General features: G+C 60.1%; 56 protein-coding genes (2 of these 56 only partly in view). 31 read left to right on the top strand and 25 right to left on the bottom strand.

From position 1 onward, the window contains the following. Positions 1–1,254: the 5' portion of an FAD-dependent oxidoreductase gene (locus Q1A32_RS11955; protein ID WP_299653351.1), read on the bottom strand. The gene continues 1,149 nt to the left of window position 1, outside the view; only the first 1,254 of its 2,403 coding nucleotides appear in the window; it begins with the start codon at positions 1,252–1,254; its stop codon lies beyond the left edge, outside the window. Positions 1,255–1,390: 136 nt separating this feature from the next. Between Q1A32_RS11955 and Q1A32_RS11950 the strand changes: the two genes are divergently transcribed. The 3 genes from Q1A32_RS11950 to Q1A32_RS11940 all read left to right on the top strand — a co-directional run bounded on the left by Q1A32_RS11950 (position 1,391) and on the right by Q1A32_RS11940 (position 6,166). Next, positions 1,391–2,665 (top strand): DUF2254 domain-containing protein, encoded by a 1,275-nt coding sequence (locus Q1A32_RS11950; protein WP_299653348.1) that lies wholly within the window; start codon positions 1,391–1,393, stop codon positions 2,663–2,665. 107 nt (positions 2,666–2,772) lie between these two features. After that, complete coding sequence (locus Q1A32_RS11945) at positions 2,773–5,184, top strand: FAD-dependent oxidoreductase (RefSeq protein ID WP_299653345.1); 2,412 nt, start codon at positions 2,773–2,775, stop codon at positions 5,182–5,184. Between the two features lie 148 nt (positions 5,185–5,332). Then, positions 5,333–6,166: a LytTR family DNA-binding domain-containing protein gene (locus tag Q1A32_RS11940; protein WP_299653342.1), complete on the top strand. Its 834-nt coding sequence runs from the start codon at positions 5,333–5,335 to the stop codon at positions 6,164–6,166. A 3-nt stretch (positions 6,167–6,169) separates the two neighbouring features. Here the strand turns inward: Q1A32_RS11940 and Q1A32_RS11935 are convergent, their stop codons facing one another. After that, positions 6,170–7,480, bottom strand: coding sequence for an HlyC/CorC family transporter (locus tag Q1A32_RS11935; protein ID WP_299653339.1), 1,311 nt, complete (start codon positions 7,478–7,480; stop codon positions 6,170–6,172). Positions 7,481–7,550: 70 nt separating this feature from the next. Here Q1A32_RS11935 and Q1A32_RS11930 point away from each other — a divergent pair, with 70 nt between their 5' ends. Beyond that, a complete protein-coding gene (locus Q1A32_RS11930) occupies positions 7,551–8,357 on the top strand; it encodes a metallophosphoesterase (RefSeq protein ID WP_299653336.1) in 807 nt (268 codons plus the stop codon). On the opposite strand, the gene Q1A32_RS11925 is transcribed toward Q1A32_RS11930, so the two are convergent. The 3 genes from Q1A32_RS11925 to Q1A32_RS11915 are packed head-to-tail and all read right to left on the bottom strand — an operon-like array spanning position 8,297 to position 10,933. Beyond that, positions 8,297–9,259 carry a site-specific tyrosine recombinase XerD gene (locus Q1A32_RS11925; protein WP_299653333.1) on the bottom strand — a complete coding sequence of 321 codons (963 nt, stop codon included), beginning with the start codon at positions 9,257–9,259 and terminating at the stop codon, positions 8,297–8,299. The two genes, Q1A32_RS11930 and Q1A32_RS11925, sit on opposite strands and share 61 nt — an antisense overlap. Further along, positions 9,256–10,794, bottom strand: coding sequence for a hypothetical protein (locus tag Q1A32_RS11920; protein WP_299653330.1), 1,539 nt, complete (start codon positions 10,792–10,794; stop codon positions 9,256–9,258). The genes Q1A32_RS11925 and Q1A32_RS11920 overlap by 4 nt, the downstream gene beginning before the upstream one ends. Beyond that, positions 10,784–10,933, bottom strand: coding sequence for a hypothetical protein (locus Q1A32_RS11915; RefSeq protein ID WP_299614403.1), 150 nt, complete (start codon positions 10,931–10,933; stop codon positions 10,784–10,786). The genes Q1A32_RS11920 and Q1A32_RS11915 overlap by 11 nt, the downstream gene beginning before the upstream one ends. A gap of 93 nt (positions 10,934–11,026) precedes the next feature. On the opposite strand from Q1A32_RS11915, the gene Q1A32_RS11910 reads away from it, so the two are divergent. Genes Q1A32_RS11910 through Q1A32_RS11900 form a run of 3 tightly spaced genes read left to right on the top strand, consistent with a single transcriptional unit; the run spans position 11,027 to position 13,337 of the window. Then, complete coding sequence (locus tag Q1A32_RS11910; protein ID WP_299653327.1) at positions 11,027–11,614, top strand: shikimate kinase; 588 nt, start codon at positions 11,027–11,029, stop codon at positions 11,612–11,614. Then, positions 11,607–12,719, top strand: a complete 1,113-nt coding sequence (gene aroB, locus Q1A32_RS11905) for a 3-dehydroquinate synthase (protein ID WP_299653324.1) — start codon at positions 11,607–11,609, stop codon at positions 12,717–12,719. Before Q1A32_RS11910 ends, aroB begins: the two co-directional genes overlap by 8 nt. 21 nt (positions 12,720–12,740) lie before the next feature. Next, entirely contained in the window at positions 12,741–13,337 is a 597-nt protein-coding gene (locus Q1A32_RS11900) for a pyridoxamine 5'-phosphate oxidase family protein (protein WP_299653321.1), read from the top strand. Positions 13,338–13,404: 67 nt separating this feature from the next. On the opposite strand, the gene ssb is transcribed toward Q1A32_RS11900, so the two are convergent. Then, positions 13,405–13,914, bottom strand: a complete 510-nt coding sequence (gene ssb / locus Q1A32_RS11895) for a single-stranded DNA-binding protein (protein ID WP_299653318.1) — start codon at positions 13,912–13,914, stop codon at positions 13,405–13,407. A gap of 170 nt (positions 13,915–14,084) precedes the next feature. On the opposite strand from ssb, the gene Q1A32_RS11890 reads away from it, so the two are divergent. Then, positions 14,085–14,672 (top strand): lytic transglycosylase domain-containing protein, encoded by a 588-nt coding sequence (locus Q1A32_RS11890; protein WP_299614409.1) that lies wholly within the window; start codon positions 14,085–14,087, stop codon positions 14,670–14,672. 123 nt (positions 14,673–14,795) lie between these two features. After that, positions 14,796–15,275 (top strand): hypothetical protein, encoded by a 480-nt coding sequence (locus tag Q1A32_RS11885; protein WP_299653315.1) that lies wholly within the window; start codon positions 14,796–14,798, stop codon positions 15,273–15,275. A 6-nt stretch (positions 15,276–15,281) separates the two neighbouring features. On the opposite strand, the gene Q1A32_RS11880 is transcribed toward Q1A32_RS11885, so the two are convergent. From Q1A32_RS11880 to miaA, 5 genes are all read right to left on the bottom strand, one after another. Continuing rightward, positions 15,282–17,369: an ABC transporter ATP-binding protein gene (locus Q1A32_RS11880; RefSeq protein WP_299655572.1), complete on the bottom strand. Its 2,088-nt coding sequence runs from the start codon at positions 17,367–17,369 to the stop codon at positions 15,282–15,284. A gap of 97 nt (positions 17,370–17,466) precedes the next feature. Further along, positions 17,467–18,939, bottom strand: a complete 1,473-nt coding sequence (locus Q1A32_RS11875) for an ABC transporter permease (RefSeq protein WP_299653312.1) — start codon at positions 18,937–18,939, stop codon at positions 17,467–17,469. Positions 18,940–18,951: 12 nt separating this feature from the next. Then, on the bottom strand, positions 18,952–19,998 hold the full coding sequence (locus Q1A32_RS11870) for an ABC transporter permease (RefSeq protein WP_299653309.1): 1,047 nt from the start codon (positions 19,996–19,998) through the stop codon (positions 18,952–18,954). 366 nt (positions 19,999–20,364) lie between these two features. After that, the gene (locus Q1A32_RS11865) at positions 20,365–21,153 is read right to left on the bottom strand and encodes an AraC family transcriptional regulator (protein ID WP_299653306.1); all 789 of its coding nucleotides are present in this window, start codon (positions 21,151–21,153) and stop codon (positions 20,365–20,367) included. A 79-nt stretch (positions 21,154–21,232) separates the two neighbouring features. Further along, the gene (gene miaA, locus Q1A32_RS11860; RefSeq protein WP_299653303.1) at positions 21,233–22,108 is read right to left on the bottom strand and encodes a tRNA (adenosine(37)-N6)-dimethylallyltransferase MiaA; all 876 of its coding nucleotides are present in this window, start codon (positions 22,106–22,108) and stop codon (positions 21,233–21,235) included. Positions 22,109–22,179: 71 nt separating this feature from the next. Here miaA and pyrH point away from each other — a divergent pair, with 71 nt between their 5' ends. After that, entirely contained in the window at positions 22,180–22,911 is a 732-nt protein-coding gene (gene pyrH, locus Q1A32_RS11855) for a UMP kinase (RefSeq protein WP_299653299.1), read from the top strand. Here pyrH and Q1A32_RS11850 read toward each other — a convergent pair. Further along, positions 22,908–23,567, bottom strand: a complete 660-nt coding sequence (locus tag Q1A32_RS11850) for an acyl carrier protein (protein ID WP_299653296.1) — start codon at positions 23,565–23,567, stop codon at positions 22,908–22,910. The two genes, pyrH and Q1A32_RS11850, sit on opposite strands and share 4 nt — an antisense overlap. Before the next feature lie 202 nt (positions 23,568–23,769). Here Q1A32_RS11850 and frr point away from each other — a divergent pair, with 202 nt between their 5' ends. From frr to lpxB, 11 genes are all read left to right on the top strand, one after another. Then, positions 23,770–24,333 (top strand): ribosome recycling factor, encoded by a 564-nt coding sequence (frr, locus tag Q1A32_RS11845; RefSeq protein ID WP_299614419.1) that lies wholly within the window; start codon positions 23,770–23,772, stop codon positions 24,331–24,333. A gap of 113 nt (positions 24,334–24,446) precedes the next feature. After that, positions 24,447–25,166, top strand: a complete 720-nt coding sequence (gene uppS, locus Q1A32_RS11840; protein ID WP_299614565.1) for a polyprenyl diphosphate synthase — start codon at positions 24,447–24,449, stop codon at positions 25,164–25,166. Further along, positions 25,163–25,945: a phosphatidate cytidylyltransferase gene (locus Q1A32_RS11835; RefSeq protein WP_299653293.1), complete on the top strand. Its 783-nt coding sequence runs from the start codon at positions 25,163–25,165 to the stop codon at positions 25,943–25,945. Before uppS ends, Q1A32_RS11835 begins: the two co-directional genes overlap by 4 nt. A 1-nt stretch (position 25,946) precedes the next feature. After that, positions 25,947–27,113 (top strand): 1-deoxy-D-xylulose-5-phosphate reductoisomerase, encoded by a 1,167-nt coding sequence (gene dxr / locus Q1A32_RS11830; RefSeq protein WP_299653290.1) that lies wholly within the window; start codon positions 25,947–25,949, stop codon positions 27,111–27,113. A gap of 4 nt (positions 27,114–27,117) precedes the next feature. Continuing rightward, the gene (rseP, locus tag Q1A32_RS11825; protein ID WP_299653287.1) at positions 27,118–28,467 is read left to right on the top strand and encodes an RIP metalloprotease RseP; all 1,350 of its coding nucleotides are present in this window, start codon (positions 27,118–27,120) and stop codon (positions 28,465–28,467) included. Between the two features lie 454 nt (positions 28,468–28,921). Further along, positions 28,922–31,174 (top strand): outer membrane protein assembly factor BamA, encoded by a 2,253-nt coding sequence (bamA, locus tag Q1A32_RS11820; RefSeq protein WP_366141238.1) that lies wholly within the window; start codon positions 28,922–28,924, stop codon positions 31,172–31,174. A gap of 4 nt (positions 31,175–31,178) precedes the next feature. Next, complete coding sequence (locus Q1A32_RS11815; RefSeq protein WP_299653281.1) at positions 31,179–31,718, top strand: OmpH family outer membrane protein; 540 nt, start codon at positions 31,179–31,181, stop codon at positions 31,716–31,718. Between the two features lie 78 nt (positions 31,719–31,796). Continuing rightward, on the top strand, positions 31,797–32,261 hold the full coding sequence (fabZ, locus tag Q1A32_RS11810) for a 3-hydroxyacyl-ACP dehydratase FabZ (protein WP_299653277.1): 465 nt from the start codon (positions 31,797–31,799) through the stop codon (positions 32,259–32,261). Continuing rightward, on the top strand, positions 32,258–33,046 hold the full coding sequence (gene lpxA / locus Q1A32_RS11805; protein ID WP_299614424.1) for an acyl-ACP--UDP-N-acetylglucosamine O-acyltransferase: 789 nt from the start codon (positions 32,258–32,260) through the stop codon (positions 33,044–33,046). Before fabZ ends, lpxA begins: the two co-directional genes overlap by 4 nt. Then, positions 33,046–33,945, top strand: coding sequence for an LpxI family protein (locus tag Q1A32_RS11800; protein ID WP_299653274.1), 900 nt, complete (start codon positions 33,046–33,048; stop codon positions 33,943–33,945). Before lpxA ends, Q1A32_RS11800 begins: the two co-directional genes overlap by 1 nt. Further along, on the top strand, positions 33,933–35,102 hold the full coding sequence (gene lpxB, locus Q1A32_RS11795; RefSeq protein WP_299653271.1) for a lipid-A-disaccharide synthase: 1,170 nt from the start codon (positions 33,933–33,935) through the stop codon (positions 35,100–35,102). Before Q1A32_RS11800 ends, lpxB begins: the two co-directional genes overlap by 13 nt. Before the next feature lie 42 nt (positions 35,103–35,144). Here the strand turns inward: lpxB and tyrS are convergent, their stop codons facing one another. Further along, positions 35,145–36,386 (bottom strand): tyrosine--tRNA ligase, encoded by a 1,242-nt coding sequence (tyrS, locus tag Q1A32_RS11790; RefSeq protein ID WP_299653268.1) that lies wholly within the window; start codon positions 36,384–36,386, stop codon positions 35,145–35,147. Between the two features lie 64 nt (positions 36,387–36,450). On the opposite strand from tyrS, the gene Q1A32_RS11785 reads away from it, so the two are divergent. Then, on the top strand, positions 36,451–37,554 hold the full coding sequence (locus Q1A32_RS11785; protein ID WP_299653265.1) for an anhydro-N-acetylmuramic acid kinase: 1,104 nt from the start codon (positions 36,451–36,453) through the stop codon (positions 37,552–37,554). Here Q1A32_RS11785 and Q1A32_RS11780 read toward each other — a convergent pair. After that, a complete protein-coding gene (locus tag Q1A32_RS11780) occupies positions 37,541–37,963 on the bottom strand; it encodes a cupin domain-containing protein (RefSeq protein WP_299653262.1) in 423 nt (140 codons plus the stop codon). The two genes, Q1A32_RS11785 and Q1A32_RS11780, sit on opposite strands and share 14 nt — an antisense overlap. A gap of 39 nt (positions 37,964–38,002) precedes the next feature. Between Q1A32_RS11780 and Q1A32_RS11775 the strand changes: the two genes are divergently transcribed. After that, positions 38,003–39,049 carry an FAD-binding oxidoreductase gene (locus Q1A32_RS11775; RefSeq protein WP_299653259.1) on the top strand — a complete coding sequence of 349 codons (1,047 nt, stop codon included), beginning with the start codon at positions 38,003–38,005 and terminating at the stop codon, positions 39,047–39,049. On the opposite strand, the gene Q1A32_RS11770 is transcribed toward Q1A32_RS11775, so the two are convergent. The 5 genes from Q1A32_RS11770 to Q1A32_RS11750 form a co-directional block, all read right to left on the bottom strand. Further along, a complete protein-coding gene (locus Q1A32_RS11770) occupies positions 39,037–39,546 on the bottom strand; it encodes a GNAT family N-acetyltransferase (protein WP_299653256.1) in 510 nt (169 codons plus the stop codon). The genes Q1A32_RS11775 and Q1A32_RS11770 overlap by 13 nt on opposite strands. A gap of 25 nt (positions 39,547–39,571) precedes the next feature. Next, the gene (gene eno / locus Q1A32_RS11765; protein WP_299653253.1) at positions 39,572–40,846 is read right to left on the bottom strand and encodes a phosphopyruvate hydratase; all 1,275 of its coding nucleotides are present in this window, start codon (positions 40,844–40,846) and stop codon (positions 39,572–39,574) included. 67 nt (positions 40,847–40,913) lie between these two features. Then, positions 40,914–41,789: a DMT family transporter gene (locus tag Q1A32_RS11760; protein WP_299653250.1), complete on the bottom strand. Its 876-nt coding sequence runs from the start codon at positions 41,787–41,789 to the stop codon at positions 40,914–40,916. A 4-nt stretch (positions 41,790–41,793) separates the two neighbouring features. Continuing rightward, positions 41,794–42,492, bottom strand: a complete 699-nt coding sequence (locus Q1A32_RS11755) for an NYN domain-containing protein (protein WP_299614434.1) — start codon at positions 42,490–42,492, stop codon at positions 41,794–41,796. An 18-nt stretch (positions 42,493–42,510) separates the two neighbouring features. After that, entirely contained in the window at positions 42,511–42,930 is a 420-nt protein-coding gene (locus Q1A32_RS11750) for a Fur family transcriptional regulator (protein ID WP_299614435.1), read from the bottom strand. Positions 42,931–43,006: 76 nt separating this feature from the next. Between Q1A32_RS11750 and Q1A32_RS11745 the strand changes: the two genes are divergently transcribed. Next, positions 43,007–44,290, top strand: coding sequence for a DEAD/DEAH box helicase (locus Q1A32_RS11745; protein WP_299614436.1), 1,284 nt, complete (start codon positions 43,007–43,009; stop codon positions 44,288–44,290). A 15-nt stretch (positions 44,291–44,305) separates the two neighbouring features. On the opposite strand, the gene Q1A32_RS11740 is transcribed toward Q1A32_RS11745, so the two are convergent. After that, a complete protein-coding gene (locus Q1A32_RS11740; protein ID WP_299653247.1) occupies positions 44,306–45,121 on the bottom strand; it encodes a tellurite resistance TerB family protein in 816 nt (271 codons plus the stop codon). Positions 45,122–45,241: 120 nt separating this feature from the next. Between Q1A32_RS11740 and Q1A32_RS11735 the strand changes: the two genes are divergently transcribed. Further along, positions 45,242–46,117 (top strand): DMT family transporter, encoded by an 876-nt coding sequence (locus Q1A32_RS11735; protein ID WP_299655569.1) that lies wholly within the window; start codon positions 45,242–45,244, stop codon positions 46,115–46,117. On the opposite strand, the gene Q1A32_RS11730 is transcribed toward Q1A32_RS11735, so the two are convergent. The 3 genes from Q1A32_RS11730 to Q1A32_RS11720 are packed head-to-tail and all read right to left on the bottom strand — an operon-like array spanning position 46,114 to position 48,925. Further along, positions 46,114–47,505: a YdiU family protein gene (locus Q1A32_RS11730; RefSeq protein WP_299653244.1), complete on the bottom strand. Its 1,392-nt coding sequence runs from the start codon at positions 47,503–47,505 to the stop codon at positions 46,114–46,116. The two genes, Q1A32_RS11735 and Q1A32_RS11730, sit on opposite strands and share 4 nt — an antisense overlap. 32 nt (positions 47,506–47,537) lie before the next feature. Further along, positions 47,538–47,987, bottom strand: a complete 450-nt coding sequence (locus tag Q1A32_RS11725) for an N-acetyltransferase (protein WP_299653242.1) — start codon at positions 47,985–47,987, stop codon at positions 47,538–47,540. Continuing rightward, positions 47,984–48,925: a nucleoside hydrolase gene (locus tag Q1A32_RS11720; protein WP_299653239.1), complete on the bottom strand. Its 942-nt coding sequence runs from the start codon at positions 48,923–48,925 to the stop codon at positions 47,984–47,986. Before Q1A32_RS11720 ends, Q1A32_RS11725 begins: the two co-directional genes overlap by 4 nt. Before the next feature lie 118 nt (positions 48,926–49,043). On the opposite strand from Q1A32_RS11720, the gene Q1A32_RS11715 reads away from it, so the two are divergent. Further along, complete coding sequence (locus Q1A32_RS11715; protein WP_299653236.1) at positions 49,044–49,913, top strand: hypothetical protein; 870 nt, start codon at positions 49,044–49,046, stop codon at positions 49,911–49,913. Here the strand turns inward: Q1A32_RS11715 and mazG are convergent. Continuing rightward, positions 49,900–50,721, bottom strand: a complete 822-nt coding sequence (gene mazG / locus Q1A32_RS11710) for a nucleoside triphosphate pyrophosphohydrolase (RefSeq protein ID WP_299653233.1) — start codon at positions 50,719–50,721, stop codon at positions 49,900–49,902. The two genes, Q1A32_RS11715 and mazG, sit on opposite strands and share 14 nt — an antisense overlap. A 63-nt stretch (positions 50,722–50,784) precedes the next feature. On the opposite strand from mazG, the gene Q1A32_RS11705 reads away from it, so the two are divergent. The 4 genes from Q1A32_RS11705 to Q1A32_RS11690 are packed head-to-tail and all read left to right on the top strand — an operon-like array spanning position 50,785 to position 54,315. Further along, positions 50,785–51,951: a M20 aminoacylase family protein gene (locus Q1A32_RS11705; protein ID WP_299653230.1), complete on the top strand. Its 1,167-nt coding sequence runs from the start codon at positions 50,785–50,787 to the stop codon at positions 51,949–51,951. Further along, complete coding sequence (gene speB / locus Q1A32_RS11700; RefSeq protein ID WP_299653227.1) at positions 51,951–52,919, top strand: agmatinase; 969 nt, start codon at positions 51,951–51,953, stop codon at positions 52,917–52,919. Before Q1A32_RS11705 ends, speB (Q1A32_RS11700) begins: the two co-directional genes overlap by 1 nt. Next, entirely contained in the window at positions 52,909–53,856 is a 948-nt protein-coding gene (gene speB, locus Q1A32_RS11695) for an agmatinase (RefSeq protein ID WP_299653223.1), read from the top strand. Before speB (Q1A32_RS11700) ends, speB (Q1A32_RS11695) begins: the two co-directional genes overlap by 11 nt. A gap of 42 nt (positions 53,857–53,898) precedes the next feature. Further along, positions 53,899–54,315, top strand: a complete 417-nt coding sequence (locus Q1A32_RS11690) for a DUF1499 domain-containing protein (protein ID WP_299653220.1) — start codon at positions 53,899–53,901, stop codon at positions 54,313–54,315. On the opposite strand, the gene Q1A32_RS11685 is transcribed toward Q1A32_RS11690, so the two are convergent. Then, positions 54,253–54,543 (bottom strand): hypothetical protein, encoded by a 291-nt coding sequence (locus Q1A32_RS11685; RefSeq protein ID WP_299614447.1) that lies wholly within the window; start codon positions 54,541–54,543, stop codon positions 54,253–54,255. The two genes, Q1A32_RS11690 and Q1A32_RS11685, sit on opposite strands and share 63 nt — an antisense overlap. Before the next feature lie 62 nt (positions 54,544–54,605). Here Q1A32_RS11685 and prfA point away from each other — a divergent pair, with 62 nt between their 5' ends. Continuing rightward, a protein-coding gene (prfA, locus tag Q1A32_RS11680) for a peptide chain release factor 1 (protein WP_299653218.1) crosses the window boundary here: on the top strand, positions 54,606–55,535 show its 5' portion. The gene runs 120 nt beyond the window's last position; only the first 930 of its 1,050 coding nucleotides appear in the window; it begins with the start codon at positions 54,606–54,608; its stop codon lies off the right edge, out of view.

Below are 55,535 nucleotides of genomic sequence, written 5' to 3'. Positions count from 1 at the left end.
GTTCGGGCGTGCCGCGGGCAGTTCCTCGTTCGGGTAGGCGACGGAAAAGCGTTTTTGGTAGTTTTCGATGACCTTTGGGCGGGTGTAGCCGGGGCTGATCCAGTCCCCGAAGCGGGCGACGTCCATCGCAGTTACGTCGCGTTCGCACTCGCCTTCGATCATCCATTGGGCCAGCATGAGACCAACGCCGCCCCCTTGGGAGAAGCCCGCCATGACGCCGCAGGCCGACCAGTAGTTGCGCAAGCCCGGCACGGGGCCGACCAGCGGGTTGCCGTCGGGGGCGAAGGTGAAGGGGCCGTGGATGACGGATTTGATGCCGGCGGTTTCCAGCACGGGGAAGCGTTTGTAGGCAAAGGCGATGCTGTCTTCGATCTTGTCGAAATCATCGGGCAGGAGTTCGTGGCCGAAGCTCCATGGGGTGCCGTCAACGGCCCAAGGACGGCACTTTTGTTCGTAAAAGCCGATGCAGAGGCCGCGGCCCTCTTGCCGGAGATAACTTTCGCCCGCCGGGTCCATCACGTGCGGGTGTTCGGCGTCGCGATTGTAGATGTCCGCGATCTCGTCGGTGACGATGTACTGGTGTTCCATCGGGTGCAGAGGCAGGTAGACGCCCGCCATGGCCCCCACTTCGCGCGCCCAGAGGCCACCCGCGTTGACTACGTGTTCGGCGTGGATGGTGCCCTTGTCCGTGACCACGTCCCATGTGCCGTCCGCGCGCTGGCTGGTGTCATGCACCATGGTGTGGGTGTGAATTGTGGCACCCCCCATGCGCGCTGCCTTGGCATAGGCGTGGGTGGTGCCGGAGGGATCAAGATGGCCGTCGAGCGGGTCGTAGAGCGCGCCAATGATGCCATCCGTGTTGGTGATGGGGGCGATTTTAGTGATGTCTTCGGGGCCGACGATTTCGGTCTCCAGCCCCATGAAGCGATGCTTGGCGCGTTCGGCCAGCAGCATGTCGAAGCGGTCCTGATTGTCTGCCAGGGTGATCCCGCCCACGTGGTGCAGGCCGCAGGACATGCCGGTGATCTGTTCCAACTCCTTATAAAGCTTGATGGTGTAGCCCTGAAGGGCGGCCATATTGGTGTCGCCGTTAAGTGTGTGAAACCCACCCGCGGCGTGCCATGTGCTGCCCGAGGTCAGCTCAAACCGTTCCAGGAGCATCACATCGGACCACCCCAGCTTGGTCAGGTGATACAGGACGGAGGCACCAACGACGCCGCCGCCGATGACGGCGACACGGGTTGTGGTTTGCATGAGGCGGGCCTTTCCAAGCGGGGCGAAATGGCCCCTGTGGCCGAGTTTATTTGGCAAGATGATGGTGCGGGCTGGTCATCTGCGACATGATCTGTCGGTAATGGGAACGGCTTGGCCCAAGGAACGTTTGCACGACATGGAATTTCTGAAACACCTGCCCAAGACTGCGGTGGCGTTGATCCGGCACTATGGTCGAAAACTGTGGGTACGGGTGGCGGCAATGGGCCTCTTTGCCTTTGTCGCACTGGCAATGAGCCAGTTGATCGAACCGCTGGTGCCGCAGGATATGGCAACGACGCTTCCGGGGTCGGCAGCGGACCGGCTGTTGAACCTGATTGCCAATGCGATGCTTGCGGTGACAACGTTTTCGCTGACCGTTATGGTGAGCGTTTACCAATCCTCATCCACTCAATGGACGCCGCGTGTGCATCAGTTGATCATGCAGGATGCGGTCACGCAGAACACGCTGGCGGCTTTTATCGGCGCCTATGTCTATGCGCTTGTAGCGATCGTGCTGCGTGAGATCGGCATTTACGTGGATGACCGGGCGCTTGTGCTGTTCTGGCTGACCGTTCTTGTTTTGGCCTTTGTGGTGTGGTCTCTCATCCGATGGACACTGCATTTGCAGACGCTTGGGTCGTTGATCGACACGACCCGGCAGTTGGAAACGATCACGCAACAGCAGTTTCAGGAACGGCTGGAAACACCGTGTCTGGGCGCGTGTCCATGGACGGGCGATCTGCCGGAGGATGCGTGGTCTGTGCCGTCAAGTGACAGCGGCTATTTGCAGTATCTGTATCCCGAGGCTTTGCAGGAAGCCGCCGCGGAGCACGATGTGACACTGTATTTCCTTTGCAGCATTGGCAGCTTTGTCTTTGTGAACGAACCGCTTGTCTGGGTGATGGGGGATCCCGACGACAAGGACGCGCTGATCAAGGACGTGCAGCGTTTGGCAGTAATTGGCGATGTTCGTACCTACGATCAGGACCCCCGGTTCGGCCTGCTCGTCATGTCCGAGATCGGGTCCAAGGCGCTCTCGCCCGGTGTCAACGACCCGGGCACCGCCATTGACGTCCTCAACCGGTCGGCGCGCATTCTGTCGCTTTATCAGGACGAAACCGCCGGGGACGCCGCGCCCGAGCATGACAGATTGCACGTGCCGCCGCTGGATCCTGTCGATCTGATTGTCGATGCCTTTGCAGGAATTGCCCGCGACGGGGCAGGTGAGGTCGAAGTGCAGCAGCGTTTGCAGCGCGTCATGGCCGGTTTGATGCACCACCCTGACGAAGGCTTGAGCAATGCCGCGCGCGATCTGGGTTCAGAATTTCTGGATCGCGCAAAGGAGGCGATTACGTGGGAGCCAGACCGCAATCGGTTGATCGCCAAAGCGGCGGAACGCATCCGGGACTAATCGCGCATCCTTATCCGCCAGCGACGTGATATGTCGCGCGTGGGCAACCGGGGTGCCGGAGCGGCGCGCAGTTTGGGCAGCAGCGAAACCACTGCAAGGGCATCTCCATGCACACCCACGCACAGGCCGTCGTGATCGGCGGCGGCGTCATCGGCTGTTCCATTCTGTATCATCTGACCAAGCTGGGCTGGACCGATGTGATCCTGCTGGAACGGGACGAATTGACCTCCGGTTCGACTTGGCATGCTGCGGCGAACATTCATGGGCTGCATGACAGCACAAATATCAGCCGCATCCAGCACTACACGATGGGTCTGTATAAAGAGTTGGAGCAGGAGACCGGTCAGGGCTGTGGCGTGTTTCAGCCGGGATCACTTTATCTGGCCCAGACGGAGGCGCGCGAACATCAGCTGCGGTTGCAGGCGGCCAAAGCCAAGCTTTATGGCATGAACTTCCACGAGATTGATCGGGCCGAAGCCGAGCGGTTGCATCCGCTGGTCGATTATGACGGCATTCGCTGCATCATGTGGGAACCGGATGGCGGCAATGTGGACCCCAGCGGTGTGACCAACGCCTATGCCGCCGGTGCGCGCCAGAATGGGGCAGAGATTGTGCGGTTCTGCCCGGTGACCGGGACCGAACAGCAGCCAGATGGGACGTGGATCGTGCGGACCGAGAAAGGCGATATTGCAACCCCTTGGGTGGTGAATGCCGCTGGTCTGTGGGGCCGTGAGGTGGCGGCTTTGGCGGGGCTTGAGTTGCCGTTGCAGCCCACGGAACACCAGTATTTCGTGACCGAGACCATTGCCGAAGTGGCTGCCATGGATCGGCGCTTACCTTCTGTCGCTGACCGGGACGGGGAGTACTACCTGCGTCAGGAAGGGCAGGGGTTGCTTGTGGGTGCCTACGAAAAGGACGTGCGCTTCTGGGCGGAGGATGGCACGCCGCAGGGCTTTGGCCATGAGTTGTTTGCCGACGATCTGGAGCGGATCGAAGAAAACATGATGCGCGCCATTGACCGGGTGCCGGTGGTGGGCACTGCCGGGATCAAGCGAGTGATCAACGGGCCGATGATCTGGTCTCCAGATTCCAATGTGCTGTTTGGACCCGTGCCTGAGCTACAGGGCTATTTCTGCTGCAACGGGATCATTCCAGGCTTTTCCCAGTCGGGTGGGATGGGCCTGCTGGCAGCGCAGTGGATGGTCGAGGGCGAAACCAAGTACGACATGTTTGCATGGGACATGGCCCGGTTCGGGACGTGGGCCGGCAAAGCGTTCACCAAGGCGCGTGTGGGTGATCAATACGCGCACCGGTTCAAGATCCACTTCCCCGGCGAAGAACGAGAGGCGGGGCGCCCCGTGCGCACCCGGCCCGCGCATGACATGCAAGTGTCGATGGGGGCCAAGATGGGCCTGAATTTCGGCTGGGAACATCCGCTTTACTTTGGCGATGTCGAGGACACCGCCGGATTCACCCGCCAACCGTGGTTCGATGTCGTGGGCGCCGAGGCGCGGATGCTGCGGGACCGGGGCGGGATCATCGATATCTCGAACTTCGCAAAATATGTCTGCAAGGGGCCGGGGGCGGAAGACTGGTTGAACGCCGTCTTTGCCAATCGGATGCCGCGTGTTGTGGGCCGGTCCTGCTTGACGCCACTTATTGGCAAGCGCGGCGGCATTGCCGGGGACTTCACCGTGACGCGATTGGCCGAGCACGAGTTCTGGATCATCGGGTCGGGAATGGCCGAGCGATATCACCAGCGCTTCTTCAGACAGGTGCCGCTGCCTGCGGGCACCACGTTCGAAAGTCAGACAGAGGCGGTCTGCGGCTTCAACGTGGCGGGGCCGGACAGCCGGGCGATGCTGCAACGCATGACCAATGCGTCGCTGGCCACCGAGGATTTCCCATTCATGCGGTCGCAGCGGATTGATCTGGCCGGGGTCGAGGTGCTGGCGCTGCGGGTGTCCTTTACCGGCGATCTGGGGTGGGAACTGCATTGCAGAACAGAGGATCAGGTACGGCTTTACTCTGCTCTGATCGAGGCAGGGGCCGAGATGGGCATCGGTCCGGTGGGCAGCCGCGCGTTGATGAGCCTGCGAGTCGAGAAGGGCTATGGCTCATGGAGCCGAGAGTATAGTCCTGAGTACTGGCCGCAGGAGGTGGGGCTGGACCGGTTGGTGAAGCTGGACCAGGATTTCCTGAATAAACATGCGGTTGCGGATGTGATGCAGCAACCTGCGCGCGAATCATTGGTGCTGTTGCAGCTTGATGCTGCCGATACGGATGCGTCTGGTGCGGATGCGACGGGAGGTGAGCCAATTTTTCGTGATGGCAAGGGGATCGGTCGCGTGACGTCAGGGGCCTATGGCTACAGTGTCGGAATGAGCCTGGCACTAGGCTATGTCACCGATGCGGGACCGGGCGACCGGGTGCAAGTGATGGTATTGGGGCGTCCACACGGCGCAATAATACTGGAAAAACCGCCATTTGACGCGGACGGGACGCGACTGCGCGCATAGGGTCCGGGGTGGAAAGCAAATGGGCAGGCGCAAGAGCGTGCTGAGCGAAAATGGCCCAAACTGACGCTGGACCCACCTTCACCTGCACCCTGTGACAGGCCTTGGTGCTGCGTTTACTCTATTTAGCGTCACATGCTAAAGAACGTATATGTTGGGGAACATATACGACCACGAAGTGCAGGTTTATGTCTCGAATGGCAGCCGTGTGCACTTCACGATACGTGAAATGCACGAGCTTTACACGTCATGGCAGATGTGGGTTCTCGTCATGGTTGGTTTCATGATCATGGCAACGGGGCACCCGGTAACACTACCGCAATTTGACAACTATTGGCTGCGGTTGGGCTTCTGGTTCGTGGCGCTGTTTACCTATCTGATCCTGTCGATGGGCTATGCGTTGATCAGTTGCCGCCTTTGGCGGGCCCTTTTTGGCGGGCCGATCCCGTTGATTATTCTGTCCTCGCCGCTGGTTCTTGCATCGACCTATTTGACCTCCGCCGTGTTGACGGTTCTGTTTGAGCCGGGCAATCCGCCGTTCGGTGGGATGACTTGGCAAATGAATCTGCGCAACGTGCTTGTGGCGCATGTCTTCGAAACGGTGGCGTTGCTGTGGCTCCTGCCGGCACAACGAGAGCGCAAGGTGCTGTCCGGGCCCGCACGCGCCATAGCGCTGGCGGGTCGAACATTGTCCCTGTCCCGGATCGCCCGCGTCAAAGCAGCGGAGCACTACCTTGAAATTCATACCCCCGACGGCGTTGAAATCATGCGGGAGCGTATGGCCACGTTTTTGGAACAAGTCAGCCCGGAGGACGGTATTCAGACCCACAGGTCGCATTGGGTGGCGCGGCACACCGCGCGCTCGTTGTCCGGATCAAAGTTGACCCTGACCGACGGAGAGACGATCCCCGTTGCGCGCGGCAGGCTGGAGAAAGTGCGCACTTGGGTCGATGCGCATGCGGATGTGGGGGAGCCGGCGTATTGAACGCTAGTCCAGCGTCTGGATGCGCAGCGCTGTGATGCGGTTGCCTTCCCGTGCGGTCACCTCGAACCGAAAGCCGTGGAAGCTGAAGACCTGTCCGACGGTCGGGATGGTCTGGGCCTCGTGGATCACGAGGCCCGCAACGGTGTTCGCCTCTTCATCCGGCAGATTCCAGTCAGTGGCCCGGTTCAGGTCGCGGATCGTCATGGCACCATCGATATGGAAATGCCCGTCTTCCCCGCGCTGCACGGCGTGTTCGCTGTCCGGGTCGAACTCGTCCGTAATTTCACCCACGATTTCTTCTAGAATATCTTCGAGCGTGATGAGGCCTTGAAGTGAACCGTATTCGTCCACAACCAGCGCAAAGTGGGTGCGCATGCGCAGAAACTGCCGCATCTGGTCATCAAGGGTTGTGGTTTCCGGCACAAAATACGGGGCCATCGCCACCTGACTGATGTCGAAGGATTTGAGCGCACTCGCGTCGCCCTCGGGTCCACCGATCACCTGATACATGGCGCGCAACAGATCCTTGGCGTGGATCACGCCGGTGATGTTTTCCTGCTCTCCCCGGAAGACGGGCAGGCGGGTGTGGTTGGATTTGAGGCATTGTTCGAGGATGGCTTGCGGCTCATCCTCGGCGTCGATCATTTCGATGCCAGAACGATGAAGCATAATCTCCTCGACCGTGCGGTCGCCTAAATCCAGTGCGCCAAGGATACGGTCGCGGTCTTCTTTCTCCACGACGCCTTCGGAATGACCGAGTTGCAAGGCACCCGCGATCTCCTCGCGCACGGCCATGATGTGGCTGTCGGGGTCAATCTGGACCCCGAACAGGCGCAACACACCGCGCACGAGCAAACGAACGGCGGCGACGATCGGCGAAAAGACAGTGACGACCACGGAAATTGGACGCGACACCAGCGATGCGGCAGTTTCGGAGTTGGTGATGGCGTAGGTTTTGGGCAGCACTTCGGCGAAGATCAGCACCAGAAGTGTCATCACCAGTGTGGCCAGTGCCACACCGGATTCGCCAAAGGCCCGTGTGAAGATGGCCGTCGCCAGCGACGTGGCCAGGATGTTCACAAGGTTATTGCCCAGCAGGACGGAGCCGATCAGCCGCTCGTTGTCCTCGGTGATCTTGAGCGCGCGTTCAGCCCCCGCAGAGCCGCGATCCGCAAGACCGCGCAGCTTGCCACGTGACGCAGCTGTCAGGGCCGTCTCGGAGCCGGAGAAAAAGCCGGACATGACCAACAGGCCAAGGATCACGGCGCTTGTGATCCAGAACGCTGCATCCAGCGCCGTTGTGGGGTCTTCCATTCGTGATTTATCCTTTGATCGCCCTTGGGTTATGGGGGTGTGAGGCGACGCAATCAAGGGATGCGACACCATGCGCGTGCAGGATCTGGGGCAGATTGAGGGGCCTGTGTTGGTCTTTGGCGGACCGTATTCCAATTTGCAGGCCACGCAGGCGGTGTTGGCCGAGGCGCAGGCGCGCGGCGCTTACGCCATCTGTACCGGTGATGTGGTCGCCTATTGCGCGCGCCCCGCCGAGACGGTGGCGGCGATCCGCGCTGCCGGGTGTTCGGTGGTGGCTGGCAATTGCGAAATACAGTTGGCCGCGGGCGCAGCTGATTGCGGGTGTGGATTTGATGAGGGCACGGCGTGTGACCTGCTATCCATGGGGTGGTACGGGTTTGCCGATACACGCGTGGGCCAAGCAGACCGGGCCTGGATGGCCGGATTGCCCGATGTCCTTACCTTCACCCATGCTGGTGCGCGCTATGGCGTGATCCATGGCGGCGTAACGGATGTGGCGCGGTTTTTGTGGTCATCGTCGCCCGCGGATGCGCTTGAAGGCGAATGGGACGCGTTGGAGGTGGTTGCCGGGCCGGTGGACCGCGTTCTTGCCGGGCATTCCGGCATCGCGTTTGAGCGGGAATTGAGCAAAGGGCGTTGGATCAATGCAGGCGTCGTGGGCATGCCGCCCCACAATGGGACATCTCAGACCGAGTTTGCCACTGTTTCAGATGGTGATGTGGCATTGCACCGGTTGAACTATGATGTGCAAGCCGCTGTGAATGATATGGAAAGTGCAAGCCTAACCCACGGCTACGACATCACGTTGCGCAGTGGTTACTGGCCGTCCGAGGATGTCTTGCCACCCGACTTGCGACTGTCCTTGGCCAGTGGGTGATGATCCAGCACAAGCTGTGTCAGGCGTTCGTCAACGACGTGAGTGTATATCTCGGTCGTTGCCACATCGGCGTGGCCCAGCATGGTCTGGATCGCGCGCAAATCTGCGCCACCCGCCAGCAGATGGGTGGCAAAGGCGTGGCGCAGGGTATGCGGCGTGACCTTGGACGGGTCCACGCCGCCATGGACAGCCAGTGATTTGATCCGAGCATAGAACCAGTGGCGCGTCAGATACCCCGACGCCCCGCGTGAGGGAAAGAGAAACCGGGACGGCGGGGCGCCCTTGTCCTCGCCCGCGCTTTGCTTGTCGTCGCGCACACTGATCCAGGCCCTCAATGCGGCGCGCGCCGGTGGCGACAGGGGCACCATGCGTTCCTTGCCGCCCTTGCCGAGGATCAGCAGCATTTGCGGATCGCCCCGCGCGGAAGATACGGGCAGGCTGACCAACTCACTAACCCGCATGCCTGTTGCATAGAGTAGCTCCATCAGGCACGTGTCGCGCAGCTTGTCATGATCGCCGCGCCCAAAGGTGCGTGCGGCAGCCAGCAAGCGATCCACCTCTTCTTCGTCCAGTGTCTTGGGCAGGCGTTTGTCCTGACCGGGGCTGGCGATCTGGATTGCGGGGTTGTCACTGCGCCAGCCTTCCTCAAATGCGAACCGATAGAGTTGCTTGATGGCAGAGAGGCGCCGCGCGCGCGTCGACTTGGCAAGGCCCTGCGCGTCGCAATGGATCAGGTAGGCTTCGATCTGCGCCGTGCTGGCCTTTTCGAAATCGGCCGCCTGACCGGCAAGCCACGCGTCCACATCCTTGAGGTCGCGGCCATAGGCCAGAAGCGTGTTGCGCGCAGCCCCAAGTTCGGCGGCTTGCGCGTCAAGGAAGGTGGAAATCCAGCGGTGACTCATCCCGTCCCCTCCAGCAACAGAACCTGAAGAGCGGTGCGGCGTGCGACATCCTCAAGCCCCAAGGCACGCAAGGTGGCCAGCCCCGTTGTCAGCTGCGCGACGTCACCTGCAGTACCTGCATGGGTGAGCGCAATGGTGCCCAGCAGGGCGGCCCCCAACGCACCGGACTGCGCTTGCGCCACGATATCCGGGTCTGCCGGGGCGTCCGAAAACGCGGACAGGACCGCCGCTTCGATACCTTCGGCTGTCAGATCCGGCGGCACTGTGCCTGTTGCCACAGCCGTCAGGATGGGTCGGCTCAGCGCGCGGGATGGGAAGGTAACGCTTGCGTTTTCGTAGGCTGGCGACAACAGCAGAACGTCGAAGGCGCGGTCGGCAGTCGGGCCACTGACCACAAGCGCAGACAGTTTATCAGCAAACAGCGCTGCGAATACGGTTTGCAATCGGACATCGCGCATGGCCTGCCAAGCGCTTGGCAATGTCTTGGAAACGGCATCGGCACTGCCGGTACCCAAGGCCGTTTCAAAGCGTTGCACCGCGGCAGCGCGGTCCCATACCCCGCCCGAAGCGGCTGGACGGCGCTGCGTATAAAGTCCCAGCAGCCTGTTGTCGCCCAAGGCACCGCGTGCTGCCAAACGCTCTGCCGCCTCCAACTGGGCCTTCCATCCGGCGGTCTGGGACAGGTCGGCATTGGCATAGGCTACAGGCCAGCTGCGTGTCGGGATCGGCGTTCCAATTGCTTGGAACAGACGGAAGGCGAGTGGATCAGGAGTGGCGGGAACGGGCAGGGGCGGTTCGCCTTCGAACAGGTCCGGATCAAGAAACCGCTCCAATGCGTCGGCCATGGCAGGCTCGATCAGGCCAAGAACGCGCGATGTCCCGAGGACAAGAACGGCATTGTCCCATTCGCCAGCGCGCGCGGCACAGAAGACATCATGCGCCTTGCCGGGCGACAGGGCAGGGTTCTGCCTCAATATTGCACATGCACCGCCTTCGGTGCCTGCGATCAGCGACAGATCCATGAAGCGGGCAAACAGGGCCGGATCGCGGTCGATGGCCGTTTGCTCCAAAAGGGCTAGGGCCGGATCCAAAGCGCCAAGCCGTGTCAGAGCGTCAATGCGCGCCACATCAAACATCGTGGCATCGCCGCGTGGCGGGTTGGCTTCTGCCAGAAGCAACGTCAACGTCAGGGACTGCAATGCAGGCAAGGGGGCATCGGGCAGCCGTTCCACCGCCCGGCTCAGGTTCGCACCAGAACTGGACGACCAAAGCGTGTCTGGAAGACCGGTGACGTTGGATGGCGCGAGACCAACCCGTTGAGCTGCCGCATCGCCAAGCGGTTTGACCGTCACCGCTGGCACATTGCCGTTGCTGGTGACGTTTGGCTCTGTTGGGGCGGGTTGCGCGGCTTGTATGGCCTCTTGCGTGTCGAGCCAATCGATCACGCTAAGCGGCGCCGTTGCCTGCTCTTGCCCACTCAAGGTTGTGCCTGCGCACAAAAGCGCGGCCAGAAGCGCGCAGGACTTATTCCGCATCCAGTGTCACGGGCAAACGTGTTTCATCCTGAGGGGGCGAAAAGTTGGCCCCGAAATACTCACCCACGTAGGCATAGCCAACAAGCCCGATGAATCCGATGATCGCGAGAAAGATCAACAGCTTGAATAGACGGATCATGTGTTCGACTGCCCCAGAATTCTTAGTGGTGTTTCTTTGTTTTGCTCAAAGCATATATGGCCTTTTTTACAAAATCACGTCATTGACGGGCATATGAGCGAAAATCAGCAGAATAGTGTGGTTGAGGCCGGTTTTCGATTGAAGAAGACCGTCGTCATGGTCGGAATGATGGGTGCCGGCAAGACTGCCGTCGGACGCGGGCTGGCTGTGCGCTTGGGTGTGCCTTTCCTGGACAGTGATGCAGAGATCGAATCTGCTGCCAACATGACCGTGCCTGAAATTTTTGAGCGCGACGGTGAGCCGTTTTTTCGGACCAAGGAAACGCAAGTCATATCACGTCTTTTGGATGAGGAACGGGGCATCCTGTCCACTGGGGGCGGGGCCTTTCTGGCCGAGGAAAATCGCGCAAATATCTCGGAACGGGGTGTGTCGGTCTGGCTGAACGCTGATCTTGCGCTGCTGTGGCAACGGGTTCGGCACAAGGACACGCGACCGTTGCTGCGCACGGCTGACCCGCGCGCGACGCTGGCTGAGATCTATTCCGCGCGCGTGCCGCTTTATGCGCTTGCGGATGTGACGGTGCCCTCTATGCCCGACCTGAGCATTGATGAAATGGTGGACCGGGTGATTGCGACGCTTTTGGCCGAACGTCCCGATGTTTTGGAGAAAGTGGATGCGTGAGACAGTGCATGTCCCGTTGGGGGACCGCGCCTATGATGTGCTGATCGGGCCGGGCCTTTTGGCCGAGGCCGGGCCGCTGATTGCGCCGCTTTTGCCCCGACCGCGCGTGGCTGTCGTCACAGAAAGCCGCGTGGCTGCCCTGCATCTGGATGCCTTGTGCGCTGGTTTGGCCTCTGCCGGGGTCGAGGCTGTTGCTCTTGAGCTGCCGCCCGGAGAAGCGACCAAGAGCTGGGCGCATCTGGGGCAGGTGACGGAATGGTTGCTGGATCAGAAGATCGAACGGCAGGACGTTGTCGTGGCATTGGGCGGCGGTGTGATTGGTGACCTGGTAGGCTTTGCCTGTGCCATTCTGCGCCGAGGCGTGCGTTTTGTTCAGGTGCCGACGTCTTTGCTGGCGCAAGTGGACAGCTCTGTCGGTGGCAAGACCGGGATTAACACGGCGCAGGGCAAGAACCTCGCCGGAGCCTTTCACCAGCCCAGCCTTGTACTGGCCGACACGGATATGTTGGGGTCGCTGTCCGAGAGGGATTTCCTGGCTGGCTATGGCGAAGTGATGAAATACGGGCTTCTTGGCGATGCCGCGTTCTTTGCATGGCTCGAAGCGAACGCCCCGGCCATGGCCGCTGGTGATATGGCTTTGCGTGTGGCCGCCGTAAAGCGGTCGGTCGAGATGAAGGCGGAGATTGTGACCCGGGACGAGACGGAGCAGGGCGACCGTGCCCTTCTGAACCTTGGGCACACGTTCTGCCACGCGCTTGAGGCGGCGACCGGGTATTCAGATCGCCTTTTGCATGGCGAAGGTGTCGCTGTTGGCTGTGGTCTGGCCTTCGAGTTGTCGTCCCGTCTGGGGCTGTGTTCGCAAGAGGATCCCAGCCGGGTGCGTGCCCATATGAAAACCATGGGCATGAAGACGGATATCGCCGATATTCAAGGTGATTTACCGGATGCTGCTGGTCTGTTGGACCTGATGGGGCAAGACAAGAAGGTCGTGGCCGGCACGTTGAATTTCGTCTTGGCGCGCGGGATTGGCGAGGCGTTTGTGACCTCGGACGTTCCGCGCGACGTGGTGATGTCAGTGTTGGAGGACGCGCTTGCGGCGCGTTGAACAATCCCAGGAGGTGCCCGGATGACCCCGGAGAAACTGAGAGAACTCTACGGCGCGCCTCACACGCTTGCCGCTGCCAAGGTGATTTCGACATTCGATCACCATTGCCGCCAGTTTATCGAGCATTCGACTTTCCTGGTGCTTGCGACGTCGGACGGAAAAAATCTGGATGTGTCGCCCAAGGGCGATCCGGCGGGATTTGTCACAGTCGAATCGGATACGACGCTCTTTTTGCCTGACCGCCCCGGCAACAATCGGATCGACAGCCTTTTGAACATTCTGGCGCATCCGAAGGTCGCATTGGTCTTTATGATCCCATCCGTGACAGAGACATTGCGCGTCAATGGAACCGCAGAGATCAGCGATGATCCTGCACTTTGCGACCAGTTTCAGGTCAACGGGCGCAGTCCCAAGACGGTGGTGCGGATCACAGCAGATGAAATTTACACGCATTGCGGCAAAGCGCCGTTGAGATCCGGTCTGTGGAAGCCCGAGACATGGCCCGTGGAACGGCCCGTGCCGACGCTCCTCGACATCCTGAAGGATCACACGGCGATGCCGGTGGAGAACACGGACCAAGAGGCGGTGGACGAGGTCTACGCCCGATCAATGTACTGAGTGTCCGCCCTTAAAAACAAAAGGCCCGCGATATTGTCGCGAGCCTTTCTTTTCTCTGATGTGATGATCAGAACGGGATTTCATCGTCCAGATCACGACTGGGTGCCGGGCTCGGTTGGCTGCTGCCACCACCGCCGCCGCCGCCATAGCCTCCATCGCGATCATCATACCCCATCTGGCCGCCGCCACCACCGCCGCCAAAGTTGCCACCGCCGCCGCCTTCACTGCGCCCATCGAGCATCGTCAGTGTCGAGGTGTAGGGGCGCAGCACCACTTCGGTTGAATACCGATCCTGGCCCGATTGATCCTGCCATTTGCGGGTCTCAAGCTGGCCTTCCAGATACACTTTGGACCCTTTTCGCAGATACTGCTCGGCCACCCGCGCCAACGGTTCCGAGAAGATGGCAACCGAATGCCATTCCGTGCGCTCCTTGCGCTCGCCCGTGTTGCGGTCTTTCCACGTTTCGGATGTCGCGATGCGCAGGTTGCACACCTTGCCGCCATTCTGGAATGTCCGCACCTCGGGATCGCGTCCCAGATTGCCGATCAGAATGACCTTGTTGACGGACCCTGCCATGTTTTTCCCCTTTGTCCTTTGCCGAGCTGATTCCGTGCCGCGGCCTTGCGTTCTGGCTAGACTACACATGGTTAATGCAGACTTAAATCTCAGAGGTGGCAAGTCGGCGAAAAACTCGTATATTGCGCGCCAAGAAACGGTGACAGTGTACGATCTGGGGATTGGGTAAGATGCGAGCACTCTGGGCTGGGGCGATAATCGCCGCCTTCTTGGCTGAGGCTGGAGCGGCGCAAAACCTGTCGTCCAAAAGCCGCAACACGTTATTTAAATCGCAAACCAGCGTTTTGGACACCCGTGCAGCCAAGCAGTACTCCAACTCCGTTCGATTGCAGCCACCCAAGGTTGTCACACCCACCAAGTGGGACACCGAGACCAAGAAGTACCGTGGCAAGTATCGCGGACCGTACCTGACACTCGCCAAGGATGCGGCAAGGCGGCACGGTGTGCCAGAGGACCTGTTCCTGCGGCTTGTGCAGCAGGAAAGCGGCTGGAATTCCAAGGCCAAATCTCACAAAGGGGCATACGGTCTGGCGCAGCTCATGCCCGGCACGGCGCGCAGTCTGGGCGTTGATGCCAAGGATCCCGCGGAAAACCTGGAAGGCGGCGCGCGGTACCTCAAACAGCAATACCGAACCTTTGGCAGTTGGCGCCTTGCATTGGCCGCGTACAACGCCGGACCCGGTGCCGTGAAAAAGTATAACGGCGTGCCGCCATTTCGCGAAACCCGGAATTACGTGAAAATCATCTGGGGCAGCTAAACCCCGTCGACGATCACAGTTTACGCTAAAAACGCCAGCCGCCCCTTCATCGCGCTTTTTTCGCCATAAATGTGCCACCCGATGCACGTAAGCCGAGAACCAAGTAGCGATACAGGGGCAAACATGAAACCGGGACAATCCACATTCGAAGAGCGCCTTGGGCGGATCAACAGCGGCAAGGCGTTGAACGCAAGTGATGTCGTCATCGAACGACCCAAACTCATTCACACGGCCTATAAAGAACGTCGGTTTCACCTTGATATGTTGGCTGCGGGCGGAATGGCCGGGGGGATCGCGGGATTGCTGTTCTCGATGAACATCGGGTTCTTGTTCATTATCACGCTGGATTATTTGACGCTTTACGGCTTGATACTCGCGGATGCCAAGATGGCGGCCTACATCGGCGCCGTCGTCATCGCACCTGTCGCGTTCTTGTGGACGCTTATTTTTTCCCGCACAGCGCAACGCGCATGGCAATTCTGGACCGCTTACTGCGCAGGCGTGGTCGCTGCGAACTTCACCGACCTGCGGTATTGGGCTGAAACGGTTGTTATCCCGGGCTTTTGGCAATCCGTGCAGAACTACACAGCCGCCACGGGGTGAACACGCTTATTCGGCTGCGATCTTAATCACAGGCTCCATCCGGGCCAGAATGTCGTCCGCCAGATGGCACTTGACCTGATGTCCTTCTGCAAGATGGCGCACGGGCGGAACCTCTTTCTCGCACAAGCCCCCTGGCACATCGGATTTCCACCGGCACCGCGTCTGGAACGGGCACCCGGGTGGCGGGTTCATGGCCGACGGAATATCGCCTTCTAGGACGATGTGCTTTTTCTCGACCGACGTGTCCGCGATGGGAACCGCACTCAAAAGCGCTTCGGTATACGGGTGGTAGGGCGGCGAGAATACCTGTTCGGTTGAGCCGAGTTCGACCACATGGCCCAGATACATCACCATCACCCGGTCGCTGAGATAGCGCACGATAGACAGGTCGTGGGAGATAAACAGCAGCGTGGTTTTGTGTTCGCGCTGAATTTCCATCAGCAGATCTGTGACAGCGGCTTGAACCGACACATCCAAAGCCGATACAGGCTCGTCCGCGACAACAATACGTGCATCACCGGCAAAGGCCCGGGCGATGCCGACACGTTGTTTTTGACCGCCCGACAACTGCCGGGGCATCCGTTCGGCAAAGGCGCGGGGCAGTTTCACAAGGTCCAATAGCTCAAGCATGCGCTGCCAGCGCTCGGCCTCGTTCTTGCCGATCTTGAAGATTTCCAGCGCACGCACGATTTGCCGTCCGACCGTCATGGACGGGTTCAGCGTGTCGAACGGGTTCTGGAACACCATCTGAACATCCGCCACCGTTTGGGTGTCGCGCTCCTCAATCGGCACGTCCTGAATCGCCTTGTTGCCAAGGGTGATTGTGCCTTCGGTCGCGGTTTCCAGACCCATCAACACCTTGGCAAAGGTGGATTTTCCGCACCCAGACTCGCCCACGATAGCAAGCGTTTCGGATTCGCGGGCTTCGAAGCTGAGCGTCTCATTGGCCTTCACAACCTTTTTCTCACCAGAGGAAAACAGCGCGGAAGCGGCAACTTCGTAGTACTTCTTCAGCTTGTCCATCTTCAGGACGACGTCGCCCACTTCGCCCTTTTGCTTCTGTTCGCCAAGTGTGATGGGCGCATTCCAGTCGATCTCTTGGAACTTGAGGCAGCGGGTTTCGTGGCTGCCATCCTCGTTCGCGGGGAACATTGGGATGGCTTTCTTTTCGTTGCAGAGGCCGTCTTCGAAATAGTCGCAGCGGGGGCCAAAGTTGCAGCCGGGCGGGCGTTCATGGGGCAGGGGGAAGTTGCCAGGGATCGCCACCAGCGGGCGCGCGTTCTTGTCCGCGCCGGGCAGCGGGATCGACCGGAACAGCGCCTGCGTATAGGGGTGCTGCATCTCGTCAAAAACCTGTTTGATTGACCCGCGTTCCACCGCTTCGCCGGAATACATCACGCAAATGCGGTCACACGTCTCAAGCACCAGACCAAGGTTGTGGCTGATGAACAGCATCGAGGTGCCGTATTTCTTGCCCAGATCCTTCACCAGCTCGACCACGGCGGCCTCAACGGTCACATCCAAAGCAGTCGTCGGCTCATCAAGGATCAACAGCGACGGCTCTGACATCAGTGCCATGGCGATCACGATACGCTGTTGTTGCCCGCCTGACAGCTGGTGCGGGAACGCATTCAGCATCCGCTTGGGGTCTGGCAGTTTCACATCCGTGACCACCTGGAGCGCACGGTCATAAGCGTCCTTCTCCGACATGCCCTGGTGGATCATGGGCACTTCCATCAGCTGTTTGCCGATCTTCATGGCAGGGTTCAGGGACGCCATCGGCTCCTGATAAATCATAGCGATCTCGGACCCGCGGATGTCGCGCAGTTCCTCGGCGCTCATCTCTTGCAGATCGCGGCCCTTGAATTTGATGGATCCGCCTACAATGCGTCCGTTCTTGCCAAGATCCTGCATGACCCCAAGCGCCACGGTGGATTTGCCACAGCCGGACTCACCAACCAGTCCCACGGCCTCGCCCGGCTGTACTGTAACAGAAAAGTCCATCACCGCCGGGATTTCCCGCAGCCGCGTAAAGAAGGAAATGCTCAGCTTGTCGATCTCAAGGATCGGTCCGTCATAGTCCTGTTTCGCCATCTTCTTCTCTCCCGTCAGGCCGTGAAGTTTGCTCACTTCATCTTGCCAGATAAACTTCGGGGGTCCGGGGGCTGGCCCCCGGTCCCTCCGTCTCAACTCAGTCCTTGAGGCTTTCTTCGCGCAGCCCGTCCGCCAGCAGGTTCAAGCCCAACACCAGCGTCAGAAGCGACACGGCAGGGGCAATGGCGGCATGCGGATAAACCGCCAGCAATCGCCGTCCCGCGTTGATCGTGGTGCCCCAATCCGGGCTTTCGGATTCCAGACCCAGTCCAAAGAAACCCAGCGTTCCCAACAGGATGGTGGTGTAGCCAATGCGCAGGCAGAAATCGACGATCAGGGGACCACGCGCGTTGGGCAGGATTTCCCACAACATGATGTACCACGGACCCTCGCCGCGCGTTTGCGCCGCCGCCACATAGTCTCGCGTCTTGATATCAAGGGCGAGCCCCCGCACGATCCGGAACACGGTGGGCGCATTCACGAACACGACCGAAACAAAAACCACCAGAATGCCGGGATCGATGTTGAACAGATCAACAGCATTGGGCAGGCCCGGGATGCGGTAGGTGTCCGTGGAGACAATCGAACCACCGGTCGAGATCAGGGACAGGTAGATCCACGCCAAGACTCCCAGCACCACGATAAGAAGTGGTGTCCGAAAACTCGGCTGCGTGTAGTAGCGCGAGTTCAGAAGTACCGCGATGAAGATCAGGGGGAAAATGAACAGCACCGTTGCCATATAATTCGGAATGCCTGTCGCCACGATCTCTGGTGTGACCAGCAGATAGAACAACAGGATTACGGGGAAGGCCAGGATCAGGTTGGCAAGGAACGACAGGATCGTGTCGAGGCGGCCGCCGTAATAGCCTGCAGGCAGACCCAGCGTGATGCCAACCATGAACGCAAAGAGCGTCGCAAGCGGTGCGATTTGCACCACCACCCACGCGCCTTTGAAGAGGCGGCTGAAGACGTCTCGCGCAAGGTTGTCGCCACCCAGAAGATACCAGGCATACTCACCCTCTTCAGCGCCGCGCAGTGGTGTGCCCGGCACCTTGTTCTTCATACCGGAAACCTGTGACAGGCTCTCGTGGGTTGTGATCCAATCGAGGACGCCAGCCATGACGCCCGCATAGACCCAGAACATGACCAATGCGAAACCGATCATGCCAACGGTGGAGTCAAAGAGTTTGCCGTACAGACCCAGCTTGCGTTTGAACTTGATCGACAGAACGAAGGTGACAATCAGAGCGATCCACACCGGCAAGAGCTGTTGGCTCATGCCGCCGATGATGCCAGCCGTGTCTGGTCCGCCGAACACGCCGACGGCGATATAGCCAAGAACGACAAGCAGAAGTCCGGCCCCCAGCCACCGGGTCGCTATCGCGGACAGATCATACGCTCCGCCCGCTGAACTGAGTGTGCCGTCGGGGTTGGTGATCACACGCGCGCCGCCGGTCGCAAGGCTCAGTACGATTTGCACCACCACCGCCACTAGGAAAACAGCGGAAAGTACATACAGCACCGGGTCCAAAAATTGCCCAAGAGGGCCGGTCCATGTCAAAGGTTCCATGGGTTAGCCTCCTTATGAAATGCGAATGCGCGGGTTGAGGAAGATGTAGCCGATGTCGGATATCAACTGCGTGATCAGCACGACGACCACGGACACGACCGACACGGCCAGCAAGAGCTCGATGTCGTTGTTGCCTGCTGCCTGCACCAGCAGCCAGCCAAAGCCCTTGTAGTTGAACAGTGTCTCGACAATCACGACGCCATTCAGCAACCACGGGATCTGCAGCATGATCACCGTAAAGGGCGCAATCAACGCGTTCCGTAGTGCGTGTTTCAGAACGATGTTGCCAAAGCTCACACCCTTAAGGCGCGCCGTTCGGATGTATTGTGCTGTCATGACTTCGGTCATGCTCGCCCTTGTCATCCGCGCGATGTAACCCATGCCGTAAAGGGCGATGGTGATCACCGGCAGTGTGAAGTTTTCAAACGTGGCGTTTTCAATGGCCTGCGTGGCCGACCCCTTGAACCACTTGAGCCCAAAGGCGGATGACGCAAACACGGCGATGAAGATCACACCGGACACATATTCCGGCGTCGCCGTGGTCGCGATGGAGAAGGTGGACAATGACCTGTCCAGCCCAGACCCCTCACGCATTCCTGCAAGCACACCCACAAGCAGCGACATTGGAACCATGACCAGCAGAACAAATCCCATCAACTTGCCCGTGGCGCCCAACCGGGTGGCCACCAGACTGCTCACATCATCCTTGAACACCAACGAAAAGCCCCAGTCACCCTGCAGAACCCCGCAGAAAGTGGCGCGCTCTTCCATCGGCGCGTTTTCTTCAAAACACTGACCCGTGACGGTCCCGTCGTCTTTTTCGGTCACCCAACCGGGGGCGACCCCCAGCCAACGGCCGTATTTGACAAAGGTGTTGTCGATGTACCCCCGGTCGTCCAGCCAGCTCGCCACGGCTTCGTCCGACATGCGGAAGTTGCCTTGGGTCTTGGCCAGTTTTTCAAGGTTCGGATAAAGATTGGTCAGAAAGAACACGATAAATGTCAGGCAAAGTGCCGTTAACAACATCACGCCCAGTCGTCTGAGTATGAAAAGTCCCATATGTCGCCCCTGTTGGGTGGCTTGTGACGGATTTTCCGCCGTTGATTGACGCCGGGCGCGGCTTGTTTTGATTTAGCGCCTCTGACGTGGCCGCTTTGGGCCAGAAGTGTCTGGTGGTGGTGTTGCCTACACGAATGTCCCCTCGTGACCGACTTGCCCGCATTGTTGCGTCCCGCGCGGTACGACATCCCCCAGGGCGTGTCGCCAAAGTGCGCTTGTGCTGTCGTTGTTGTTCCCTGCGTGCATGAGGCAACAGATGTGCACACAGGTCAACGGTACGGTTTCAAAAATCACGATACATTTACGACATTTGCCTATCCCATTTGCGACATTGCCGACGCTTAGGGCATTCGGCCTGCTGTTTGTCTATCGTGCCGCCTTGCGCAGAGCCGTTGGCGTTTGGCCGGTATGTTGCTGCATGAACCGCGTAAAATACGCAGCTGATCCAAACCCCAGATGCCGCGCGATATCCTGCGCCGGCACATTGGTTTCAACGAGTGCCGCACGCGCTGCGTACAGAATACGCTCTGTCAGAAGGTCCGCTGCCGTGCGGCCGGTGGCAGCCTTGCACGCGCGGGTCAGGTGGGTGGCTGTGACGTTCAGCGCCGCTGCGTGATCGGCCATTGTCAGCCCGTCTGCATGTTGCCGCGTCACCCGCTCGCAAAACCGCGCGCTCAGGCGCGCCGCGGCATTCATCGCAATGGGCAGATGATCAGGTTGAGAAATCTGGCGTCGCAACCAGACCGACATCAACGCCATATGCGCGTCAATCGCGTCTTGTGCCAAAGCGCGCCCTTGCGTCATTTCGCGTTGCGCCGCTTCGAATATGCCAGTGAGTTCGGTGATCGAGGTCACCTCGCGGACCCGCAATTGACGCGGGCCCGTAGGCAGGCGGATCTCGGTCCCATCGGGAATGAGCGCCATCATACCGCTGCCTTGGCGCCCTAACTCCAGCGAAAAGAGCGTGCGGGGCGGGATCGTCAAAGCGTTATGTGTGCCGACGCCTCGCCGCGTACCATTGAGCAGTAGTCGCCCCTGACCACGGGTGACCCAGATGATGACATGCTCTGGTCGGTCATGCGCAAGCGACAGACGCCAGTCCTGTCCAGCGGTCACATGGCTGAGCGGCTTTATCTCAATCGGAGGAAGGGACATGGGCGACTTGTCCGTTTTCTTCAACTCAACTCGGCGTTTGCAGTATCAATTCAGCGTCGATCTGCAAATTAAGTCAAGTTCAGCCCAGGTCGTTCGATGCGACTCGGCGCCAACCTGCCATCCGTGCGCGGAACCATGTGCGCTGACGTTTTGCGTATTGCCGAGTGGCAATTGTGGCGCGTTCCACGGCGGTGGCATGGTCAATCTCGCCGCGCAGGCGGGCCATCGCCTCCGCGGCGCCGATTGCGCGGCATGATGGCAGTGCGGGGTCAAAGCGGTCTTCCATCGCGCGGGCTTCATCCAATGCACCGCCCTTGAGCATCTGATCAAATCGGCGTTCGATCCGAGGCGTGAGCCAGTCTTTCGGGCTTTCAAGAACGATGCCGCTGAACTGACCTGCTGGCAACAGGGCGGGGTTCGTATCATCCTGCCAGTCGGCCAAGGCCCGCCCGGTCGCTTTCTGCACCTCCCAGGCGCGTTGCACGCGGGCGCGGTTCGCAGTGTCGATCCTACTCAGGGTGCCCTGTTCCAGATCGTCGATCATTTCCTTGGTGTCCATGGCATCGGCAGACGCCCGTATTTCAGGCGGCGTTGGCGGAATATCGGCAAGCCCTTCGGTAAGTGCCGTGAAATAAAGCCCAGTGCCACCCACAATGATCGGTCTCGGACCGGACAACAGCAGTGTCACATCTCGCAACCAGTGCCCGGTGGAGTAGGGCGCGTCATACGGCAGATGACCATACAGCGCATGTGGCGCACACGCCTCTTCTTCGACCGAGGGACGGGCGGTCAGCACGCGCCAACAGTCATACACCTGGCTCGCATCGGCATTCACAATCACCCCGCCTTGCGCCTCTGCAATGGCCAATGCCAATGCGGATTTACCTGACGCTGTGGGCCCGGCAATCAGGACAGGCAGATCATTTGGCAAGGATGCGATCAGGTCGCGGATCATGTGTTGTCATCCATTGAAAACCCGCCGCTTTTAGGACAGGTTGCGCGCAAATTGAAAGAGCGGGGGACGCCATGACCGAGACTGAGACACCAACCACCTTCAATCGGGTGATGCTGAAAATCTCGGGCGAGGCGCTGATGGGCGATCAGGGCTATGGTCTGCACCCGCCGACCGTGGAACGTATCGCGCGCGAAGTGAAGGCCGTGCACGACATGGGGGTCGAGATTTGCATGGTGATCGGCGGCGGCAACGTGTTCCGCGGCCTGCAAGGCTCTGCACAGGGGATGGAGCGCACGACCGCCGACTATATGGGCATGCTCGCCACGGTGATGAACGCACTTGCCATGCAATCCGCGCTTGAGGGTCTGGGCGTGTTCACACGTGTTATTTCAGCCATCACCATGAACGAAGTGGCCGAGCCCTATATCCGCCGCCGCGCCGTGCGCCACCTTGAGAAAAAGCGGGTCTGTATCTTTGCCGCTGGCACGGGCAACCCGTATTTCACAACGGACACGGCGGCGACCCTGCGCGCAAACGAGATGTCCTGCGAGGCGATCTTCATGGGCAAGAACGGCGTTGACGGCGTCTATGACAAGGACCCGGCCAAGCATAACGATGCCAAACGCTACGACATGGTGACCTATGACGAGGTGCTGCAAAAGCGTCTGGGGGTCATGGATGCGTCGGCTATCGCGCTCGCCCGCGACAACAACTTGCCGCTGATCGTCTTCCCGCTGGATACACCCGGCGGATTCAAATCGATCCTTGAGGGCAAGGGTACGTTCACGCGCGTTCAGGGTTAAGCGTCAGTGCCGGTGCACGCCGGTGCAGATTTCCTGCGGGCCCTCTGCTTTTTGATGTCTGCCCGGATTTCGTAAAGCCCCGGACCCAACCAGAACAACAGCACGACCGCAAAGACCGGCAGCGTGAACTGTGCGGTCTCCCAATACTTTGTTGAAGCGGGTGCAAAGCAGTAGGTTCTCAACGGATTACAGGGCGCCAGCATGTTGAAGAACGGTATACCTGTTGCCAGCGCAGTCAGCACAATGCCTTTGCCCATGACCCAAAGCGGCGTATTCGGCCTGTGCAGGCTGTCAGACATCTGACCGCTTTCGACATACCGTCCGGCTTCAACCGATTGCGCAAGGCTTCGCACGGTGTCCACGTGCGTCCGGGTCGTGAATTCGTGCAGCATTGCGGAGGCGCGGGGCGAAAAAGCGGCCAGATCCCGCAAGCTGTCCATGGCCATGTCACCGCGCTTGATCCGGTACACCGGCATCGTGTTCAACAGGTCCGCCATGGGCACATTGTGGACCTGCGCCGCGTGTTCCAGTGCATCGCGCCATTCTTCATAATCAAGGCCCAGATCCTCGATGCTCTTGTCGATATCAATGCCTTCGACGGGCACGTTCAGCGTCTCTGCAACGAAGTTTTTCAGAGTAGATAGGGCGTCGGTCATGGGGCAGTGCGCGTGTTCGTTTGTGGTGAACGGTCATGTAACCCGTGATTGTGGCTTGCATATGACGCAGCGCCTGCGTTGCATTGCGGAACCCGCGCATGCACAAGCGTTGCGCGAAACCCCTCTGGCATTCTGACCGCGCCTTGATCTATACCCAACGGAAAGTTGCCCATCCGGGCAGAAGACGAACACGGGGAATGCGATGTCTGACGACTTCATGCTCGACACTGATGACCTTGAGCGCCGTATGGATGGCGCCATGGCCAACCTCAAAACCGAATTTGCATCACTGCGTACGGGCCGGGCCTCGGCCTCGATGCTGGAGCCGGTGATGGTGGATGCCTACGGCTCGATGACGCCGATCAATCAGGTGGGCACCGTGAACGTGCCTGAGCCGCGCATGGTCACTGTGAATGTCTGGGACAAGGGGCTGGTCGGCAAGGTCGAAAAGGCGATCCGCGAGAGCGGTCTGGGCATCAACCCGCAGCTCAACGGCACCATCATCATGCTGCCGATCCCCGAATTGAACGAAGAACGCCGTCGCGATCTGACCAAGGTGGCAGGCAGCTATGCCGAAAACGCCCGCGTCAGCATCCGTAATCTGCGGCGTGACGGGATGGACCAGATCAAGAAGGCCAAGGCCGATGGCATGTCCGAAGACGACGAAAAGCTGTGGCAGGACGAAGTGCAGGAAATGACGGATAAATACATCAAATCCGTCGATACCGCGCTTGAGACCAAGCAGGGCGAAATCATGCAGGTTTGACACCGGTACCTGTGCGGTAACGCGCAGGCAAACGCTCCGGGGGAGCGTTTGAGGTGTCAAGGGGCGGAACCGCTTTAGACGGGCAATCGCCGGTACATTTCTAGGAAAACACCATCGCAGACGCCTCACATACCGGTCCGCGCCACGTCGCCATCATCATGGATGGCAATGGTCGATGGGCCACGCAGCGGGGTCGTCCACGTCTGTTCGGTCACCATGCGGGTGCTCGACGCGTCCGCGAGATTGTGCAGACCTGTCCCGACATCGGCGTCGAATACCTGACCATTTTTGCCTTCTCGACCGAGAACTGGAAGCGCACGCAGGTGGAAGTGGCCGGTTTGATGAGCCTCTTTCGCCGCTACATCTCAAAGGAAGCGCGCAGCCTGAACGAATTCGGCGCGCGTGTTCGTTTCATTGGCGACCGTGTGCGGCTTGATACCAAGCTGATCGCGCTCATGGACGAATTGGAAGGGCTGACCGCCGACAACACGACCGTCAACCTGACCATCGCGCTGAACTACGGCGGGCGAGATGAGGTTGCCAGGGCCACCAAGCGCCTTGCGCGCGACGTGGCCGAGGGCAAGTTGCATCCTGACGAGATGAATGAAGAAACACTGCCAAGATACTTGGACACTTATGTTTTACCTGATCCAGACCTCGTGATCCGCACAAGTGGTGAGGCGCGTATCTCCAACTTCCTTCTGTGGCAATCCGCTTACGCAGAATACGAATTCATCGACACGCTCTGGCCCGACTTCAGCCGCGAGGAATTTACAAGCCTGTGCGCCGCCTATGGCGGGCGGGACCGACGCTTTGGCGGGGTGAAGACATGAACGAGAAGTGGTCAGATCTTGCCGCGCGCATGGGTTCGGGCCTTGTCATGGTCCTGATCGGCATTTGGGGCATCTGGGCGGGTGGGGACATCTTCCACGTTCTGGTCGCGATCATTTGCGGCCTGATGGTCTGGGAACTGGTGCGCATCGTGTCGCCCGACCAGCCCGGCGTGGCCTTGCAGCTGGGCGGGGTGTCAGGTGTGGCAACCCTGCTGGCGGTCTACCTGCCGACTGGCTTTGCGCTACCGCTGCTGTTGGCGCCCTGCATGGTCGGGCTGGGCCAGCTCAAACAAAACCGCTCCACCTACATGATCTTCACCTTGCTCGTGCTTATGGCTGGCTTTGGCATGATGAACGTGCGCGACGATCTGGGCTTTGGCTGGATGGTTTGGCTGGTGTTGGTCGTGGTGGTCACAGATGTTGTCGGCTATTTCGCGGGTCGCATGATCGGCGGACCCAAGTTCTGGCCCCGCGTCAGCCCCAAGAAAACATGGGCGGGCACGGTTGCAGGCTGGATCGGGGCAGGGGTTGTGGGCGCTCTTTTCGCCATCAATACGGGCGCGTCGCTGCAACTGATCGGTGTGTCCGTCGCCGTTTCCATGGCCAGCCAGATGGGGGACATCGCCGAAAGCGCCATGAAGCGGCGCATGGGCGTCAAGGACAGCTCGTCGCTGATCCCGGGCCATGGCGGCGTGCTCGACCGGTTCGATGGTATGCTGGGCGCGTCCGTCTTCTTCCTGATGCTGGGCCAGGTCGCCGCATTCCCCTGGAGCGTGTGATATGCGTCGCGTGTCGATCTTTGGGGCCACCGGCTCCATCGGCCAGAACACCATCGACCTGATCGCACGCGATCCCGAGGCTTATGACGTGGTGGCACTGACTGGCGCGTCCAACATCAAACAGCTCGCAGCAGATGCCATCCGCTTGGACGCGGACATCGCGATTACGGCGGATGAAGCTCGATTGGATGACTTGCGCACAGCGCTCAATGGTTCCGGGGTTGAAGCCGCGGCCGGGCAGGCGGCTCTGACGGAAGCCGGGTGCCGACCTGCCGATTGGGTGATGTCGGCCATTGTGGGTGCCGCCGGGCTTGCCCCGGGCATCTGTGCCTTGCAGCAGGGGGCAACGCTCGCGCTTGCCAACAAGGAATCACTGGTATGCGCGGGACAACTGATCCTGTCCACGGCCAAGACACACAACGCTCGTCTGCTTCCCGTAGACAGCGAACACTCTGCGGTCTTCCAAGCGCTAGTGGGCGAGGACATGAATGCGGTCGAACGGATCATCATCACCGCAAGCGGGGGTGCGTTCCGCGACTGGCCGCTCGAAAAACTGGCGCAGGCGACACTGGCCGAGGCGTCATCGCATCCCAACTGGGATATGGGCCAGCGTATCACCATCGACAGTGCGTCAATGTTCAACAAGGCCCTCGAACTGATTGAGACCAAGGAATATTTCGGCGTCCGCCCTGACCAGATCGAAGTGCTGGTGCACCCCGAATCCATGATCCACGCCATGGTTGGCTTCAACGATGGCGCGCTGATGGCGCATGTCGGGCCGCCCGACATGCGCCACGCCATCGGCTACGCGCTACACTGGCCTGACCGCAAAACGCTGCCGGTGGACCGGCTCGACCTTGCCAAAATCAGCGTTCTGACCTTTCGCGCACCTGATGAAATACGCTGGCCCGCCCTGCGTCTAGCCCGCGAAGTGATGGAACGGGGCGGTCTTTCAGGTGCCGTGTTCAATGCCGCCAAAGAAACGGCTTTGGATGGCTTTATTGGCGGGCGCATCCGATTTCCAACCATGGCTGAAGTGGTCGAAGAAGTGTTGAGCACCACGCCCCCCAGCCATATTGATGCCCCAATGACCCTTGATAACGTGCACGCAGCGGACCAAATGGCACGACAAGCCACCCGCGACGTGATCGAGCAACGAGCAGGATAACACCTTGGACATTTCGGCCCTGATTCCCGCCTTCGGCGGATTCGCCTGGACCATCTTCTTTTTCGTCGTGGCGCTCAGCGTCATCGTCGCCATCCACGAATACGGCCACTACATTGTGGGCCGCTGGTCGGGCATCCATGCGGACGTGTTCTCGATCGGCTTTGGCCCCGTGCTGTGGAGCCGCGTGGACAAGCGCGGCACGCGCTGGCAGATCGCGGCCCTTCCATTTGGCGGCTACGTGAAATTCGCAGGCGACGCCAACGCAGCCTCCGGCAAGGATGAAGGCGCAATGAAAGAGGCCGCGGCCGATCCTGTTGCCTTGCGCCGAACAATGCATGGTGCGCCGCTTTGGGCGCGTGCCGCCACTGTCGCGGCAGGCCCCGCATTCAATTTTGCCCTGTCGATTTTGGTGTTCGCCATCGTCGGCTATTCCAATGGCGTGCCGCGCGATCCGCTTACCGTGGGTGACATCCAACCGCTGCCCATTGAGGTGCAGGAGTTGGAGGCCGGGGACGTGGTGCTTGAGATCAACGGCATCCCGGTGCCAAGTTTTTCTGACCCCGCCTATGGCGCTTTGATGGAAGACCTGCCGTTTGAGCGCGTGCTGGACTACACCGTTGATCGGGATGGTGACGAAGTGGTGGTGCAGGGGCCGTACTTGCGCCCGCCTTTGGTCCGGTCCGTCAGTCCACGCAGTGCCGCACTTGCCGCGGGGCTTGAGCAGGGCGATGTGATCACCTCAATCAATGGCGAAGACGTGTTCGCCTTTCGACAACTGGTGTCGGCGGTCGAAGGGTCAAATGGCGACACGCTTGATCTGGGCGTTTGGCGCAATGGTGAATTGCTTCAAAAAAGCCTGGCCCCGAAGCGTGTGGACGAACCTCAGGACGGCGGTGGATTTGCGACCCAATGGCGGATCGGCGTGGCAAGTGGCAACGCATTTGACCCGGCCAGTGAAACGCCGGGCGTCGTAGATGCGGTCACAGGTGGCGTTGCTCAGACATGGAGGATCATCACCGGATCGATCTCCGGGCTTGGTCACATGGTCACAGGCGCGATCAGTACCTGCAACCTGTCCGGACCCATCGGTATTGCGCAAGTGTCGGGCACGATGGCCAGTCAAGGTGCGCAAAGCTTCATCTGGTTCATTGCGGTTCTTTCAACGGCCGTTGGTCTACTCAACCTTTTCCCGATACCTGCCTTGGACGGTGGTCATCTCGTGTTTTACGTCTACGAGGCGGCGACCGGCAAACCACCAAGCGATGGCGCACTGCGAATCCTGATGGTGTTCGGCCTGGCTCTTGTTTTGAGCTTGATGGTGTTTGCGTTGGGAAATGATCTGTTCTGTCCGTGATCCGATTGTCGGACTTTCTGCCCAATTTTGGTCACATTTCGCCCCACGTCCTGCCGCAATCGCTGCGTATTTATCGTTGCAACCAAAGGACGGAACTATGCAGACGATTCAAACTGGATACCGCGGCTTGAGCCTTTTGATGCTGCTGAACTGGGATCGAGCCTTGTATTGCTTGACCCTGGCCACCGCTTTGGCGGCTGGCGCGTGGCTCGGAAGTCTCTGACCACACGGAATTATCCACAAGATGTGCCAATGACCCCGTCGTAACACACGGGGTTTTGGGCTTTTGACAACACCTCGCAATGCCGTTACTCACGTTGACACTGGATGTCGGAACACGTGGGGCAAAACCATGGGACTGGGGATGAGGGGCGCACGGTCGCAAGCACGCAAGTGCTGGCGGGGGGTGCTGAGAGTAGTAGCAGTTTTGACGCTGATTACAGTGTCTTGGGCCATGGTGGTGGCCCCAGCGCATGCGCAAAGCTTTCAATTCAATACGATCGTGATCGACGGAAACGCCCGTGTGGGCGATGCGGCCGTTCTGACGCGGGCTGGAATCGCTCCGGGCCAAACGCTGTCTGCGGGTCAGTTAAACGATGCGCGACGCAACCTCGAAGCCAGCGGACTGTTCGAGTCCGTATCTGTCGTTCCGCAGGGTGGCACGCTGGTGATCACCGTTTCGGAATTTCCGACAATCAATCGACTGACCTTTGAAGGCAACCGACGTGTGGATGACGAGGCGCTGTCTGCTATTGTGCAAAGTCAGGAACGTCAGGTGTTTTCGCCAGCGCAGGCAGAACGGGACGCTGGCGCGATTGCAGAGGCCTACAGCTCTCAAGGTCGCGTCGCGGCGCGCGTCAACCCGCGGATCATTCGGCGGTCGGAAAACCGTGTCGATCTCGTGTTCGAGATTTTCGAAGGCGACGTCGTCGAGGTCGAGCGCATCAGCTTTGTCGGCAACCGGCTGTATTCTGACCGTAGGCTCCGTCGGGTTCTGGACACCAAGCAAGCAGGGATTTTCAGGCTGCTAATCCGGTCAGACACACTGGTCGAGGACCGCATCGAATTCGACAAGCAGGTTCTGACTGACTTTTACAACTCTCGGGGGTATGTCGACTTTCGTGTTGTGAGTACGAATGCCGAACTCACCGAAGAGCGCGATGGTTTTTTCCTGACGTTCAACGTTCAGGAAGGGCAACAATTCTCCTTCGGCGAAGTGAGTGTTGTGAGCGAATTGCCGAACGTAGATGGTGACGCCTACCAGGAGCTTCTGAAGGTTCGGCCAGGCGTTATCTATTCGCCAACACTGGTTGAAGCCGAAATCTCGCGGCTTGAGCGCCAAGCGCAGCGTGAAGGTGTCGATTTTCTGCGGGTTGAGCCACGCGTGACCAGAAACGAGCGGGCATTGACGCTGGATGTCGAATTTGTCCTCAGCCGAGGTCCGCGCGTGTTTGTTGAACGTATCGATATCGAGGGAAACACCACAACTCTTGACCGTGTGATCCGCCGTCAGTTCAAAGTTGCTGAGGGCGATCCCTTCAATCCGCGCGAAATTCGTGACGCGGCAGAGCGTATTCGCGTTCTGAATTTCTTCGCAGTGGCTGATGTAAATGCCCGTGAGGGGTCGAGCCCGGATCAGGTTGTGATCGACGTCGATGTTGAAGAACGACCAACTGGCTCGCTCAACTTTGGCGGTGCATTCTCGCAAGAAGACGGTTTCGGGCTGATTGTCGCCTTCACAGAACGCAACTTTCTTGGCCGAGGCCAAACTCTGGGTTTCAATTTCTCGACTGCGGAAGAGGCGGAGCAATACGGCCTCACCTTTGTCGAGCCATCTTTTCTTGGGCGCGATGTCGCGTTTGGCTTGAACTTGGAGTACAGCGAAACTGATTCAAGTTTTGCAAACTACGATTCCGAGTCGCTTGTCTTCCGACCAAGCCTGACATTCCCAGTCAGTGAGCGTGGGCGGCTGACGCTAAGCTACTCCTATCTGGAAGACGAGATGATTGAGCGCGACCCGACTGCAAACGGTCCAATCGTTCAGCGCGAAATTGACGTGGGTGAACAAGTCGCGTCGGCATTGTCCTACACCTATACCTATGACACGCGAGATCGGGGCTTGAATCCGAACGCCGGAGTCTTGTTCGAGTTTTCCCAGGAATTTGCTGGTTTGGGCGGTGACGCCGAATACATTCGAACGCGTGGCAAAGTCATCGGGCAACGTCTTGCCTTCAACGAAGAGGTGACACTCCGCGCGACGCTAGAAGGTGGTTACCTGTCTTTCAATGGTGGGACCAATCGGACAATTGACCGTTTCATTCTGGGACCGCGTGTTCTTCGTGGTTTCGAACCTGGTGGCATTGGTCCGCGAGACTTGAACGCTGAAGGTTCGGATCCTGATCCATTGGGGGGCAACCTGTTCGTTGCGGCAAGCTTCGAAGCCGAGTTCCCGCTTGGGCTGCCCGAGGAATTGGGAATTCGAGGCGGAGTCTTCTACGACGTTGGTAACCTTTGGGATCTGGACGGCGTTGATCTGTCCGGCGGGAATGTTGTCGGCGAAGGTGGTTCGTTCCGCCACGTGATCGGCTTTTCGGTCTTTTGGGATACAGCCATCGGACCGTTGCGGTTGAACTTCTCCAACGCGCTCAGCAAGGAAGACTTTGATGAGGAACAGTCGTTCGACCTGACAATCTCGACGACGTTCTGATGTGATGGTCAGGCTTGTCCAAGCCGTAGTGATTGCGCTTGTGGCCCTGATTGGGGCCACATTTTCTCAGGCTCAAGACGTCCGCAGCCCGATCCTGACGATAGACAGTGATCGGCTTTACAGCGACAGCGCGTTTGGCCAGCGGGTCGTGCGCGAGATCGAGGCGCAAACGTCAGCCCTTGCTGAAGACAATCGACGTATCGAGGCGGAGCTTGAAGCCGAAGAACAGGCGCTGACAGATCAACGCGCAGACATGGAGCCGGACGCATTCCGAGCCTTGGCAGATGCATTCGATGCGCGGGTCGAGGTGATCCGCCGCGACCGCGAGGCGCGAAGCCGATCTATCGCCGCCCTTCTGGAAGAGAACAGGGACCGTTTTCTGGCATCGGCGGCGCCAGTTCTCGAAAAGATCATGCGCGATGCCGGAGCTGCTGTGATCCTTGAACAGCGCAGCGTATTTGTCAGTGCAAATGCGATCGATATTACCGACCTCGCCATTTCTCGGATGGATGCTGTTCTGGGCGACGGAACCGAACAGCAGTAGGCGCGTGCTTGCGGGGGCCGCTATGGCTTGCTAGGCACGATCACGCAAAAGACCAAATACAAAAGGCCTGGGCATTCCATGACCACAGAATTGAAATCCGCCGATATCGGGATGATCCAACGGATCATTCCTCACCGTTACCCGTTTCTTCTGGTAGACCGGGTCGAAAACATTGACGGGTTCCAGTCCGCAACGGGCATCAAGAATGTCACCATGAACGAGCCGCATTTTCAGGGGCATTTTCCTGGGCATCCCATCATGCCCGGCGTGACGATTGTTGAAGCGATGGCGCAAACGGCGGCCGTTATGGTAGGTGTAGCCCTTGATCTGGCTGACAAGAACCTGCTGGTGTACTTCATGGCCATCGACAAGTGTAAATTCCGCCGCATGGTCGTGCCCGGTGATGTTTTGAAACTCAATCTCACTACAGTCCGTGGTAAACCGGGCGGCAAAGTCTGGAAATTCGCGGGCGTTGCAGAAGTGGATGGTGAAATGGCCTGCGAGGTTGAGTTTACAGCAATGATGGACCTGCCATCGACATGAGCACGCCCGGCATTCACCCCTCAGCCGTGATTGAAGAAGGCGCACAAATCGATCCGAGCGCCGAAGTGGGGCCATTCTGCGTGATTGGCCCCGATGTCGTGATTGGCCCCGACGTGGTTTTGAAAAGCCATGTGGTCGCGACGGGTCACACGGAGGTGGGCGAGGGAACCACGATCTTCCCATTCGCCGTTATCGGCGAAGTGCCACAGGATCTGAAATTCAAAGGCGAAGCCAGCCGTCTTGTCATCGGCAAACGGAACCGCATCCGCGAACATGTCACTATGAACGGCGGAACCGAAGGCGGTGGCGGCGTTACAAAGATCGGAGATGACGGCCTGTTCATGGCGGGGTGCCACATCGCGCATGATGCGCATGTCGGCGACCGGGTGATTGTGGTGAACTCCGCGGCCATCGCCGGCCATTGCATTCTCGAGGACGATGTCATCGTCGGTGGCCTGTCCGGCATCCACCAGTTTGTGCGCATCGGCCGCGGCGCCATCATTGGCGCTGTCACCATGGTGACAAATGACGTCATTCCATACGGCCTCGTCCAGGCGCCCCGCGGTGACCTTGATGGTCTCAATCTCGTTGGACTGAAACGGCGGGGTGTGGCCCGCAGTGACATCACTGCCTTGCGGGCGGCGTTCCAGATGTTGGCCCAAGGCGAAGGCACGTTCCACAATCGAGCCGAGCGGTTGGGCAAGGAAACCGACAGCGCTTACGTCCGGGAAATCGTTGATTTTGTGATGGGCGACAGCGATCGGTCGTTCCTGACACCCCGCTGATGCTGGCGCTGGTCACTGGAACCGGGGCGCTGCCGTCGGTGGTGGCCGCGGGTCAAGCAACGCCGCCTTTGATCTGTGCGCTCGAAGGCCACCAGCCGGATGGGTTGGAGGTGGAACTGTGGTTCCGCCTGGAGACAATTGGAACACTGCTGCACCGACTGGTGGAGCGGGGCGTAACTGCTGTCTGTTTCTGTGGGGCAATCCAAAGACCAGGCTTCAACCCGATGAAACTGGACACACGGACCATGCCGCTTGTCCCGAGCTTGGCCAAGGCCGTCAAGGACGGCGAAGATGCCGCTTTGCGTGCCATCCTCGGGTTGTTTGAAAAGCGTGGAATGGTGGTGCATGGGGCACATGCACTTGCGCCTGACCTTCTGCCGCCGCAAGGCGTTCTGACCCATACGCAAGTACGTGAAGGTACTGACGCGCAGGTTCTTTCCGCGGAACAGGTGTCGGTCGAACAAGGGCGTGCGGACGAAGGGCAGTCCTGTGTTGTGCGGGACGGGCAAGTGATTGCGCGGGAGGATGCGCGCGGGACTGATGCGATGCTCCGAGGTCTTTTGGACAGTCCAGCGACGCCCATGCCCGCTGCAAATGACGATCCGTTTGGCGCGGCAATGGACTTCGTGGGGGACATTCTGGACGATGCAGCCGATTGGCTGTCCGGCCCGGTAGCCGAAGCGCGGGCCAAACCCGCCGGTGGGATCTTTTTCAAAGCACCAAAACCGCAGCAGGATCACCGCATTGATCTGCCAACGATCGGACCCGAAACGGCCCGTGCCGTCATAGATGCGCGGCTGGACGGTATGGTCATCGCGTCTGGTGGGGTCATGGTCCTTGAGCGGGACGAGGTCGTGCGTCTTCTGGACGACGCTGGATTGTTTTTATGGGTGCGTTGAGGGTCTTTGTCCTGGCGGGAGAGCCGTCCGGAGACGCTTTGGGCGGCGCGCTCATGGCTGGCCTTAAAAAAGAAGCGCCCGGTGGTGTGACATTTGACGGTATCGGTGGGCCGTTGATGCAGGCTCAGGGGTTGGTCAGCCGTTTTGATATGTCTGAACTGACCGTCATGGGCATCGCCGAGGTCTTGCCAAAGTACCGCCATCTCAAGCGCCGCATTGCTGAAACGGCGCAGGCTGTGATCGACATGCAGCCTGACGTTTTGATCACCATCGACAGCCCGGACTTTTCATTACGCGTCGCCAAGTTGGTCAAGGCGACTTCTGATATTCGGACTGTTCACTATGTGGCCCCGACGGTGTGGGCATGGCGACCGGGTCGGGCAAAGAAAATGGCGAAAATGATCGACCATGTGCTCGCTCTTTTTCCGTTTGAGCCCCCCTATATGGAAGCCGAAGGGATGGACTGCGATTTCGTGGGCCATCCCGCGGCCACCGTGCTGCGGGCCAGCCCAGAAGAACAGGCGGCCTTTCGGCATCGTCACGAGCTGACAGATGCCAACCCACTGGTGTTGGTGTTGCCGGGGTCACGGCGCGGGGAAATTGCCCGTATGGGGCCAGTCTTTGGCGCGGCTCTCGGGCGCTTGGCTGCATCGCGACCCAATATGAAAATGGTGTTGCCTGCGGCGGAATCTGTTGCGGAACTGGTGCAACATCAGGTGGCAACGTGGCCTGTGAAACCGCTCGTGCTTGATCCAAGAGGACAGGATCCAAAGGCTGCGTTGGCAGAAAAGCGGGTGGCGTTTGCAGCGGCTGACGTCGCCCTTGCGACCTCCGGCACGGTTGCATTGGAATTGGCTGCGGCAGGCACGCCGATGGTCAGCGCGTATGATTTCCATTGGTTGAGCCGTGCCATCATCAGCAGGATGGCCATCACCGATACAGGCAGCCTGATCAACCATGTCGCCGACACACGAGTCGTTCCGGAAGTGGTGGGCAAGGCGTTCAATGTCGAAAATGTGGTCGCAGCGATGGAGCGTTTGTTCGTTCAATCCGAAGAACAACGCGAAGCGATGGAACTCACCATGGATGTTTTGGGCCGCGGCGGGGCTGACCCGGGCGTACGGGCTGCCCGCGCAGTCTTGCAGCGTCTGCGCTGACATTTGTCCCCGCGGGGACAGAATTGACCGTACGGTCAGAGATTAACCTATTTGCACCAGTGCATGCCGCTTTTTACCGGCAGAGAGCTTGATCGGCTCGGAAAGTGTTAATGCGTCGATCATCGTCCCCGCTTCGGTCAGCGGTGCGTCGTTCATCTTGGCCCCACCTTCGGCAATCAGGCGCTTGGCTTCCTTGCCTGATCCGGCGAGGCCGGATTTGACGATCAGTTGCACGATGGAGATGCCGTCACCGACGTCCTCGGCACTCAAGGTAAGGGTGGGCAGGTCATCACCCACGCCGCCCTTTTCAAAGACCTCGCGGGCGGTAGCTGCGGCGGCGGCGGCCGCATCTGCACCGTGCAGAAGGGTGGTGATTTCTGTGGCGAGGGTCGCCTTGCCCTCGTTGATCTCGGACCCCTCCAGCGCGCCCAGACGATCGCATTCGTCCAAAGGCAATTCGGTGTAGAGCTTCAGGAACCGGCCCACATCGGCGTCCGTCGTGTTGCGCCAGAACTGCCAGAATTCGTAGGGCGACAGCATTTCGGCATTCAGCCAGACGGCACCGGATTGGGATTTGCCCATCTTCTTGCCGTCCGAGGTTTCGAGCAGCGGCGAGGTCAGGCCAAACACTTCTTTCTGGATCACCCGGCGGGTCAGGTCGATGCCGTTGACGATGTTGCCCCATTGATCGCTGCCGCCCATTTGCAGGATGCAGCCATAGCGGCGGTTCAGCTCCATGAAGTCATAGGCTTGCAGGATCATGTAGTTGAATTCGAGAAAGCTGAGCGACTGTTCACGGTCGAGCCGGGATTTCACGCTCTCGAACGACAGCATGCGGTTGATCGAAAAATGCCGTCCGATGTCGCGCAGGAAATCGAGGTAGTTCAGATCATCGAGCCATTCGGCGTTGTTCAGCATCATCGCGCCCGCGTCGTAGTCGATGTAGGCCGAGAAGACCTCTTTGATGCCTGCGATGTTGGCGTCGATCTGTTCAGGGCCAAGCAGGGGGCGTTCATCGGCGCGGAAGGATGGATCGCCCACCTTGGTCGTCCCACCACCCATCAGGGTGATCGGCTTGTGCCCCGTCTGCTGGAACCAGCGCAGCATCATGATCTGGATGAGCGAGCCCACATGCAGCGACTTTGCCGTCGCATCAAAGCCGATATAGGCCGTTTGCCCCGGTGTCAGCAGCATCTCGTCCAGCGATTGCATGTCGGTGCAGTCGGCCAGAAAGCCACGGCTTTGCATCACGTGCAGGAAATCGGAACGGGGCGTGTAGGTCATTTGGCTTGTCCTTGGATCGGCGCTGCCGCAGTCTATAAGCGGGGGACGGGCAAAGGAAAAGGCCATGGATAAGGTCAGAGATAAAGGGGCGGTGATCACGGCCCTTGGGGCGATGTCGGGCACGTCTTTGGATGGGGTTGATGCGGCTGTTTTGCGCACGGATGGCGTGACCATTCATGGATTTGGCGCGCATGATTACCGTGGCTACTCCGCGAATGAGCAGAAGACTTTGCGCGCTGCGTTGGGTCAGTGGACGGGGCCGGCGTTGGACCCGGCCAATGACGTGGTGATGGACGCCCATGAGGCGCTTTTGTCGGGCTTTGAGGGCGTGGATCTGGTTGGGTTTCACGGGCAGACCGTGGCTCACGCCCCGCGCATGCAAGGCACGTTGCAGTTGGGCGATGGGGCGGCTTTGGCGCAATCCCTTGGTCTGCCTGTCGTGTGGGATTTCCGGTCTGCGGATGTGGAGTTGGGGGGCGAGGGCGCGCCGCTTGCCCCGTTTTTCCACTTTGCCTGTGCCAAGTGGATCGGGGCTGAGGCCCCGGTTGCGTTTCTGAACCTTGGCGGTGTGGGCAATCTAACATGGGTCGATCCGGCGGCGGAGCGTCCTGAAGATGAGGGGGCGTTGCTGGCGTTTGACACCGGCCCTGCCAACGCGCCGCTGAATGATCTGATGCAGGCCCGGTTGGGTGTGCCCTATGATGACGGGGGGCGCATTGCATCCTCAGGCACGGTCGAGACGGGCGCGCTGGAGTTGTTTCTGGCCGAGCCGTATTTTGCACGGATGCCGCCCAAGTCGCTCGACCGGAACGACTTTGCTGAGATGGTGGGATTGGTCAGTGAGTTGAGTGATGCCGATGCGGCTGCCACCCTGACAGCCATGTGTGCAGCCGGTGTCGCTGAGGCGATGCAGCATTGTCCGCGTGTGCCGTCTCAGGTGTTGGTCACGGGTGGCGGGCGGCGTAATCCGGTGCTGATGCGGATGCTTGAGGTGTCGCTGGATTGCCCTGTGCATGCGGTTGAGCATGTGGGGCTGGATGGCGATATGCTTGAGGCGCAGGCCTTTGCCTATCTCGCGGTGCGTGTGGCGCGCGGGTTGCCGACCTCTTGTCCCGGGACGACCGGGGTTCGGGCCGCTGTGGGTGGGGGGACTGTCAGCTATCCCTAGGGATGTCGAAGCCGTTTGGCGCGAGCGTGAACCCGTCGAACTGAAAACCCGGCGAGACGGTGCAGCTGACCAATGTGTAGTCGCCTGTGGTTCGGGCGGCTTGCCAGTGGCCTTCGGGGACGATGAGTTGCGGTGCACCTTTGCGGAGGTCGGGGGTCAGCAGGTGATCCGTTGCAGGGCCGCTGTCTGTACCGCTGAGCGACAGGATCAGCGGTGCGCCCGAATGGTAGAGCCAGATTTCGGTTGCGTCGACCTTGTGCCAGTGGCTGCTTTCGTCGGCTTTCAGCAGGAAATAGATGCACGTGCCGGTGGGGCGGCCATCGTTTTCGGCCACCCAGGTCTGGCGGTAGTGCCCGCCTTCGGGATGTGGCTGCAGGCGCAGGTGGTCGATGATCTCTTGTGCTGTCATGGCGCGACGGTAGGGTGGCCGCGGCAGGGGGGCAAGAGCATGAAGACCATCATCATCGGCGGCGGGATCATTGGCGCTGCGATTGCCCACCAGGCGCGCGCGCATGGGTCCGAAGTGGTTTCCTTTGACAACGGGCCGGGAGCCACCGCGGCGTCCTTCGGCTGGGTGAATGCAAGTTTTTTTCTGGGTGAGAATCACTTTCGTCTGCGGCAGGCTGGGATCGAGGCGTGGCGGCGGCTTGGCGTGGGCGTGTCGTGGACGGGGGCCTTGTGCTGGGAAGAGCAAGGCGCTGGCCTTGAGGCGCAGGGGGATGCGTTGGAGGGCCTCGGTTATGATGTTGAGGTGGTCGCGGGTGAGGCCTTGCGCCGATTGGAACCGCATGTCGTGACGCCCGAGCGCGCGTTGCGCTTTGCGGTGGAGGGGGTGGCGGAGCCGATGGCGACTGCGCATCGGTTGCTGTGTGACGTCACGCGCATCAGCGGCGTACGGGTTGAGGCGATCACCCATCGCGGTGGCGCCGTCACGGGCGTGCAGACCGCACAGGGGCACATGGCGGCAGATCGTGTTGTCGTGGCGGCGGGCAACGGCAGTCCTGTGCTGCTGGAGCAGCTTGGTGTGGCTCTGCCAATGCTACGCCGTCCGGGTGTTATGGTGCGCACCCACGCCGTACCGCCGGTGATGTCACATGTGCTGGTCACGCCCGGTGGCGAGGTGAGGCAGGATGCGGACGGGCACATCTGGACGCCGACGGCTGCCAACCATCAGGCGGATGACAGCACGGAGGTGACGCGGGGCCTGGATGACCTGGCGAACGATGCGACGGCACGGTTGCAGGCGCTGGTGCCGGGGCATGACATTGCTTGGGACCATGCCATGCTGGCGGATCGGCCTGTGCCGGAGGATGGATTGCCGGTGATGGGCGCGGCTGGGCCGACCGGGTGCTATGCGGCGGTCATGCACTCTGGCGTGACGTTGGCGGCCATTGCGGGTGAGTTGATGGCGGCGGTGATCTGTGACACTGCGTTGACCAATGAACAGGCGGCTTTGATGGCCCCTTATGCGCCGGATCGCTTTCAGAGCGGGTGATCGAAGAAGCGCAGGAAGGGCGCGAAAGCCGGGTCGGGGTCGTAATACGGGGCACAGGGTTCGAAACCGAGCCGTTCGTAGAGCGCGATGGCTTCGGGCAGGCGGATGATGGTGTCGAGCACCATGCGGGTGTAGCCATCGGCTCGTGCGCGCTGCATGGCGTCTTGCATCAGCGCGCGACCTGCGCCGGTCCCGCGAGCTGCGGTGTCGACATAGACGCGCTTGATCTCGGTCGTGCCGGGTTCAGCCAACGGGTAGTACATCGCGCAGCCGACGACTGTGTCGTTCAGCGTCGCAACCAGAATATCGCCCTTTGGCCGTGCGTGGATACGGGGCAGGTCGGCGATGAGGGCGGCGTAACTGTCCTTGGCATAGTACGCGTCAACCACCGGAGGCAGGCCATCTGACCGTTCAACCAGCAGATCGCGATACGCCCAGCACAGGCGCGCGACATCGTCCATGTCAGCGGGCGTGGCCGGGCGGATCGTGAGAGGCATCGGCTGAATGCTCTTGTAGATTCGATTACTTGAGGATTGAACGCCCCGCAAATTCGGCGCTGGTGCCCAACATTTCCTCGATGCGGATCAGTTGGTTGTATTTCGCGAGCCGGTCTGAGCGGGCGAGCGAGCCGGTCTTGATCTGGCCGCAGTTGGTGGCGACGGCGAGGTCGGCGATGGTGGCGTCCTCCGTCTCGCCCGAGCGGTGCGACATGACATTGGTGTAGCGGGCGCGGTGGGCCATATCGACCGCTTGAAGTGTTTCAGTCAAGCTTCCGATTTGATTGACTTTTACCAGCATCGAGTTGGCGCAGCCGCGCTCGATCCCCTCGGCCAGGCGCACGGGGTTGGTGACGAACAGGTCGTCGCCGACAAGTTGCACCTTGTCACCGATGGCGTCGGTCAGGGCCTTCCAGCCATCCCAATCGTCTTCGCCCATGCCGTCTTCGATCGAGATGATGGGGTAGTCGTTGACGAGCGCTTCGAGATAGGCGGCGTTTTCTTCCGACGACAGCGTTTTTCCTTCTCCTGAAAGGACATACTTGCCGTCCTTGAAGTATTCTGTGGCGGCGCAGTCGAGGGCGAGGTGGATGTCTTCGCCGGGTTTGTAGCCCGCTTTTTCGACAGATTTCAGGATGAAATCCAGCGCGTCGCGGGTGGAGGAGATGTTGGGGGCAAAGCCGCCCTCATCCCCGATACCTGTGCTGAGGCCCGCGTCAGACAGTTCTTTCTTCAGCGTGTGGAACACTTCGGAGCCCATGCGGACGGCTTCGCGGATGTTGTCCGCGGCCACCGGCATGATCATGAATTCCTGAATGTCGATTGGATTGTCCGCGTGTTCGCCGCCATTGATGATGTTCATCATCGGGACGGGCAGGATGCGGGCAGATGTGCCGCCGATGTATCGGTACAGCGGTTGTTGCGTCCAATCGGCGGCGGCTTTGGCTGTGGCCAGCGACACGCCAAGGATCGCGTTTGCGCCCAGACGGCCCTTGTTGTCGGTGCCGTCCAGTTCGATCATGGCCTGATCCAGTTCGACCTGTTCGGTGGCGTCGATGCCCACCAGCGCTTCCGCAATCTCTCCGTTCACGGCGGCGACAGCGTCCAGCACACCCTTGCCCTTGTAACGCGCTTTGTCGCCGTCGCGCTTTTCTACAGCCTCGTAAGCACCGGTGGATGCGCCCGATGGCACGGCAGCGCGGCCCATGGTGCCGTCTTCGAGGGTCACGTCGACCTCAACCGTGGGGTTGCCCCGGCTGTCGAGGATTTCGCGGGCGTGGATGTCGATGATGGTGCTCATGGGGAGGCTCCTTTGACGTCAAGTTACGCTGCGTCTAGCGCGATGTTGGCGCTAACAACAAGAGTCTTTACGCCGCAGCGGGCGTTTTCCTGATCTGTTCGCGCCATAGAGTGTAAAGCCCGGAGGCGATGATTATGGTAGCCCCCAGCAGCGTCAGCGCATCGGGCCGTTCGTTGAAGACCAGCGCGCCAAGGATCAGGGCAAAGACCATGCGCGAATAGCGGAACGGTGTGACGAAGCTGATTTCACCCACGCGCATGGCAACCGTGATCATGAAATATGCAAGGCTGCCGATGGCGACCGATGCAATCAGCAGGCCAAGCTGGGGCTGGGTGGGGCTCACGATGCTGTCATTGCCGACGTAGAGCAGGAATACAGCCGCCGGGATCGCGACGACAAAGGCCAGAAAGCTGAGTTGGACCGAGCTGACATGTGTCGGGACCCGTCGCGTCGCAAGGTCGCGGGCGGCGAGGCCCAGCACACCCATGACCGCAAAGAGCAGTTTCCAGTCGAAGGCTGCCGTGCCGGGTTTGATGATCAGCATCACGCCAAAGAACCCAACGAAGATCGCGACCCAGCGGCGCCACCCCACATCTTCGCCCAGGAAAACAGCGGCGCCGAGTGTGACCAGCAACGGGGCGGCTTGCAGGATGGCAGAGGCGGTCGACAGCGGGATCAGCGCAAGGGCCGTGACAAAGCCGATCATCCCGACAACTTCGGCCAGGTTGCGGATCAGGATGGCGGGTGACAGGAACGCGCGGTCCCACAAGGGTTGGCCCTGGACGCGGGCAAGGCCGGCGAAGACCAGCGTGCCACCGATCCCGAGAAACCCGACGATTTGCCCGATGGGGATTGCCCCGGCGAGGAATTTGATCACCGCGTCTTCGACGGCGAAGCCAAGCATCGCCAGCACCATGATGGCCGCGCCGCGCAGATTGTCCATGTGATCAGCCAGCCCGCTTCAGGCGCATCATCAGCTGATTGCCCTGTTTGCGGGTTTCGACCCCTTTCAGGGCCTCGACCAGCGCCGACAGTTTTTTGTGGCCATAGGTCCGCGTGTCGAAATCGGGGTGCGCGTTCTGGATCGCCTGACCGATCTGACCCAGAGCATACCAGTCGTCTTCCTGGTCGATCTTGTCGATGGCCCCTTCGATCAGTGACAAGGCATCATCGGCTTTGGCGCGTCCCTTGGAGGGTTGCGGCTCGCCCACGAGGTTTTCGATCAGGATGAAGCGGTTGCAGACATTGCGCAGCGCTTCGGGGGCCTTCGCCTCGCCAATGCCGATGACGGTCAGGCCATCCTCGCGCAGGCGGTTGGCAAGGGCGGTGAAATCGCTGTCTGAGGACACGATGACAAATCCGTCAAAGCGCCGCCCGTGCAGGATGTCCATGGCGTCGATCACCAGTCCGATATCGCTGGCGTTCTTGCCGGTCGTGTTGGACGTGTCCTGATGCGCCACGAGACCCAGTTCAAGGATGCGTTCGGACCACGCCTTGAGCCTGCCGGACGTCCAGTCGCCATAGACGCGCCGCAGGGCCGGCTCGCCGATCGACGTCACCTCGCGCAGGATGGCGTCGGCAAATTTGGCGGGCACGTTGTCGGCGTCGATCAAAACGGCGAGCAGGGGGCGGTCACGGTCGGCCATCGGGCCTCCTTTTTGGGGTCACCGCTTGCGCGGCACGCCGTAGAGTTCAAGGCGGTGGCCGCGCAGTTCGTAGCCCAGCTTTTCGGCGATCTTTTCCTGAAGCGCTTCGATTTCGGCATCGACAAACTCGATCACCTCGCCCGAATTCATGTCGATCAGGTGGTCGTGGTGTTCGCGCTCCGCATCCTCGTACCTTGCGCGGCCATCGCCGAATTCCAGCTTGTCGAGAATGCCTGCCTCTTCAAACAGCTTCACCGTGCGGTAGACGGTCGCAATGGAAATGCCCGAATCTACCGCACTCGCCCGGTTGTAGAGTTCCTCGACGTCCGGATGATCATCCGACTCCTCCAACACTTGCGCGATCACCCGGCGCGGCTGGGTCATGCGCAGCCCCTTGGCTTCGCTGCGGTCGGTGATGGTGGCGCGTTTGGACGTCATGGTGGTGCGTTTAACGAAGGATCAGGGCAGGGGCAATTGCGGTTGACGCTGACATAGGATGGGTTCACTGGGGGCCATGAGCGATTTTGACATGATGAACCTGCCCGATGCGTTGGCGAAACGCGTGGCAGAGATGGGCCTGACCCAACCGACCCCTATTCAGGCGCAGGCGATCCCGCATGCGCTGAACGGGCGCGACGTGATGGGGCTGGCCCAGACCGGCACCGGCAAGACGGCCGCCTTTGGTATTCCGCTGATTGCGCGGCTGATGGAAGAGGGCGGCAAGGCGGCCCCCAAGACGGCGCGCTGTTTGATCCTGGCCCCGACGCGCGAACTGGCGGGGCAGATTGCGCAGGTGTTGCGTGCACTGACCCAGATGAAGGTGCAGATCGTCGTGGGGGGGGTCTCCATCAACCCGCAGATCCAGCGCCTGTCAAAGGGGGCGGATATTCTGGTGGCGACGCCGGGGCGTTTGCTGGACTTGGTGGAACGCAAGGCGGTGAAGCTGGACCAGACCGATTTTCTGGTGCTGGACGAGGCCGACCAGATGCTGGACCTGGGCTTTGTCCATGCGCTGCGCAAGATTGCGGCGCTGATGGGCGACGATCGCCAGACCATGCTGTTTTCCGCGACCATGCCCAAGCAGATGAACGAGATTGCGCAGTCGTACCTGCAAAACCCGATCCGGATCGAGGTGAACCCGCCGGGCAAGGCCGCCGACAAGATCACCCAAGGTGTGCACTTCATTGCCAAGGCCGAAAAGTCGGCGCTGTTGATTGAACTGCTTGACAAGCACCGGGAAAACCGGGCGCTGGTCTTTACCCGGACCAAGCATGGGGCGGACCGCTTGGCACGTGCGATTGAGCGCAAGGGTTTTGCCGTTGCCGCCATTCACGGCGACAAGCGGCAGGGCCAGCGCGAGCGGGCGTTGGCCGCGTTCAAGGCGCGCGAAGTGAGGGTGCTTGTGGCGACGGATGTGGCCGCACGCGGGCTGGATATCCCGGACGTGAAGTTCGTCTACAATTATGAACTACCGAATGTGCCCGAAGCCTATGTTCACCGCATTGGTCGGACGGCGCGGGCGGGTAAGGATGGCTCTGCCGTGGCGTTCTGTGCACCGGACGAGATGGATTATCTCAAGGACATCCAAAAGGTCATGAAGTTGACCATTCCGGTCACCTCTGGTCGGCCATGGGAACCGATGCCGGACCCGGATGCAAAGCCTGCGGGTGGCGGACGCGGTCGTGGTCGAGGCAGACCCGGTGGCAAGCCCGGAGGCGGACGTCCCGGCGCACCCGGCACGTCCAAACCGTCGAACAGACGTCGGCGCAAACCGAAGTCGAAGGGGCCGAGCACGTAGCGCGGCCCGTTCCACTCAGGCATATAAAGACGGCACGCCCAATTCACTGTGGATATTGTTGACGCTTGCCGCGTCCATTCCCAGCGCTTGCGCCAGGCCGTGCAAGTATTGCGCCTCGGCCTGTGAATCGAGATCTATCGCCAGGACTGACATCGCATAGACCTGTGGCCCCATGCCCTGCGGCACGTCCTGAGCAAGCCCGTTCACATCGACGCTACGCTGCATTTCGGTACGGACAAATGCAGCTTCCTCGGCATCCACATCACCGCCAAGCTGTCCCATCAGCTTTTCCTGTTCCGCGTCGTCCAGTTTGCCGTCGGACTTTGCAGCCTGAATCATGGCGCGCAGCATAAGGGCGGCGGCTGCCTCTTGATCTGCGGTGGGTTCAATCGGTTCGTCGGGCGTCTGATCAAAGTTCGAATTCAGGACCTGACCGAAGCTTGCGCCATTGTCGGCGGGACGAGACGCCATAGCCCCACCAAGTGCGCCCAGCAAACCGCCAGCACCCGCACCACCTGCAAGGCCGCCAAGCATGCCTTGCAAACCCTGACCTGACCCACCGGAGCCACCCAGACCTTCAAGCAAGCCACCAAGCCCGCCCATGCCACCTGCTGAACCGGCACCCTGCGCGCCACCCATCAAACCGCCGAGCATGTCTTGCAAGCCCGCGCCGCCTTGACCCTGACCGCCAGCCAAACCGCCCAGCAAACCGCCCAATCCGCCTCCAGCAGCCGCGCCACCGGCGCCGCCACGCTTTTGCATCATCGAGCTGGCACCCTTTGCCACAGCCACGCCGATGGCCACTTTGGCCAGTGTTTTCATCAAGCTCATCTTGTTTCTCCATCTCCCCGGGGAATCGCTGGAATGCAGCTTGGCACAGATCGTGGACCAAACGGGGGGGAATGTTTGCGCGCAATTGACATTGCCGGGCAAACCAGCCGTTCTGCGCTTATGCCTCGGAAGTCCCACATTGATCTGATTGGCGCCGTGGCGCTCACGCTGTTTTCGCTGAACCTTGGGTTCAATCAGGTGGTCATCAAGGTCGCCAACGAGGGCTTTCAACCGGTGTTCATGGCCGGGTTGCGGTCGCTTGGGGCGCTTGTGTTATTGGGCCTGTGGATGTGGGCGCGTGGTATCACGCTGCGCATGCCGGCCGAGGGACGCGTGGGCGGGATCGTTGCCGGGCTGCTCTTTGCCATCGAATTCATCTGCCTGTTTATTGCCCTTGATCTGACCAGCGTGGCGCGGACGTCGATCCTGTTTTATTCGATGCCGGTGTGGCTGGCGCTGGCGGCCCACGGGCTGATCCCGGGAGAGCGCCTGACAGGCGTGCGGCTGCTTGGCCTTGGCTTTGCCATGGGCGGTGTAGTATTGGCGCTGGCCGACCGTGATGCGGGGCAAGTCAGCCTCATGGGGGATGTGTTCGCCTTGGGGGCGGCGCTGTGCTGGGCGGGCATTGCACTGTGTGTGCGGGTTACGCCGCTGTCGCGCATTCCAGCAGAGCAACAGCTCTTTTGGCAGCTTCTGATCTCGGCCCCGGTATTGTTGGTTTTGGCCCCTGCTTTTGGACCGCTCTTGCGCGATCTGGAGGTGATCCATGTGGTTGGGCTTGCCTATCAGATCGTGTTTGTCGCCAGTTTTGGGTTCTTGTTCTGGTTCTTCCTGATGAAGATTTACCCCGCGTCGGGCGTGGCGTCCTTCAGCTTTCTGTCACCTGTTTTTGCCGTGGTACTGGGTTGGATCGTGCTGGGTGAGCAGTTGACCACGACCATTTGGCTGGCCCTTGGGCTGGTCGCCATCGGGCTGGTGCTGATCAACCGCCGTTAGGTGCCGCAGAAGGTGGCGGGTACGATTTCCTGTTGTGTTGGCGGGCGGTGCAAGTCGGTGTCGGTGGCTTGGTACGGTGTTGCAAGCGCCGTCATCAGGCGGTGGAAGGGGGCCATGTCGCCTGCCACTGCCGCGTCGATCATAGCTTCGATCCGGTGATTGCGGGGAATGATCTGCGGATTGGTGTGCGCCATGAGGGTGGGGTCGGGTGTGCGGACTTGCCAGCGCGTGTGCCACGTGTCGAAGGCGTCACGGTCTGTGAATTGATCGCGCGCAGTGTCCGTCGGCAAGGCGGCGAAGGTGTTCGTGAAGTCTGCGCCGTCGGTTTGCATGAGGCTTAGCAGGCCTTCGATCAGGGGTTGGTCATCCGGGGTGGCATCCGCCAGCCCGATCTTGGCCCCGAAACGGCGCAACCATGCGGCTTGCAACAGCTCTGGCATGGCGTGGACGATGGCTGTCGCGTCCTCGACTGCTTGTTCCTTGTCATCAAAAAGCTGGATCAACGCTGTCGCCAGTTGCGCCATGTTCCACACGGCGATGCGGGGTTGGTTGCCATAGGCATAGCGGCCCGTCTGATCGATGGAGGAGAACACGCGCCCTTCGTGATAGGCATCCATGAAGGCGCAGGGGCCGTAGTCGATTGTTTCGCCCGAGATGGTGCAGTTGTCGGTGTTCATGACGCCATGGATGAAACCCACGGACATCCATGCAGCGACCAGTTCGGCTTGGGCTGCGCAGACTGCCTTTAGCAATCCCATGGGTCCGTCAACATCCGGGTGGTGGCGCGCGATGGCGTAGTCAGTCAGGGTGCGCAATTCATCGATGTGACCGCGATGCGCAAAGATCTGGAACGTGCCGACGCGCAGGTGACTTGAGGCGATGCGCGTGAGGACAGCACCGGGCAGGGCGCCTTGTTCGCGGTAGACAGGCTCACCCGTCGCGACAGCGGCCAAAGCGCGGGTCGTTGGGATGCCAAGGGCGTGCATTGCTTCGCTCACCACATACTCGCGCAAGACCGGGCCCAACCAAGCGCGCCCATCGCCCATGCGAGAGTAGGGCGTCGGGCCGGACCCCTTGAGTTGGATATCGCGCCGTTTCCCGTGATGGTCGATCACTTCACCCAGCAGGATTGCCCGCCCGTCGCCAAGCTGGGGGTTGTAGTTGCCGAACTGGTGGCCTGCGTAAAGCTGGGCCAAAGGGGCCGCGCCGTCCGGCACGGTTGTGCCTGCAAACACGGTTGGGTCGGTGCCTTCGATGCGCAACTCGTCCGCCAGCGTCGTGTTCCAGGCGAGCATGTCCGCCCCTTTGACCGGGGTAGGGTTCAGGCGGGTGTAGAAACCACCGGGCAGGGTGGCGTAGCTGTTGTCGAAGGGAATGTGCAGGGTCATGGGCCTGACATAGGGTGGGGGCCGAGCCTTGGCTAGAGCATACGTGTCATCAGGTGGTAGCCGTCACGCAGCTTGAACCCGGCGCGGGTGTAGAGGCGTTGGGCCGTCACGTTATCAGCGCCGACTTCGAGATGCAGGGCTTTGACACCTGCCTCACCCAACGCGCGCGGCAGGGACAGCAGCACTTCGGTCGCGATCCCACGGCCACGCACGCCGGGGCGGATGAAAATCTCGTCCACGAAACCGTCCATGCCACCGAATTCGATGGACCACCCAAAGGTGATTACAACATAGCCTATCGGCGCACGTGGCGGACCGATCAAGTAGACTGCGCCATGGGGAATTCCGTCAAGCAAAGGTTGGATACCCGCACCCCGGGCATCGGAGGCCAGATCGATGCCTTCCTCGGCATGGAAGGCCGCAACCAGTGCGTCGAGCCGATCAAAATGCTCTGGCGTGGCAAGTGTAAGAACCGCGCTCACAATCGCGCCAGACGATCTGTCAGCAGGTCAAAGAAGCCATCCGCATCAATGCCGCCGATGAAGGTAGCGTTGGCGGGACGGTCCGTGACGCCCCACCAATCGGCAACGGTCATCCCCAATGTCAGCTCTGACGCGGTTTCAATCTCCACATTGATATGGCGTCCCGTGAACAGCTCTGGCTTGATCAAGTACGCCGTCACGCAAGGATCATGCAGTGGCGCCCCGGCTGAGCCGTATTTTTCCTTGTCGAAGCGTTCGAAGAAGTCGGTCATTTCAGCAACCGCAACACCAACCGGTGTGCCCAGAGCGCGGAAGCCATCGTTTCGCGGTTTTGTCACCAGCACCTTGTGGGTGACATCAAGCGGCATAACCACGATATTAACGCCGCTTTTAAAAATGATATCAGCGGCTTCCGGGTCGACATAGATGTTGAACTCGGCCGCCGGTGTTATATTGCCGACTTCGAAGTAGGCACCGCCCATCAGTACAATCTGCTGGACCTTCTCGACGATCTCCGGCGCGCGTTGAAACGCGGTTGCGATATTGGTCAGGGGACCAAGAGGACACAGCGTTACGGTGCCTGCATCTTCGTTGTTTAGCGTGTCGATGATGTAATCCACGGCATGCTGGTCTTGCAGCGGCATCGTGGGGTCGGGAAGGTCCGGCCCGTCCAAGCCGGTTTTGCCGTGAACATGCTCTGCCGTGACAAGGTCGCGACCCAGCGGGCGGTCACAACCTGCAAACACAGGAACGTCAACTTTGCCTGCCAACTCGCAGATTATGCGGGCATTTTTCGATGTCAGATCAAGTGGCACGTTGCCTGCGACAGCAGTAATGCCCAACACCTCGATTTCTTCCGGACTGGCCAAAGCCAGCAAGATTGCAACGGCATCGTCCTGACCGGGGTCGGTGTCGATGATGATCTTGCGCGGTGCCATGCTGCCTCCTGTTCGTGAGCCGCACCGTGGCCCCTTTGGCACCCCTTGTCCAGAAGCCGCGCTGTGCCGTGCGCAAAACCTTGCGTGACGCAGGCGCGCTGACGTAATGGCGATGATCATGGCTGACGCTCCGATCTATATTCATGCTGGCGCGCATCGCACCGGGACATCGTCCTTTCAGATGTGCCTGCACACCAACCGCGCGGTTCTTGACCGGGCCGGGTGGACAACCGGCTATCCCGGTCGCGACGGGATTCCGTCCGGCAACCTGGCGCTGCGTTTGCCGTCAGGTCACCGTGTGGATGCCGCGAGTGCGGCGGAAAAAGCGGCGGAATGCCTGAATGGGTACCGCGATGGCAGGCCGTTCATTCTGTCCGAAGAAAACATCCCCGGACGAATGTACGAATTCATGCAGGGCAAGTTCTATCCTTTTGCAGAAGCCCGCTGTGCCGCGTTGCGTGCGGCGTGGTCTGGACCTATTGCGCACCTGATGCTGGTTGTGCGCCCATATGATCAGATGTTTGTGTCCTCTTTTCGCAAGCGGGCCGAAGACAACGCGATGCCCGCCTTTGCGGATGTCCAGGCCGCCTACATGAACATCGACCGTGGCTGGCCAGAGCTTGTGACGCTGATGCATGACATTTTGCAGCCCGCGACAATGACTGTCGTTCCCTATGCGGTGCGCGGTACGAACGTTGATCTTTTAACCCGCCTTGTGCCCGAGGTGCACGAGTTGGACCTGCAGGAACCGGACCGCATCGTGAACCAAAGTGCGACCGACGCGGCACTCGAAGCACTTCAGGTCCGGTATCGGTCGGGTGAAACACTCGCCCGCGCTACATGGAAAGCGGTGATTGACGCACAGTCCAATGACACGAAATCGCGTGGTTTTGCGGCGTTTACAGAACTGGAAAGATCTGAACTTTCAGCTCGTTACGCCTCTGATTTGAAGCAGATTGAGTGGATGCCGGGTATCACGAGCCTTTAGCCTTTTCGTCGGCTTTCACCGCATCCCACAACGCATCCATTTCCGCCAGATCGCTGTCTTGCGGGCGCTTCCCCTGCGCTGCCAACGCGGCCTCAATCCCTTCAAACCTCCGGGTGAACTTGGCATTTGTCCGGCGCAGGGCTTCCTCGGGTTCGACGCCAAGGTGGCGGGCAAGGTTGGCAACGACAAACAAGAGGTCTCCCATCTCGTCCACCATTTCTTCGTGGCCCATGGTGTCGCGAGCCTCGACCAGTTCGGCAGCTTCTTCCTTGATCTTGTCCAGCACCTGCGTGGTTTGGGGCCAGTCAAAACCGACGCGCGCGGCACGCTTTTGCAGCTTTACGGCGCGCAACAAGGCAGGCAGGTTCATCGCCACGCCCTCCAACGCGCCTTTTTGCGCTTTGCCTGCGCGTTCCTTGGCCTTGATTGCTTCCCAATCGCGGGTTTGCTGATCGGCGGATTTTTCGCGCGACTCGTCTCCGAACACGTGCGGGTGTCGGTCCACCATCTTGTTCGAGATGTTCGTGACCACGGATTGGAAGCTGAAATGTCCGGCCTCTTCGCCCATGGCCGTGTGGTAGACCGATTGCAGCAGCAGGTCGCCCAGCTCGCCCTCAAGCTCAGCCCAATCCTGCCGCTCGATCGCGTCGGCCACTTCGTAGGCTTCCTCGATCGTGTAGGGCGCAATGGTTTTGAATGTCTGTTCGATGTCCCACGGGCAGCCTGTTTCCGGGTCCCGCAAACGGCGCATGATTTCCAACAGCCGTTCGATGCCCGCCGTTTGGTCGTGGATTAGCGCGTCACCCATTGCAGCCCCTCGCGGTTTCAGGTTTGCTGACATGTGACGCATCCCCGCTACAGGAGTCCACCCATGCCCATCATCAACCGCATTGGCGATCTTGCACCGGATATGGCGGCGTGGCGGCAGCATCTGCACACGATCCCGGAACTGTCCTTTGATTGCCCCAAGACATCCGCCTTTATCCTTGAACGATTGGCGGAGATTGGCGTGGACGAGGTGCATGATGGCATCGCCCAAACGGGCGTCGTGGCCATCATCAACGGGCAGGGGGATGGGCCAACCATTGGCTTGCGCGCCGACTTTGACGCGCTGCCGATTGAGGAAGAGACGGGGGTGCCTTACGCCTCGACCCATCCCGGCAAGATGCACGCGTGCGGACATGACGGGCACACAGCGATGCTGCTGGGGACAGCGAAGTATCTGACGGAGACGCGTAACTTCTCGGGCCGTGTCGCGCTGATCTTCCAACCGGCCGAGGAAGATGGCGGTGGCGGTGAGGTCATGGTGCAGGAAGGCATCATGGAGCGGTTTGGCATCGGCGAGGTCTATGCCATTCACAACGCGCCCGGCAAGGATTTCGGCAAGTTTCACACGCGTGGTGGGCCTATCATGGCAGCCGCCGACACGTTCCATATTCGCGTAACGGGCAAGGGCGGCCATGCAGCACGGCCTCATGACACGGTTGATCCGGTTGTGGCCGCTTGCGGCGTGGTGACAGCGCTGCAAACCATCGTCAGTCGCAACCACAAACCTTTGCAGCAACTGGTGATCTCGACCACGCAGATCCATACCGGGACGACCGACAACGTGATCCCCGAAACGGCCTATATCAACGGCACCATCCGCACCTTCGACAAGGATGTGCAGGCGATGGTCGTGCGCCGGATGAAAGAGGTCGTTGCCGGGACGGCGACGGCCTACGGGTGCGAGGCGGAATTGGACATTGATTTCGGCTATCCGCCCACGGTGAACGACGGGGACAAAGCCGCCTTTGCCGCTCAGATTGCAGCGGAAGTGTCGGGCGACGTGGGTGTTGAGGATGATGTCGAGCCTGTGATGGGGGCTGAGGACTTTTCATACATGCTTGAGGAACGGCCCGGGGCCTATCTGATGTTGGGGCAGGGTGACGGCGCAGGCGTTCATCATCCAAAATACAACTTTAACGACGAGATTGCGCCCATTGGGGCATCCTTCTTTGCGCGTCTGGTCGAGACAGCGCAGCCGGTGGCCCGCTGATGGCTCTTGAAGATGCCAAGACGCAGATGGACCACGCCTTTACCCGCGATGATCCGCGCGGGCCGTCGTTTGAGCTGACCTTTGGCGGGGCCACGTCATTCCTTCGGCGGCGCTATACCAAGGACCTGACGGGCGTGGATATCGCCGTGACGGGTGTGCCGTTTGATCAGGCGGTGACGAACCGGCCCGGCACGCGGTTGGGGCCACGCGCGATCCGCGAGGCATCCAGCCTGCAAGCGCCCGACGCGCCCTATGGTTGGCCCTTTGATGTACTGAGCGAGCGGGTGATTGTGGATTATGGCGATGTGGCCTTTGACTATGCCAACATCCCGGCCTTTCCGGACACGCTGACAGGGCATATTCGCGGTATCCTTCAGGCGGGGGCCGCGAGTGTTGTGTTGGGGGGCGATCACTACATCTCGTTCCCGATCCTTAAAGCCTATGCCGAAAAACATGGGCCCATGTCGCTGATCCAGATTGATGCGCACACCGATACGTGGGCCGATGATGATATGAGCCGCGTGGATCATGGCACCATGTTCTATAAGGCGGTGAAGTCGGGGATCGTCGATCCGTCCACGTCGGTGCAGATCGGGATCAGAACCACGAATGAAGATACGCTGGGCGTGAACATCATCGACGCGCCTGAATTCCACAGGATCGGTCCGGATATGGTTGCCAGCCGCGCCAAAGAGATCGTGGGCGATCGGCCAGTCTATCTGAGCTTTGACATCGACGGGCTGGACCCTGCCTTTGCCCCCGGTACCGGCACCCCAGTCTGGGGTGGGTTGTCGAGCGCGCAGGCGGCGGCGCTGCTGCGGGGTCTGGCTGGGATCAACATTCAAGGCGGTGACGTGGTCGAAGTCTCGCCCCCCTTTGACACGACAGGTGCCACGGCCATCGCGGGCGCCCATGTGGCGACCGAGATCTGCCAGCTTCTGGGATGGAGGATGCGCGGTGGCGCTTAAGAACCAGCCGCTCAGCGGCAACGACCTGGCGCGGTTCTCGGGTCCCAACACCTTTATGCGCCTGCCCTGCTCCAATGAGCTTCAAAAGCTGGATGTGGCCGTTATGGGCGTGCCCATGGACATTGGCACATCGTGGCGGTCGGGCACGCGGTTCGGCCCCAAACAGGTGCGCGCCGAATCTGCGATGATCCGCCCTTACAACTTGCAGACGGGGGCCGCTCCGTTCGACAGCTTGCAGGTCGCTGATATTGGCGATCTGGCGATCAATACGTTTTCACTGACGGACAGCTTGCGCATCATTGCAGAGAGTTACGACACGATCCTGGAATATGACGCTGTACCTATGGCAATCGGTGGCGATCATTCGATCACGCTCCCGATTCTGCGCGCCATTGCGAAACGACACGGACCCGTGGCCCTCGTCCATGTCGATGCACATGCCGATGTGAATGAAGAGATGTTCGGAGAGAAAGAGACCCACGGGACCGTTTTTCGTCGCGCCTATGACGAGGGGCTGATCCAACCTTCCAAGGTCTACCAAGTGGGGCTGCGTGGCACCGGCTATTCGGCCGAGGATTTCACGGAAGCCCAAGGCTGGGGCTTTCAACAATTCCTTGCGTCTGAATTTTGGGGGCGGGACCTCAGCCAGCTTGGTGCTGAAATCCGGCGGGATATCGGCGATGTGCCGACCTACATCACCTACGATATCGACAGCCTGGATCCGGCTTATGCTCCGGGCACGGGGACGCCCGAGATCGGCGGGTTGACGACGCCGCAAGCGATGCAGTTGATCCGCGCTCTCAAGGGACTGAACGTTATCGGTTGTGATCTGGTTGAAGTCTCGCCCCCCTACGATACATCGGGGAACACGGCACTGACGGGCGCAAACATCCTCTATGAGTTGCTGTGCATTTTGCCGGGCGTTGCCTATCGGTGATCCGATTGGCGGGTCAACACGCGACCAGACAAAGAGATCGGGATGAAGTTTGCCATGTACGTCGTTGTTTTAATTTGTGTAGTGGCAGTTGGTGTACTTGGTTTCGTACGGCTTGCCCCAAGTGATCCGGAACGCTGGCATGTATCGATAGCCGAGACGCAAAACCAGAACATGGTCGGGGGCGCGATCCGTGTGGCCGACGTGGAACGTGCGGCACTGGCGCGGGTCGATGCCGCTGCACGTGATCTGCCCCGAACACACGTGATCGCGGGATCGGTCGATGAGGGGCGTATTACCTACATCACCCGATCCAAGTGGATTGGCTTTCCGGATTACACGACGGTTGAGTATGGCGACGGGCTGCTGAAAATGTATGCCCGACTGCGCTTTGGCCGGTCAGATTTCGGCGTCAACCGCGAACGATTGGAGCGGTTGCTGGTCGCCGCCCAGAAGGGATGAACTAAGGCATCCTTCTTCGACCTCGCGCCACATGGGCGAGTTCAACGACATCTGGCATTGCGCCATGAACATACGGCCGTCGACCTGCAAACAGATCGTCTGGCCAAGCTCGATCCGTGCACCGGCCTTGTCCGTACAGTAACACTCGACCGTTTTGCCGGATGGGGATGTCACATCGGCCAACGCGGGGCTGGCCACCAACAGCGAAAGGATAATCATGCGTTTCATGGTCGGGAATATAGCATGAAGCGCCCCTTGACCAAAGACCCGGCTTGGATCAAACCCGCGTTATGATCCCTCAAGACCGCCTTATCCAGATCACCCAGCGCTTTCAGTATCTTGAGGCGGCGATGGCTGACGGGTCAGGCGACATTGCGACCCTTGCCAAGGAGTATTCCGACCTCAAGCCTGTGGTCGATCAAATCGCGGCATATCAGCAGATCGTAAACGACATGGAAGTGGCCGAAGCGATGTTGTCCGACCCTGATATGGCGGAACTGGCGGAAGAAGAATTGCCGCGGCTCAAGGCGGCACTTCCAGACGCAGAGGCCGCGTTGCAGTTGGCGCTGTTGCCGAAGGATGCCGCTGATGCCAAGCCCGCGATGCTGGAAATACGCCCGGGCACCGGCGGGGATGAGGCCGCGCTGTTCGCTGGCGATCTTTTGCGCATGTACCAGCGTTATGCAGAAGCCCGTGGTTGGAAGATCGAGATCATTGAGGAACAAGCCACCGAGCTGGGCGGCATCAAGGAGGTGGTTGCGCATATCAAGGGCGACAATGTCTTTGCGCGCATGAAGTATGAAAGCGGTGTGCACCGTGTGCAGCGGGTGCCGTCTACGGAGTCCGGTGGCCGCATCCATACATCTGCCGCGACTGTGGCCGTATTGCCGGAAGCCGAAGATGTAGATATCGACATTGCCCCCAATGATATTCGTATCGATACGATGAGATCCTCCGGGGCAGGGGGGCAGCACGTGAACACAACGGACAGTGCGGTGCGCATCACGCACCTACCGACCGGGATCGTTGTCACCAGTTCTGAAAAATCCCAGCATCGCAACCGAGAGATCGCAATGCAGGTCCTGCGCGCGCGGCTGTATGATCAGGAGCGTAACCGCGTGGACAGCGAACGCTCTGCCGACCGCGCCGCACAGGTGGGGTCCGGAGACCGGTCAGAGCGCATTCGCACCTATAATTTCCCGCAAGGTCGCATGACTGAC

Origin of the sequence: uncultured Tateyamaria sp. (genome assembly GCF_947503415.1) — a bacterium.
Classification (GTDB): domain Bacteria; phylum Pseudomonadota; class Alphaproteobacteria; order Rhodobacterales; family Rhodobacteraceae; genus Tateyamaria.
This window is presented reverse-complemented; position numbering and strand designations above follow the sequence as displayed.

Excerpts from the sequence above, each read along its gene's own strand:
- Q1A32_RS11885 (WP_299653315.1), top strand. The coding sequence starts at position 14,796 with ATGAAACCGGGACAATCCACATTCGAAGAGCGCCTTGGGCGGATCAAC.
- Q1A32_RS11950 (WP_299653348.1), top strand. The coding sequence starts at position 1,391 with ATGGAATTTCTGAAACACCTGCCCAAGACTGCGGTGGCGTTGATCCGG.
- Q1A32_RS11685 (WP_299614447.1), bottom strand. The coding sequence starts at position 54,543 with ATGAAACGCATGATTATCCTTTCGCTGTTGGTGGCCAGCCCCGCGTTG.
- Q1A32_RS11870 (WP_299653309.1), bottom strand. The coding sequence starts at position 19,998 with ATGGGACTTTTCATACTCAGACGACTGGGCGTGATGTTGTTAACGGCA.
- Q1A32_RS11785 (WP_299653265.1), top strand. The coding sequence starts at position 36,451 with ATGGATAAGGTCAGAGATAAAGGGGCGGTGATCACGGCCCTTGGGGCG.
- Q1A32_RS11690 (WP_299653220.1), top strand. The coding sequence starts at position 53,899 with ATGAAGTTTGCCATGTACGTCGTTGTTTTAATTTGTGTAGTGGCAGTT.
- mazG (WP_299653233.1), bottom strand. The coding sequence starts at position 50,721 with ATGGGTGACGCGCTAATCCACGACCAAACGGCGGGCATCGAACGGCTG.
- Q1A32_RS11740 (WP_299653247.1), bottom strand. The coding sequence starts at position 45,121 with ATGAGCTTGATGAAAACACTGGCCAAAGTGGCCATCGGCGTGGCTGTG.
- speB (WP_299653227.1), top strand. The coding sequence starts at position 51,951 with ATGGCTCTTGAAGATGCCAAGACGCAGATGGACCACGCCTTTACCCGC.
- Q1A32_RS11865 (WP_299653306.1), bottom strand. The coding sequence starts at position 21,153 with ATGTCCCTTCCTCCGATTGAGATAAAGCCGCTCAGCCATGTGACCGCT.
- Q1A32_RS11770 (WP_299653256.1), bottom strand. The coding sequence starts at position 39,546 with ATGCCTCTCACGATCCGCCCGGCCACGCCCGCTGACATGGACGATGTC.
- Q1A32_RS11750 (WP_299614435.1), bottom strand. The coding sequence starts at position 42,930 with ATGACGTCCAAACGCGCCACCATCACCGACCGCAGCGAAGCCAAGGGG.
- miaA (WP_299653303.1), bottom strand. The coding sequence starts at position 22,108 with ATGATCCGCGACCTGATCGCATCCTTGCCAAATGATCTGCCTGTCCTG.
- Q1A32_RS11880 (WP_299655572.1), bottom strand. The coding sequence starts at position 17,369 with ATGGCGAAACAGGACTATGACGGACCGATCCTTGAGATCGACAAGCTG.
- Q1A32_RS11815 (WP_299653281.1), top strand. The coding sequence starts at position 31,179 with ATGGTCAGGCTTGTCCAAGCCGTAGTGATTGCGCTTGTGGCCCTGATT.
- Q1A32_RS11890 (WP_299614409.1), top strand. The coding sequence starts at position 14,085 with ATGCGAGCACTCTGGGCTGGGGCGATAATCGCCGCCTTCTTGGCTGAG.
- Q1A32_RS11940 (WP_299653342.1), top strand. The coding sequence starts at position 5,333 with ATGTTGGGGAACATATACGACCACGAAGTGCAGGTTTATGTCTCGAAT.
- Q1A32_RS11730 (WP_299653244.1), bottom strand. The coding sequence starts at position 47,505 with ATGACCCTGCACATTCCCTTCGACAACAGCTACGCCACCCTGCCCGGT.
- fabZ (WP_299653277.1), top strand. The coding sequence starts at position 31,797 with ATGACCACAGAATTGAAATCCGCCGATATCGGGATGATCCAACGGATC.
- Q1A32_RS11780 (WP_299653262.1), bottom strand. The coding sequence starts at position 37,963 with ATGACAGCACAAGAGATCATCGACCACCTGCGCCTGCAGCCACATCCC.
- lpxB (WP_299653271.1), top strand. The coding sequence starts at position 33,933 with ATGGGTGCGTTGAGGGTCTTTGTCCTGGCGGGAGAGCCGTCCGGAGAC.
- Q1A32_RS11930 (WP_299653336.1), top strand. The coding sequence starts at position 7,551 with ATGCGCGTGCAGGATCTGGGGCAGATTGAGGGGCCTGTGTTGGTCTTT.
- Q1A32_RS11715 (WP_299653236.1), top strand. The coding sequence starts at position 49,044 with ATGGCTGACGCTCCGATCTATATTCATGCTGGCGCGCATCGCACCGGG.
- Q1A32_RS11835 (WP_299653293.1), top strand. The coding sequence starts at position 25,163 with ATGAACGAGAAGTGGTCAGATCTTGCCGCGCGCATGGGTTCGGGCCTT.
- dxr (WP_299653290.1), top strand. The coding sequence starts at position 25,947 with ATGCGTCGCGTGTCGATCTTTGGGGCCACCGGCTCCATCGGCCAGAAC.
- Q1A32_RS11760 (WP_299653250.1), bottom strand. The coding sequence starts at position 41,789 with ATGGACAATCTGCGCGGCGCGGCCATCATGGTGCTGGCGATGCTTGGC.
- Q1A32_RS11900 (WP_299653321.1), top strand. The coding sequence starts at position 12,741 with ATGACCCCGGAGAAACTGAGAGAACTCTACGGCGCGCCTCACACGCTT.
- aroB (WP_299653324.1), top strand. The coding sequence starts at position 11,607 with ATGCGTGAGACAGTGCATGTCCCGTTGGGGGACCGCGCCTATGATGTG.
- Q1A32_RS11920 (WP_299653330.1), bottom strand. The coding sequence starts at position 10,794 with ATGCGGAATAAGTCCTGCGCGCTTCTGGCCGCGCTTTTGTGCGCAGGC.
- Q1A32_RS11935 (WP_299653339.1), bottom strand. The coding sequence starts at position 7,480 with ATGGAAGACCCCACAACGGCGCTGGATGCAGCGTTCTGGATCACAAGC.
- ssb (WP_299653318.1), bottom strand. The coding sequence starts at position 13,914 with ATGGCAGGGTCCGTCAACAAGGTCATTCTGATCGGCAATCTGGGACGC.
- lpxA (WP_299614424.1), top strand. The coding sequence starts at position 32,258 with ATGAGCACGCCCGGCATTCACCCCTCAGCCGTGATTGAAGAAGGCGCA.
- Q1A32_RS11755 (WP_299614434.1), bottom strand. The coding sequence starts at position 42,492 with ATGGCCGACCGTGACCGCCCCCTGCTCGCCGTTTTGATCGACGCCGAC.
- Q1A32_RS11945 (WP_299653345.1), top strand. The coding sequence starts at position 2,773 with ATGCACACCCACGCACAGGCCGTCGTGATCGGCGGCGGCGTCATCGGC.
- eno (WP_299653253.1), bottom strand. The coding sequence starts at position 40,846 with ATGAGCACCATCATCGACATCCACGCCCGCGAAATCCTCGACAGCCGG.
- bamA (WP_366141238.1), top strand. The coding sequence starts at position 28,922 with ATGGTGGTGGCCCCAGCGCATGCGCAAAGCTTTCAATTCAATACGATC.
- Q1A32_RS11720 (WP_299653239.1), bottom strand. The coding sequence starts at position 48,925 with ATGGCACCGCGCAAGATCATCATCGACACCGACCCCGGTCAGGACGAT.
- Q1A32_RS11875 (WP_299653312.1), bottom strand. The coding sequence starts at position 18,939 with ATGGAACCTTTGACATGGACCGGCCCTCTTGGGCAATTTTTGGACCCG.
- Q1A32_RS11735 (WP_299655569.1), top strand. The coding sequence starts at position 45,242 with ATGCCTCGGAAGTCCCACATTGATCTGATTGGCGCCGTGGCGCTCACG.
- tyrS (WP_299653268.1), bottom strand. The coding sequence starts at position 36,386 with ATGACCTACACGCCCCGTTCCGATTTCCTGCACGTGATGCAAAGCCGT.
- Q1A32_RS11915 (WP_299614403.1), bottom strand. The coding sequence starts at position 10,933 with ATGATCCGTCTATTCAAGCTGTTGATCTTTCTCGCGATCATCGGATTC.
- Q1A32_RS11775 (WP_299653259.1), top strand. The coding sequence starts at position 38,003 with ATGAAGACCATCATCATCGGCGGCGGGATCATTGGCGCTGCGATTGCC.
- Q1A32_RS11745 (WP_299614436.1), top strand. The coding sequence starts at position 43,007 with ATGAGCGATTTTGACATGATGAACCTGCCCGATGCGTTGGCGAAACGC.
- pyrH (WP_299653299.1), top strand. The coding sequence starts at position 22,180 with ATGACCGAGACTGAGACACCAACCACCTTCAATCGGGTGATGCTGAAA.
- Q1A32_RS11850 (WP_299653296.1), bottom strand. The coding sequence starts at position 23,567 with ATGACCGACGCCCTATCTACTCTGAAAAACTTCGTTGCAGAGACGCTG.
- Q1A32_RS11705 (WP_299653230.1), top strand. The coding sequence starts at position 50,785 with ATGCCCATCATCAACCGCATTGGCGATCTTGCACCGGATATGGCGGCG.
- Q1A32_RS11800 (WP_299653274.1), top strand. The coding sequence starts at position 33,046 with ATGCTGGCGCTGGTCACTGGAACCGGGGCGCTGCCGTCGGTGGTGGCC.
- Q1A32_RS11910 (WP_299653327.1), top strand. The coding sequence starts at position 11,027 with ATGAGCGAAAATCAGCAGAATAGTGTGGTTGAGGCCGGTTTTCGATTG.
- Q1A32_RS11925 (WP_299653333.1), bottom strand. The coding sequence starts at position 9,259 with ATGAGTCACCGCTGGATTTCCACCTTCCTTGACGCGCAAGCCGCCGAA.
- frr (WP_299614419.1), top strand. The coding sequence starts at position 23,770 with ATGTCTGACGACTTCATGCTCGACACTGATGACCTTGAGCGCCGTATG.